51 protein-coding genes (2 of these 51 only partly in view) are annotated in these 55,794 nt (G+C 67.0%); 24 read left to right on the top strand and 27 right to left on the bottom strand.

Going from position 1 to position 55,794, the window contains the following annotated elements:
* Nucleotides 1-867: the end of a TonB-dependent receptor gene (locus tag BPET_RS08610; protein ID WP_012248615.1), read on the top strand. The gene continues 1,362 nt to the left of window position 1, outside the view; the window shows 867 of its 2,229 coding nt (coding positions 1,363-2,229); the start codon falls outside the window, past its left edge; the stop codon is at nucleotides 865-867.
* A gap of 15 nt (nucleotides 868-882) precedes the next feature.
* On the opposite strand, the gene serB is transcribed toward BPET_RS08610, so the two are convergent.
* Both serB and mfd read right to left on the bottom strand, forming a co-directional pair.
* Nucleotides 883-1,740 (bottom strand): phosphoserine phosphatase SerB, encoded by an 858-nt coding sequence (gene serB / locus BPET_RS08615; RefSeq protein WP_012248616.1) that lies wholly within the window; start codon nucleotides 1,738-1,740, stop codon nucleotides 883-885.
* Between the two features lie 35 nt (nucleotides 1,741-1,775).
* Nucleotides 1,776-5,237, bottom strand: a complete 3,462-nt coding sequence (mfd, locus tag BPET_RS08620; RefSeq protein ID WP_012248617.1) for a transcription-repair coupling factor — start codon at nucleotides 5,235-5,237, stop codon at nucleotides 1,776-1,778.
* A 29-nt stretch (nucleotides 5,238-5,266) separates the two neighbouring features.
* Here mfd and ispD point away from each other — a divergent pair, with 29 nt between their 5' ends.
* Together ispD and ispF are read left to right on the top strand one after the other, a co-directional pair.
* Nucleotides 5,267-5,941: a 2-C-methyl-D-erythritol 4-phosphate cytidylyltransferase gene (ispD, locus tag BPET_RS08625; RefSeq protein ID WP_012248618.1), complete on the top strand. Its 675-nt coding sequence runs from the start codon at nucleotides 5,267-5,269 to the stop codon at nucleotides 5,939-5,941.
* Complete coding sequence (gene ispF, locus BPET_RS08630; protein WP_012248619.1) at nucleotides 5,938-6,426, top strand: 2-C-methyl-D-erythritol 2,4-cyclodiphosphate synthase; 489 nt, start codon at nucleotides 5,938-5,940, stop codon at nucleotides 6,424-6,426. The genes ispD and ispF overlap by 4 nt, the downstream gene beginning before the upstream one ends.
* Before the next feature lie 420 nt (nucleotides 6,427-6,846).
* Here ispF and BPET_RS08635 read toward each other — a convergent pair whose 3' ends face one another.
* The 4 genes from BPET_RS08635 to risA are packed head-to-tail and all read right to left on the bottom strand — an operon-like array spanning nucleotide 6,847 to nucleotide 10,192.
* On the bottom strand, nucleotides 6,847-7,365 hold the full coding sequence (locus tag BPET_RS08635; RefSeq protein WP_012248620.1) for a carboxymuconolactone decarboxylase family protein: 519 nt from the start codon (nucleotides 7,363-7,365) through the stop codon (nucleotides 6,847-6,849).
* A 55-nt stretch (nucleotides 7,366-7,420) separates the two neighbouring features.
* On the bottom strand, nucleotides 7,421-7,969 hold the full coding sequence (locus BPET_RS08640; protein WP_012248621.1) for a peroxiredoxin: 549 nt from the start codon (nucleotides 7,967-7,969) through the stop codon (nucleotides 7,421-7,423).
* A gap of 59 nt (nucleotides 7,970-8,028) precedes the next feature.
* Complete coding sequence (gene risS / locus BPET_RS08645) at nucleotides 8,029-9,423, bottom strand: sensor histidine kinase RisS (protein WP_012248622.1); 1,395 nt, start codon at nucleotides 9,421-9,423, stop codon at nucleotides 8,029-8,031.
* Nucleotides 9,424-9,457: 34 nt separating this feature from the next.
* On the bottom strand, nucleotides 9,458-10,192 hold the full coding sequence (risA, locus tag BPET_RS08650; RefSeq protein WP_012248623.1) for a response regulator transcription factor RisA: 735 nt from the start codon (nucleotides 10,190-10,192) through the stop codon (nucleotides 9,458-9,460).
* A gap of 129 nt (nucleotides 10,193-10,321) precedes the next feature.
* Here risA and BPET_RS08655 point away from each other — a divergent pair, with 129 nt between their 5' ends.
* Both BPET_RS08655 and BPET_RS08660 read left to right on the top strand, forming a co-directional pair.
* A complete protein-coding gene (locus tag BPET_RS08655) occupies nucleotides 10,322-11,557 on the top strand; it encodes a bifunctional tRNA (adenosine(37)-N6)-threonylcarbamoyltransferase complex dimerization subunit type 1 TsaB/ribosomal protein alanine acetyltransferase RimI (protein WP_012248624.1) in 1,236 nt (411 codons plus the stop codon).
* Nucleotides 11,554-12,450, top strand: coding sequence for a uracil-DNA glycosylase (locus BPET_RS08660; RefSeq protein WP_012248625.1), 897 nt, complete (start codon nucleotides 11,554-11,556; stop codon nucleotides 12,448-12,450). The genes BPET_RS08655 and BPET_RS08660 overlap by 4 nt, the downstream gene beginning before the upstream one ends.
* A 48-nt stretch (nucleotides 12,451-12,498) precedes the next feature.
* On the opposite strand, the gene lplT is transcribed toward BPET_RS08660, so the two are convergent.
* Nucleotides 12,499-13,812: a lysophospholipid transporter LplT gene (lplT, locus tag BPET_RS08665; RefSeq protein WP_041862815.1), complete on the bottom strand. Its 1,314-nt coding sequence runs from the start codon at nucleotides 13,810-13,812 to the stop codon at nucleotides 12,499-12,501.
* Nucleotides 13,813-14,075: 263 nt separating this feature from the next.
* On the opposite strand from lplT, the gene smc reads away from it, so the two are divergent.
* From smc to ligA, 3 genes are all read left to right on the top strand, one after another.
* Nucleotides 14,076-17,606 (top strand): chromosome segregation protein SMC, encoded by a 3,531-nt coding sequence (gene smc / locus BPET_RS08670; RefSeq protein ID WP_041862816.1) that lies wholly within the window; start codon nucleotides 14,076-14,078, stop codon nucleotides 17,604-17,606.
* A 62-nt stretch (nucleotides 17,607-17,668) separates the two neighbouring features.
* The gene (locus tag BPET_RS08675) at nucleotides 17,669-18,715 is read left to right on the top strand and encodes a cell division protein ZipA C-terminal FtsZ-binding domain-containing protein (RefSeq protein ID WP_012248628.1); all 1,047 of its coding nucleotides are present in this window, start codon (nucleotides 17,669-17,671) and stop codon (nucleotides 18,713-18,715) included.
* On the top strand, nucleotides 18,715-20,808 hold the full coding sequence (gene ligA, locus BPET_RS08680; RefSeq protein WP_012248629.1) for an NAD-dependent DNA ligase LigA: 2,094 nt from the start codon (nucleotides 18,715-18,717) through the stop codon (nucleotides 20,806-20,808). Before BPET_RS08675 ends, ligA begins: the two co-directional genes overlap by 1 nt.
* A 144-nt stretch (nucleotides 20,809-20,952) precedes the next feature.
* Here ligA and BPET_RS08685 read toward each other — a convergent pair whose 3' ends face one another.
* The 4 genes from BPET_RS08685 to msrB are packed head-to-tail and all read right to left on the bottom strand — an operon-like array spanning nucleotide 20,953 to nucleotide 23,017.
* On the bottom strand, nucleotides 20,953-21,729 hold the full coding sequence (locus tag BPET_RS08685; RefSeq protein WP_012248630.1) for a peptidylprolyl isomerase: 777 nt from the start codon (nucleotides 21,727-21,729) through the stop codon (nucleotides 20,953-20,955).
* 9 nt (nucleotides 21,730-21,738) lie between these two features.
* The gene (locus BPET_RS08690; RefSeq protein ID WP_041862817.1) at nucleotides 21,739-22,017 is read right to left on the bottom strand and encodes a BolA family protein; all 279 of its coding nucleotides are present in this window, start codon (nucleotides 22,015-22,017) and stop codon (nucleotides 21,739-21,741) included.
* A 25-nt stretch (nucleotides 22,018-22,042) separates the two neighbouring features.
* Nucleotides 22,043-22,618 carry a septation protein A gene (locus BPET_RS08695; protein WP_012248632.1) on the bottom strand — a complete coding sequence of 192 codons (576 nt, stop codon included), beginning with the start codon at nucleotides 22,616-22,618 and terminating at the stop codon, nucleotides 22,043-22,045.
* Nucleotides 22,619-23,017, bottom strand: coding sequence for a peptide-methionine (R)-S-oxide reductase MsrB (gene msrB / locus BPET_RS08700; RefSeq protein ID WP_041862818.1), 399 nt, complete (start codon nucleotides 23,015-23,017; stop codon nucleotides 22,619-22,621).
* 52 nt (nucleotides 23,018-23,069) lie between these two features.
* Between msrB and BPET_RS08705 the strand changes: the two genes are divergently transcribed.
* From BPET_RS08705 to BPET_RS08735, 7 genes are all read left to right on the top strand, one after another.
* On the top strand, nucleotides 23,070-23,747 hold the full coding sequence (locus BPET_RS08705) for an energy-coupling factor ABC transporter ATP-binding protein (RefSeq protein ID WP_012248633.1): 678 nt from the start codon (nucleotides 23,070-23,072) through the stop codon (nucleotides 23,745-23,747).
* The gene (locus BPET_RS08710) at nucleotides 23,747-24,340 is read left to right on the top strand and encodes an energy-coupling factor transporter transmembrane component T (protein ID WP_041863712.1); all 594 of its coding nucleotides are present in this window, start codon (nucleotides 23,747-23,749) and stop codon (nucleotides 24,338-24,340) included. Before BPET_RS08705 ends, BPET_RS08710 begins: the two co-directional genes overlap by 1 nt.
* Nucleotides 24,341-24,375: 35 nt before the next feature.
* Nucleotides 24,376-24,939 carry a biotin transporter BioY gene (locus BPET_RS08715; protein ID WP_012248636.1) on the top strand — a complete coding sequence of 188 codons (564 nt, stop codon included), beginning with the start codon at nucleotides 24,376-24,378 and terminating at the stop codon, nucleotides 24,937-24,939.
* Between the two features lie 205 nt (nucleotides 24,940-25,144).
* On the top strand, nucleotides 25,145-26,311 hold the full coding sequence (locus BPET_RS08720; protein ID WP_012248637.1) for an ABC transporter substrate-binding protein: 1,167 nt from the start codon (nucleotides 25,145-25,147) through the stop codon (nucleotides 26,309-26,311).
* Nucleotides 26,312-26,446: 135 nt separating this feature from the next.
* Nucleotides 26,447-27,484 (top strand): branched-chain amino acid ABC transporter permease, encoded by a 1,038-nt coding sequence (locus tag BPET_RS08725; RefSeq protein WP_012248638.1) that lies wholly within the window; start codon nucleotides 26,447-26,449, stop codon nucleotides 27,482-27,484.
* Nucleotides 27,485-27,489: 5 nt separating this feature from the next.
* Nucleotides 27,490-29,319 (top strand): branched-chain amino acid ABC transporter ATP-binding protein/permease, encoded by a 1,830-nt coding sequence (locus BPET_RS08730; RefSeq protein ID WP_012248639.1) that lies wholly within the window; start codon nucleotides 27,490-27,492, stop codon nucleotides 29,317-29,319.
* On the top strand, nucleotides 29,316-30,062 hold the full coding sequence (locus BPET_RS08735) for an ABC transporter ATP-binding protein (protein WP_012248640.1): 747 nt from the start codon (nucleotides 29,316-29,318) through the stop codon (nucleotides 30,060-30,062). Before BPET_RS08730 ends, BPET_RS08735 begins: the two co-directional genes overlap by 4 nt.
* A 792-nt stretch (nucleotides 30,063-30,854) precedes the next feature.
* On the opposite strand, the gene BPET_RS08740 is transcribed toward BPET_RS08735, so the two are convergent.
* From BPET_RS08740 to fdxA, 12 genes are all read right to left on the bottom strand, one after another.
* Nucleotides 30,855-31,694: a branched-chain amino acid aminotransferase gene (locus BPET_RS08740; protein WP_012248641.1), complete on the bottom strand. Its 840-nt coding sequence runs from the start codon at nucleotides 31,692-31,694 to the stop codon at nucleotides 30,855-30,857.
* 66 nt (nucleotides 31,695-31,760) lie between these two features.
* Entirely contained in the window at nucleotides 31,761-32,759 is a 999-nt protein-coding gene (locus tag BPET_RS08745) for an ABC transporter substrate-binding protein (RefSeq protein WP_041863714.1), read from the bottom strand.
* 208 nt (nucleotides 32,760-32,967) lie between these two features.
* The gene (locus tag BPET_RS08750; RefSeq protein ID WP_012248643.1) at nucleotides 32,968-33,957 is read right to left on the bottom strand and encodes a branched-chain amino acid ABC transporter permease; all 990 of its coding nucleotides are present in this window, start codon (nucleotides 33,955-33,957) and stop codon (nucleotides 32,968-32,970) included.
* Nucleotides 33,954-34,841, bottom strand: a complete 888-nt coding sequence (locus BPET_RS08755) for a branched-chain amino acid ABC transporter permease (protein WP_012248644.1) — start codon at nucleotides 34,839-34,841, stop codon at nucleotides 33,954-33,956. Before BPET_RS08755 ends, BPET_RS08750 begins: the two co-directional genes overlap by 4 nt.
* Nucleotides 34,842-34,934: 93 nt before the next feature.
* Nucleotides 34,935-36,149 (bottom strand): ABC transporter substrate-binding protein, encoded by a 1,215-nt coding sequence (locus tag BPET_RS08760; RefSeq protein ID WP_012248645.1) that lies wholly within the window; start codon nucleotides 36,147-36,149, stop codon nucleotides 34,935-34,937.
* A gap of 58 nt (nucleotides 36,150-36,207) precedes the next feature.
* The gene (locus BPET_RS08765) at nucleotides 36,208-36,921 is read right to left on the bottom strand and encodes an ABC transporter ATP-binding protein (protein ID WP_012248646.1); all 714 of its coding nucleotides are present in this window, start codon (nucleotides 36,919-36,921) and stop codon (nucleotides 36,208-36,210) included.
* A complete protein-coding gene (locus BPET_RS08770) occupies nucleotides 36,918-37,691 on the bottom strand; it encodes an ABC transporter ATP-binding protein (RefSeq protein ID WP_012248647.1) in 774 nt (257 codons plus the stop codon). Before BPET_RS08770 ends, BPET_RS08765 begins: the two co-directional genes overlap by 4 nt.
* 145 nt (nucleotides 37,692-37,836) lie before the next feature.
* Entirely contained in the window at nucleotides 37,837-38,472 is a 636-nt protein-coding gene (gene nth, locus BPET_RS08775) for an endonuclease III (RefSeq protein WP_012248648.1), read from the bottom strand.
* Nucleotides 38,469-39,110 carry an electron transport complex subunit RsxB gene (rsxB, locus tag BPET_RS08780; RefSeq protein ID WP_012248649.1) on the bottom strand — a complete coding sequence of 214 codons (642 nt, stop codon included), beginning with the start codon at nucleotides 39,108-39,110 and terminating at the stop codon, nucleotides 38,469-38,471. Before rsxB ends, nth begins: the two co-directional genes overlap by 4 nt.
* Before the next feature lie 46 nt (nucleotides 39,111-39,156).
* Nucleotides 39,157-40,371, bottom strand: coding sequence for a polyhydroxyalkanoate depolymerase (locus BPET_RS08785; RefSeq protein WP_012248650.1), 1,215 nt, complete (start codon nucleotides 40,369-40,371; stop codon nucleotides 39,157-39,159).
* 139 nt (nucleotides 40,372-40,510) lie between these two features.
* Nucleotides 40,511-41,308 carry a ferredoxin--NADP reductase gene (locus tag BPET_RS08790; protein ID WP_012248651.1) on the bottom strand — a complete coding sequence of 266 codons (798 nt, stop codon included), beginning with the start codon at nucleotides 41,306-41,308 and terminating at the stop codon, nucleotides 40,511-40,513.
* A 45-nt stretch (nucleotides 41,309-41,353) separates the two neighbouring features.
* Complete coding sequence (gene fdxA / locus BPET_RS08795; protein WP_012248652.1) at nucleotides 41,354-41,677, bottom strand: ferredoxin FdxA; 324 nt, start codon at nucleotides 41,675-41,677, stop codon at nucleotides 41,354-41,356.
* A 171-nt stretch (nucleotides 41,678-41,848) separates the two neighbouring features.
* Between fdxA and pncB the strand changes: the two genes are divergently transcribed.
* From pncB to BPET_RS25930, 3 genes are all read left to right on the top strand, one after another.
* On the top strand, nucleotides 41,849-43,024 hold the full coding sequence (gene pncB / locus BPET_RS08800) for a nicotinate phosphoribosyltransferase (protein WP_012248653.1): 1,176 nt from the start codon (nucleotides 41,849-41,851) through the stop codon (nucleotides 43,022-43,024).
* 51 nt (nucleotides 43,025-43,075) lie between these two features.
* On the top strand, nucleotides 43,076-43,429 hold the full coding sequence (locus BPET_RS08805; RefSeq protein ID WP_012248654.1) for a RidA family protein: 354 nt from the start codon (nucleotides 43,076-43,078) through the stop codon (nucleotides 43,427-43,429).
* Between the two features lie 179 nt (nucleotides 43,430-43,608).
* Nucleotides 43,609-43,761: a DUF3309 domain-containing protein gene (locus tag BPET_RS25930; protein WP_012248655.1), complete on the top strand. Its 153-nt coding sequence runs from the start codon at nucleotides 43,609-43,611 to the stop codon at nucleotides 43,759-43,761.
* A 2-nt stretch (nucleotides 43,762-43,763) separates the two neighbouring features.
* On the opposite strand, the gene BPET_RS08815 is transcribed toward BPET_RS25930, so the two are convergent.
* Nucleotides 43,764-44,276 carry a flavodoxin family protein gene (locus tag BPET_RS08815; RefSeq protein WP_012248656.1) on the bottom strand — a complete coding sequence of 171 codons (513 nt, stop codon included), beginning with the start codon at nucleotides 44,274-44,276 and terminating at the stop codon, nucleotides 43,764-43,766.
* Nucleotides 44,273-45,130, bottom strand: coding sequence for a M90 family metallopeptidase (locus BPET_RS08820; protein WP_012248657.1), 858 nt, complete (start codon nucleotides 45,128-45,130; stop codon nucleotides 44,273-44,275). The genes BPET_RS08815 and BPET_RS08820 overlap by 4 nt, the downstream gene beginning before the upstream one ends.
* 105 nt (nucleotides 45,131-45,235) lie before the next feature.
* Here BPET_RS08820 and BPET_RS08825 point away from each other — a divergent pair, with 105 nt between their 5' ends.
* From BPET_RS08825 to BPET_RS08850, 6 genes are all read left to right on the top strand, one after another.
* Nucleotides 45,236-47,473, top strand: coding sequence for a RelA/SpoT family protein (locus tag BPET_RS08825; RefSeq protein WP_012248658.1), 2,238 nt, complete (start codon nucleotides 45,236-45,238; stop codon nucleotides 47,471-47,473).
* A 55-nt stretch (nucleotides 47,474-47,528) separates the two neighbouring features.
* The gene (argE, locus tag BPET_RS08830) at nucleotides 47,529-48,683 is read left to right on the top strand and encodes an acetylornithine deacetylase (RefSeq protein ID WP_012248659.1); all 1,155 of its coding nucleotides are present in this window, start codon (nucleotides 47,529-47,531) and stop codon (nucleotides 48,681-48,683) included.
* A 91-nt stretch (nucleotides 48,684-48,774) separates the two neighbouring features.
* Nucleotides 48,775-49,974: a tryptophan synthase subunit beta gene (trpB, locus tag BPET_RS08835; RefSeq protein WP_012248660.1), complete on the top strand. Its 1,200-nt coding sequence runs from the start codon at nucleotides 48,775-48,777 to the stop codon at nucleotides 49,972-49,974.
* Between the two features lie 4 nt (nucleotides 49,975-49,978).
* Nucleotides 49,979-50,839: a tryptophan synthase subunit alpha gene (gene trpA, locus BPET_RS08840; protein WP_012248661.1), complete on the top strand. Its 861-nt coding sequence runs from the start codon at nucleotides 49,979-49,981 to the stop codon at nucleotides 50,837-50,839.
* Between the two features lie 36 nt (nucleotides 50,840-50,875).
* The gene (gene accD, locus BPET_RS08845) at nucleotides 50,876-51,751 is read left to right on the top strand and encodes an acetyl-CoA carboxylase, carboxyltransferase subunit beta (protein ID WP_012248662.1); all 876 of its coding nucleotides are present in this window, start codon (nucleotides 50,876-50,878) and stop codon (nucleotides 51,749-51,751) included.
* Between the two features lie 168 nt (nucleotides 51,752-51,919).
* Nucleotides 51,920-52,465 carry an acyloxyacyl hydrolase gene (locus BPET_RS08850; RefSeq protein ID WP_012248663.1) on the top strand — a complete coding sequence of 182 codons (546 nt, stop codon included), beginning with the start codon at nucleotides 51,920-51,922 and terminating at the stop codon, nucleotides 52,463-52,465.
* A 73-nt stretch (nucleotides 52,466-52,538) separates the two neighbouring features.
* On the opposite strand, the gene BPET_RS08855 is transcribed toward BPET_RS08850, so the two are convergent.
* Together BPET_RS08855 and BPET_RS08860 are read right to left on the bottom strand one after the other, a co-directional pair.
* On the bottom strand, nucleotides 52,539-52,982 hold the full coding sequence (locus tag BPET_RS08855; protein WP_041862819.1) for an acyl-CoA thioesterase: 444 nt from the start codon (nucleotides 52,980-52,982) through the stop codon (nucleotides 52,539-52,541).
* Between the two features lie 202 nt (nucleotides 52,983-53,184).
* Nucleotides 53,185-55,794: the 3' portion of an Rne/Rng family ribonuclease gene (locus tag BPET_RS08860; protein ID WP_012248665.1), read on the bottom strand. Its footprint extends 378 nt past the window's final position; only the last 2,610 of its 2,988 coding nucleotides appear in the window; the start codon falls outside the window, past its right edge; its stop codon occupies nucleotides 53,185-53,187.

Raw genomic sequence — 55,794 nt, forward strand, 5'->3', positions numbered from 1 at the left:
CAGGCCAGCGTGGGATTGCGCTGGGACAACTACAAAATCAGCGGCAAGAACATCGCCCCGGGCCGCGGCGCGCCGGCCGGCTCGCCGCATTACAACGCCGAGCGCGAAGACAACCTGTTCAACTACCAGTTGGGGCTGGCCTACAAGCCGCTGCCCAACGGCACCATTTACGCCACTTACGGCACGTCATCCACGCCGTCGGCCGTGGCCGCCAACAATGTGAATGACGTGGTCACCAACGACAGCGCCGATCTCGAACCCGAAAAGAGCCGTACCGTCGAGGTGGGGACCAAGTGGCAGCTGTTCGACAACCGCCTGATGGTGTCGGCCGCGCTGTTCCAGGATATTCGCAAGAACACCAGCGTGGAGATCTCGAGCGGCGAAACGGCCCAGGTGGGCAAGGCCAAGGTGCGCGGCCTGGAGCTGGGCTTCTCGGGCAGCATCACGCCCAAATGGAACGTGTACGGCGGCTATACGTTCATGGACAGCGAGCTGGTCAAGGGCGCCTACGACAGCGGCGCGGTGGGGCAGGACCTGCCCAACACGCCCCGCAACGCTTTCAGCCTGTGGACCACCTACAAGATGCTGCCGCAGCTGACGGTGGGCGGCGGCGCGTACTACGTGGACAAGGTGTACGGCAATGCCGATGCCAGCCACAACAGCAACGGTACGCCCAAGGCGCGCTGGGTGCCTTCGTACTGGCGCTTTGATGCGATGGCGGCGTATGAATTCAACGACCACCTGACCGCGCAGCTGAACGTGCTTAACGTGTTCGACAAGACCTACTACACCAAGGCCTACGGCGCACACTACGCCGCCCTGGGCACGGGCCGCGCGGCGCTGCTGTCGTTCAACGTGAAATACTGACGCGCGGCTGGCGGATCAGCCCTCGAACCAGTTCAGCACGCCGTCCAGGCTGCTGACGTTCAGGGCGTAAGGGGTCTGCTGCCGCACGATGGGCTTGGCGCGGTAGGCAACGGCGTAGCGGGCCGCGCCCAGCATTTTCAGGTCGTTGGCGCCGTCGCCCAGCGCGATGATCTGCTCGGGCGTGGCGCCGTGAGCCTGCGCGAAGGCGCGCAGGTGGGCCAGCTTGGCATCGGCGTCGAGAATGTCGCCCAGCACTTTGCCGGTGAGTACGCCATCGCGGATTTCCAGCGTATTGGCGTGCGCGCTGTCGAGTTGCAGCCTTTCGCGCAGCCGCTCGGTGAAGAACGTGAACCCGCCGGACACTAGCAGCACCTTCAGCCCGGCGGCGCGGGCCGTGGATACCAGGCGCTCGGCGCCGGGATTCAGGCGCAGCTTGTCGGCGTAGACCTGTTCCAGCGCAGCCGCCGGCGCGCCCGCCAGCAGCGCCACGCGGCGCCGCAGGCTCTCGGCGAAATCCTTGATCTCGCCGCGCATGGCCGCCTCGGTAATTTCGGCCACTTTCGGCTTGACGCCGACCACGCCCGCGATCTCGTCGATGCACTCGATGTTGATCAGGGTGGAATCCATGTCCATCGCCAGCACCTTGCATTGCGACAGGCGCACGCCCGCCGGCACGAAGGCGGTGTCCACGCCATGCTGCTCGCCCCAGGCCGTGACCTGCGCGCGCAGGGCGTCGTCGTGTGCAACGTCGAGCAGCCGTGCGGCCGTGGCGCCGAGCTGCATGACTCCCTGGGCCTGGGCCAGCGCGGCAAGTTGTTCGGTCTGGGCGGCGCTCAGGGCGGGGGACTGGATGACGAGATGGTGCGCGGGCATGTGAGAGACGATGTGGGGCCGGGATCGGCGGAATATTACTTCAGGGAGCGCAGCACGGCACGCACCGCGTCGGCGCGGGCGGGCACCTGCGGCGCCTTGAATTCGATGCGCAGCTTGTCCTGGCCGGCCAGCCGGATGTGGCGCTGCTTCTGCACCAGCTCGATGATGCGTAGCGGGTCGACGGCGGCCTTGGGGCCGAACTGCAGCAGGGCCTGGGTTTCGCTGGCGTCGATCTTGACGATGCCCAGCGGTTGCGCGGCGAGCCTCAGCCGGTGCGTGGTGAGCAGGATCTGGGCCGCTTCGGGCAGCTTGCCGAAGCGGTCGATCAGTTCTTCCTGGATGCGGATCAGGTCGTCTTCGTTGGCGGCGTGCGCCAGGCGCTTGTAGATGCCCAGGCGGGCATGCACGTCGGCGCAGTAGTCGGCCGGCAGCAGCGCGGGCGCATGCAGGTTGACTTCGCAGGCCAGGTTGAACGGCGCGTCCATATCGGGCTCTTCGCCCGCCTTGAGCGCCCGCACGGCCTCGTTGAGCATCTCGTTGTACATCGAGAAGCCGATTTCCTGGATGTTGCCCGACTGCGATTCGCCCAGCACTTCGCCGGTGCCGCGGATTTCCAGGTCGTGCATGGCCAGGTAGAAGCCCGAGCCCAGTTCTTCCATGGCCTGGATGGCTTCCAGGCGCTTCTTGGCGTTGGACGTGATGGCGTCCTCGCCAGGCGTGAGCAGGTAGGCGTAGGCCTGATGGTGCGAACGGCCCACGCGCCCGCGCAATTGGTGCAGTTGGGCCAGGCCAAAGCGGTCGGCGCGGTGGATGACGATGGTGTTGGCGGTGGGCACGTCGATGCCCGTCTCGATGATGGTGGTGCACAGCAGCACGTTGTAGCGCTGCTGGTAGAAGCCTTTCATTACCTGCTCGAGCTCGCGCTCGGGCATCTGGCCGTGCGCCACGGCGATGCGGGCCTCGGGCACCAGTTCTTCGATGCGGGCCCGGCGGTTGTGGATGGTCTCGACTTCGTTGTGCAGGAAGTACGCCTGGCCGCCGCGCTTGAGCTCGCGCAGCAACGCTTCGCGGATGGTGCTGCCGTCTTCGCGGCGCACGAAGGTCTTGATGGCCAGCCGCTTCTGCGGCGCGGTGGCGATCACGGAAAAATCGCGTATGCCTTCCAGCGACATGCCCAGGGTGCGGGGGATGGGCGTGGCGGTGAGCGTCAGCACGTCGACCTCGGCGCGCAGCGCCTTCAGGGCTTCTTTCTGGCGTACGCCGAAACGGTGCTCTTCGTCGATGATGACCAGGCCCAGGCGCTTGAAGCGCACGTCTTTGGACAGAATTTTGTGCGTGCCGATGACGATGTCGACACGGCCGTCGTTGATGCCCTGCACGGCGTCAGCCACTTCCTTGGACGAGCGAAAGCGCGACAGCTCGACCACGCGCACCGGCCAGTCGGCGAAGCGGTCGGAGAAGGTCTGGGCATGCTGCTCGGCGAGCAGGGTGGTCGGACACAGCAGCGCCACCTGCTTGCCGTTGGCCACGGCCAGGAAGGCGGCGCGCAGCGCGACTTCGGTCTTGCCGAAGCCGACGTCGCCGCAGACCAGGCGGTCCATGGGGCGGCCCGACGTCATGTCGGCGATCACGGCCTGGATTGCGGCGCTCTGGTCGGCGGTTTCTTCGAAACCGAAGCCCTCGGCGAATGCTTCGTAGTCGTTGAGCGGCAGCTTGAAGACATAGCCCTCGCGCGCGGCCCGCTGCGCGTACAGCGCCAGCAGTTCGGCGGCCGTGTCGCGCACCTGGCGCGCGGCCTTGCGGCGCGCCTTGTCCCATTGGCCCGAGCCCAGCTGGTGCAGCGGCGCGGCTTCGGGATCGGCGCCGCTGTAGCGGGCGATGACATGTAGTTGCGAGACGGGCACGTACAGCGTGCTGCCGCTGGCGTATTCGAGATGCAGGAATTCCATCTCGCCTTCGCCCATGTCCATGTTGACCAGGCCGTGATAGCGCCCGATGCCGTGCTGCGCGTGCACGACCGGATCCCCGGCGCGCAGTTCGGACAGATCGCGCACCATGGCCTCGACGTTGCTGGCGCGCTCCTGGTCGCGCCGTCCGCGGCGGGCGGGCCCGGCATGGCCGGGGTACAGGTCATTCTCGGTCAGGAAGGTCAGGCGTGCCGAAGGGATGTTGAAGCCCGTCGACAACGGCGCGGCGGCCAGCGCGAAGGCGGCTTGCGAGCCCAGGAATGCCTGAATGGATTCGGGCTGTTCGTCGGGCGCCAGGCCGAATTCGGCCAGCATCTGCACCAGCGTTTCACGGCGGCCGGCCGAGTCGGCGCACAGCAGCACGCGCGACTCGCTGCGTGAAAGCAGCGCGCGCAGGCGGGCGACCGGGTCTTCGGCGCGCCGGCTGACGCTGACGTCGGGGGCGGCCGAGAAGTCGGGGTGCGCCGCGCCCTCGGTGAAAGCCAGGCGGGCAAACGCCTTGAAGTGCGCATGCAGGCCCTCGGCATCGAGGAACAGCGCGGCCGGCGGCAGCACGGGGCGTTCGCGGTCGCTTTTCAGGAAACCATAGCGGCTGGCGGTGTCCTGGGTGAAGCGCTGTACCGCGTCGTCGATATCGCCCAGGGTGACGGCGATGGCTTCGGCGGGCAGGTAATCGAACAGCGTGGCGGTCGCGTCGAAGAACAGCGGCAGATAGTATTCGACCCCCGCGAACGGGATGCCGTTGCCGATGTCTTTGTACGGCAGCGCGCGCGACGGATCGCCTTCGAATTCTTCGCGAAAGCGCGCGCGAAAGCGGTTGCGCGCCGCTTCGTCCATGGGAAACTCGCGCCCGGGCAGCAACTGCACTTCGCGCACCGGGTACAGGCTGCGCTGGGTGTCCACGTCGAAACTGCGGATGGACTCGATTTCGTCATCGAAGAGATCCAGCCGGTAGGGCACGGCCGAGCCCATGGGGAACAGGTCGATCAGGCCGCCGCGCAGGCAGAATTCGCCGGGCGCCGTCACCTGGGTGACGTGGGTGTAGTTGGCCAGCGTCAGTTGCGCGCGCAGCGCGGCTTCATCCAGCCGGTCTTTCTGCTTGAACGAAAACGTGTAGGCCGCCAGGAATGATGGCGGCGCCAGCCGGTATAGCGCGGTGGTTACCGGCACCAGCAGCACGTCCACGGTGCGCTGCATCAGCGCATGCAAGGTGTGCAGGCGTTGGGACACCAGGTCTTGGTGCGGCGAGAAGGCGTCGTAGGGCAGGGTTTCCCAGTCGGGCAGCTGGCGCACCCGCAGGTCGGGGGCGAACTGCGGAATTTCGTCGGCCAGGCGCTGGGCTTCGAGCGGCGCGGCAGTCAGCACGACCAGGGGGCGCGCCGCCTGGCGAGCCAGATCGGCCAGCAGCCAGGCGTCGGCCGAGCCGGGCGGGCGTGGCTGGGCGTAGCGGGCGCCGGGTTTCAGGGCGGACAGCGTGGCGGCGGTGGCGGGTACCCGCGGGGCCGCGTCGAGGAGGGAGGAATCGGACATCAGGCCGAAGATTATAAAATCTCCCGGCCATGACTGATTCCCTGATTGCCATCGTGCCCGCCGCCGGCGTGGGCCAGCGCGCCGGCCGGCCTGACCTGCCCAAGCAATATCGCCTGCTGGCTGGCCAGCCCATGCTGCGGTGGGCGGTGGCCGCGTTGCTGGCCGATGCGCGCATCGGCCAGGTGCGCGTGGCGGTTTCGCCTGGCGACGAGCGGGCCGGCGCCGCCCTGGCGGGGCTGCCGCGCACAGTGTGCCGGCCCTGCGGCGGCCCCACGCGCGCCGCCACGGTGGCCGCCGCGCTGGCCGACAGCAATGCCGCTGACAGCGACTGGATACTGGTGCACGACGCCGCGCGGCCGGGCCTGCCGCCTGACGCGCTGGCGCGCCTGATCGATGCCTGCCTGGCCGATGCGGTAGGGGGGCTGCTGGCCCTGCCGGTGGCCGATACCGTGAAGGCTGGCGGGCCGCGCGTGCGGGCCACGCTCGACCGCGACGGCCTGTGGCTGGCCCAGACTCCGCAGATGTTCCGCGCGGGCGTGCTGCGCGCCGCCCTGGCGGCGGCACAGGCGGGCGGCGGCACGGTTACCGACGAGGCCTCGGCCATCGAGGCGGCCGGCCATGCGCCGCTGCTGGTGCCGGGCGCCATGCGCAATTTCAAGGTCACCTGGCCGGATGATTTCGAACTGATGGAAAAATGGCTATGAACGTTCCTTTTCGCGTCGGGCAGGGCTACGACGTACACGCCCTGGTGGCGGGCCGGCCGCTGATCATCGGCGGCGTAACCATCCCGCACACGCATGGGCTGCAGGGGCATTCCGATGCCGACGTGCTGCTGCACGCTGTCACCGACGCCCTGCTGGGCGCGGCGGGCCTGGGCGACATTGGCCGCCATTTCCCCGATACCGATCCAGCCTATCGCGGCGCCGACAGCCGAGTGCTGCTGCGCGATGCCGTCGCCAAAGTGCGTGCGGCCGGCTGGGCGCCGGTCAATATCGACGCTACCGTGCACGCGCAGGCGCCCAAGATCGGTCCGCATGCCGGTGCCATGGTGGCCAATATCGCCGCCGACGCGGGCATCGACAGCGCGTCGGTCAACATCAAGGCCAAAACCAACGAAGGGCTGGGCTACCTGGGCCGCAAAGAAGGCATCGCGGCGACGGTGGTGGCTTTGCTGGCGCGGGCTTCGTAACGCCGGCGCGGCGAAGCAAAAGCCCGGCGCGGGGCCGGGCTTTCGAGGCGGGTCGACCGTGGTCTGGCTCGGTGCGGGGGGTGACAGCGCGTGGTGGGGCGGTCGCTGCACACTTCGGTGTCTGACACCCCTGTGGGGAGTCAGACACCTGGCAGCTGGGTCACCCCCTGTGGGGAGTCAGACACCTGGCAGCTGGGTCACCCCCTGTGGGGAGTCAGACATCTGCAACTGGGTCACACCCTGTGGGGAGTCAGACACCTGGCAGCTGGGTCACCTCCTGTGGGGAGTCAGACACCTGGCAGCTGGGTCACCCCTGTGGGGAGTCAGACACCTGGCAGCTGGGTCACCTCCTGTGGGGGGTCAGACACCTGGCAGCTGGGTCACACCCTGTGGGGTGTCAGGCACCAGGCTTGCCGGCGCTTACTTGCCTTGCGCCGCCAGCGAGAGGGCCGCGGCGTTGACTACGGCGGCGATGCGGCCGACGTCGCGCAATTGCTCGACGCTGAGCCCGTCGTTCTTCAGGTTCTCGTAGTGCGATTGCACGCAGAAATGGCACTTGCCGATGATGGACGCGGCCAGCGCGAACAACTCGAAGCGCTTCTTGTCCACGCCGCCATGGGTGGCGTACGCGTTCATGCGCAGCTGGGCCGGCAGGCTTTTCAGTTGAGCGTCGCCGCTCATTTCCACGTACGGATACCAGACGTTGTTCATGCCCATCAGGGCCGACGCGGTCAGGGCGGCGTTGGCGTCGGTTTCCGACAGACCGCTCTTGAAGGCTTCAATCAGCACCGGGCTGCGGGCGGCGAAGGCTGCAGACAGCGCGGCGCCGACGGCGTCTTCGGCGGACAGCGTGGAGCGGGCGATCACGGCATCCAGATTCAGGCGGATATCTTTGGCCCAATCCGGCAGTTGATCTTTGATTGCTGAAAGGAATTCCATAGTTTTTACCTATAATCTGGAGCAGGAAAGGCCCGGACGAGCCGGGCCAGGGGTATTACAGCGTCGCGCCGCCCACGGTGCGGTTGCACGGGCAGAGTTCGTCGGTTTGCAGACCGTCGAGCAGGCGCAGCACTTCTTCAGGGTTGCGGCCGACGTTCAGGTTGTTCACCGACACGTGCTGGATGGTGTTGTCCGGGTCGACGATGAACGTGGCGCGCAGGGCGACGCCTTCGTTCTTGTCGCGCACGCCGAGCTGGTCGACCAGCGAGCCGGTGGTGTCGCCGAACTGGTAGTGACCCAGCTTGTTCAGGTCGGGGTGCTCACGGCGCCATGCCAGCTTGACGAATTCGTTGTCGACCGAACCGCCCAGCAGGACGGCGTCGCGGTCTTCGAAATCTTTGGCCAGCTTGTTGAAGCCGACGATTTCGGTGGGGCAGACGAACGTGAAGTCTTTCGGGTAGAAGTAGATCACCTTCCACTTGCCGGGAAACGAGCTTTCGGTGATGTCTTCGAACGCCGAAACACCGTTTTCTTCGTGCTGGTTGAAGCCGGGCTTGACGCCGGTGACCTTGAAGGGCTCGAGTTTATCGCCAACAGTTTTCATGAGTACTCCCGTAAGTTGTTGGGTGGATGAAGGCACTGCCTCAAGCCCTAAATTCTACGCTATTGGTTATCGCTGTCTAATTGATAATTTCTAAATTTGGCTTTGGGGATCTCTATGCGCGCGGTCAGTCCGCCGCCTGGCCGAGCGAGCATTTTCAGCGAGCCGCCAACATGCTTGAGCAGGCGCTCGACGATAGCCAGCCCCAGGCCGGCGCCGCTGACACCGGTGCGGGCAGCCTCGCCGCGTGAGAAGGGGCGCAGCAGCCGGTCGACCTCTTCAGGCGCGATGCCGGGGCCGCGATCGGAGACCTCGATGACCAGGATGCTGCCTTCAGCCTGCAGGGTCATCTTGAGGTGGGCCAGGCCGTCGGTAGAGCGGCCGTAGCGGCGCGCGTTTTCGATCAGGTTGCTGACTACCCGCTTCAGGTCGAGCGCCGTGATGCGGGCGCGCAGGCCCGCCTCGATGTTGGCATCGAGCTCGCCCCCCATCGAGGCGGTATGGCTGCGTTCGCGCTCGTACAGGTCGGTCAGCACGGCCGAGATGTCGGTGGCCATCTGGGGCAGGGTGCCGGCCGGGCGGGCGTATTCCATCAGCTGCCCGATACTGTGGTCGATCTGGGCCAGGTCTTCGTCAATGGCCTGGCGGGCATCTTCCGAAACCCCGCTCATCTCGATTTCCAGCCGCATGCGGGCCAGCGGCGTGCGCAGGTCGTGCGAGATGCCGGCCAGCATGAGCTCGCGGTCGGCCTCGGTTTGCCGCAGGTCTTTGGCCATGCGGTTGAACGAGGCGTTCAGGTCGCGGATTTCGAGCGGCCCCTGCTCAGGCAGGGGGGCCGGTGTTTCGCCACGCGACAGCACCTGGGCTGCGCGCGCCAGGCGCGATAGCGGCCGGTTGACGAAGCCCACGCTGACCGCCGCGCCCACCAGCGATAGCAGCAGGGCGGTGGCGCCCCATCCCAACCATTCGATGCCACCTGTCAGGCCGATCTGCTCGCGTTCGAATACCAACCAGTACAGGTCCTGGTTGATCTGGAAGCTGACCCAGAAGCCGGGCACCTGGTTGACGCCCCAGGATATCTGCGTTTCGGGGCCGAACCGGGTGCGGATGTGCTGGGCGACTCGCTGCCAGTAGTTGTCGTCGGGCAGGGCCTCGGTAAAGTCGGTGACTTCGCGCGGATAGACCTGGATGCCTTCGTTGGTGGCCAGGTCGAGCAACAGCTTGCTGCGTTCGGCGTCGTTGGAATAGATGAGGGCCGTGCGCGTGATGTTGACGGCCGTAATGACCCGCTGCGCCATCTGGTTGGCCCGCGGTCCGAGTTCCATGCTGAAGAACACCTGCAGCCACGCACCCAGGCTGACCAGCATCAGGGCGGCCAGCAGCAGGAAAGTACGGCCGAACAGTCCCAGCCTGAGCCGCGAGGTCAGGTTTCGAAAGATCTTGCGCAAGCTGGGCACGAGGCGACGCTCTTGCCCCAGTCGGGCCGGATGGTCAGCTGCCGCCATCCGGGACGAATACGTAGCCCAGTCCCCAGACCGTCTGGATAAATACCGGCTTGGACGGATTGGGTTCGATCAGCTTGCGCAGACGCGAAATTTGCACGTCCAGGCTGCGATCGAAGGCTTCGTATTCGCGGCCGCGGGCCAGTTCCATCAGTTTGTCGCGGGACAGGGGAATCTTGGGGTGGCGCGCAAACACCTTCAGGACCGAGAATTCGCCTGTGGTGATGGGCACCTGTTCGCCGTTGCGCGTAAGCGTGCGGGTGGACAGGTTGAGCACATAGGGCCCGAAAGCGATGGACTCGTTTTCCTGGCTGGGCGCGCCCGGGTGTTCTTCGGTGCCGCGGCGGCGCAGGATGGCATTGATGCGAGCCAGCAGTTCGCGCGGATTGAAGGGCTTGGACAGGTAGTCGTCGGCGCCCATTTCGAGGCCGACGATGCGGTCGATTTCTTCGGCCTTGGCCGTGAGCATGATGATGGGGGTGTTGTCGTGGCCCCCGCGCAGGCGGCGGCAGATCGACAGTCCGTCTTCGCCCGGCAGCATCAGGTCGAGCACCAGCAGGTCGAAGTGCTCGCGCTGCCAGAGCTTGCCCATTTCCTTGGCGTCTTCGGCGACGAAGACGTTGAATCCTTGTTCCGACAAGTAGCGGCGCAGCAGGTCGCGCAGGCGCGGGTCGTCGTCGACGACGAGGATCTTGCGGATGGGATTGGTGTTTTGCGTGTTCATGGCCGGAAATGTAACAGTGACAAGAACCAGCGGCTAGTGCCTATTCACAAGATATTACACATTGCGAAGTAAGGTTGAAATCCCTGCCTTTCCCCAGGGAAAGTCGCTGATTTCGTACAATCTGCCGCTATGGATTTAAACCTGCTGGCCCTCGAGACATCTTCCTCGCGTTGCGGGGTGGCCCTTTTGCGCGAAACCGCCGCCGGCGCCGAAATCGGCGTGCTGGAGCACGACGGCGCGCAAGAGCATGCCGAGCGGCTGTTGCCCATGGCCGGTCAACTGCTCGACCGGGCCGGCCTGGCGCCCGGGGATCTGCATGCGGTGGCGTTCGGCCAGGGGCCAGGCGGTTTCACCGGACTGCGGGTGGCCTGTGGGGTGGCGCAGGGCATGGGACTGGCTTTACAGGTGCCGGTAGTGCCGGTGGTGTCGCACCTGGCAGTGGCCGAGCAAACGCAGGCCGGGCCGGGCGACCTGGTGGTGGTGGCCCTGGACGCGCGCATGAACGAAGTCTATCTGGCGGTCTATGAGCGCGGCGCCGACGCCGCCTCGCCCTGGCTGGCGCGCCAGGCGCCGATGCTGATTTCGGCCGCCGAGGCGGTTGCCTGGGCAACGCATCACCTGCCGGCGTGGTCGCCCCGCGCGCCCTGGGCGGCGGGCGATGCCTGGGAGGTCTATGCAGCGGAAATGACGGTGCCGGCTGGCTGGCGCCGCAGCGCGGCCAGCCGGCCGCAGGCCGGGGCGGTGGCGCGGCTGGCGCGCCTGGCATGGCTGCGCGGCGAGGCGGTGGCGCCCGAACTGGCGGCGCCGCTATATGTGCGCGACAAGGTCGCGTTCACCACTGCCGAGCGTGAACTTGGCCAGGGAGGCAACCCCAGGGCGGCGTCCGCGCTGCCGCCAGCCGGGACGGTGCTGGCCCCCATGGTTGAGGCCGACCTGGACGAAGTGGCGGCCCTAGAGGCGCAGGTGCAGGCGTTTCCCTGGACCCGCGGCAATTTTGCGGACGCCCTGGCGGCGGGCTACGAGGCCCGGGTGCTGCGCCACGAGGGGCGGTTGGCGGGGTTCTGCGTGGCCATGCTGGCCCCCGACGTGGCCCATTTGCTCGTGATCGCCGTGGCCCGCCAGCGCCACAGGCAGGGGCTGGGCAGTCAGTTGATCGACTGGTGCGAGCAATGCGCGCGCCAGCGCGGCCTGCCCGCGCTGCTGCTCGAGGTGCGGCCGTCCAACCGGGGCGCCCTGGCCTTTTATGAGCGCCGGGGCTTCCAGCGCATCGGGGTGCGGCGCGGCTACTATCCGGCGGGCCAGGGCCAGCGCGAAGACGCCCTGGTCATGCAAAAGACCCTTGCCCGCGATGGGGGCGGCACATGAACCCGACGCACGCCGCGCCGCCGGCGCCTCGCATCAACGCGCTGCAGAAGCTCTGGCTGCGCGAAATCGGTATTGAAAAGACCTGGCTGCCGGCGGCCGAGCCCGCGACGCAGCCCACCCGGGCGGCCACCGCGCCGGCCGCGGCCACAGCCACGACGCCCGCCGCCGCGGCGCCAATGCAGGAGGCCGCGAGGGACGGCGTGGCGCCGGTCCGGGAGCAGAAACCGGCCCCCGCCGGCGCACCCACGCCGCCTCGCCCGGCGGCGCGTCCCAACGTGCCCGTGCCTGCCGCGCGCGAGCAGGCGCAGCCCGCCGCGCAGCCTGTGGAGCCGGCCCGCGATTTTGACGCGCTGCGCGAGCAAGTCATCCAGTGCGCGGCCTGCGGCCTGTGCAACGGCCGCCGCCACGCGGTGTTTGGCATGGGGGGGCGTCCGGCCCGTTGGATGGTGGTGGGAGAGGCTCCCGGCGAACAGGAAGACCGCCAGGGCCTGCCTTTCGTGGGGCGGTCGGGCCAGTTGCTGGACGCCATGCTGGCCTCGGTGGGCTTGAGCCGCGAGAAAGACGTTTTCATCGCCAACGTCATCAAGTGCCGCCCACCAGGTAACCGCAACCCCAAGCCGGAAGAAATCGCGGCCTGCAGTCCTTACCTGATGCGGCAGATCGAGTTGCTGAAGCCTGAGCGAATTCTGGTGCTGGGCCGCTTTGCCGCCCAGACCCTGCTGGGCACCGACGCTACCATCGGCAGCCTGCGGGGCCGCCGGCACGAGCTGGCGGCCGAAGACGGGCGCAAGATTCCGGTGGTGGTCAGCTACCATCCGGCCTATCTGCTGCGCAGCCCGGCCGAGAAGGCGCGCGCCTGGCAAGACCTGCGCCTGGCGATCGCCCTGAGCTGAATGCCTGCCCGCGCCCTCGGCGCGGGGCCTGCGCGCGCGGGCGAGGCCTTAGTGGGGCGTCTTGAGCGCCTGGCCGTGGCCCGTCTGGCCGATCTGTTCGTGCAGCGCGGGGTCGGCCGACAGATTGCGGCGGCTCCAGCGCATGAAGATGATCATCAGCACTGCCACCAGCAGGCCGAACAGCACGATGATGGTGTTGATGGGCATATCGAGCCACAGCAGCACGGTGTAGATGGCCACCATCAGCAGGATATTCAACTGCTCGTTGAAGTTCTGCACCGCGATGGAGTGGCCCGCCGAGAGCAGCACATGGCCGCGGTGCTGCAGCAGGGCGTTCATGGGTACCACGAAAAAGCCGGCCAGGCCGCCGGTGGTCAGCAGCAGGATGTAGACGCTCCAGGTGGAGTGCACCAGCGGCATCAGCAGCACCACCAGGCCCATGGCCACCCCCACCGGCAGCACGCAAAGCGCCTTGCGCAGCGGGATGCGGCCGGCCAGTATGGAGCCGGCAACGGTGCCCAGGGCGGCCACGCCCATCAGTATTGACGCTTCGTCGAGCCGGTAGCCCAGGTGGCGGCGGCCCCATTCAATGACGATCAGCTGCAGCACCGCGCCGGCGCCCCAGAACAGCGTGGTGACGGCCAGCGAGATCTGGCCCAGCTTGTCGCGCCACAGCACGCGCACGTAGCTGGCGAAGGTCAGGGTCAGGCGCACGGGGTTTTTCTGCTGGGGCGGGTACCGCACGTGTGTATGGGGAATCAGCAGGTTGCACAGCGCGGCCAGCAGATAGACAAAGGCGATCACCAGAATGGCGGCTTCGGCCGGGGTGCGCACCATCACGCCGATGCGGGCGTGCTCAAGCAGCCACGCCGAGGCCGCCGGCGAGATCAGCACCCCGCCCAGCACCGTGCCCAGGATGATGGAAAACACGGTAAGGCCCTCGATCCAGCTGTTGCCCTTGACCAGCATTTCGGGCGGCAGCATCTCGGTGACGATGCCGTACTTGGCCGGCGAATACGCGGCGGCGCCCACGCCCACCAGCCCGTAGGCCACGCACACCAGATAGGTCTGGTGCGCGGGCGGGATGCCCAGGTTGGCGTACAGGAACATCAGCAGGCAGCCGGTCACCTTCAGCGCGTTGGTGGCGAACATGACGCGCCCCTTGGGGAAGGAGTCGGCCAGCGCGCCCACGAAGGCCGCCAGCACGACATAGGCCAGCGCGAACGACCATTTCATGACGGGCGCCATCCAGTCGGGGCCGCGCAGTTCCAGTATCAGGGCGATCGCCGCGATGAATAGCGCGTTGTCCGCCAGGGACGAGAAGGCCTGCGCGGCCATGACCAGATAGAACCCGCGTTTCAAAAGAGAATCCCCGGTGGCTGCCGCCAATGTGTCGACAGCATTGAAAAACGTGTTTCGTATAGAAAAAAGTGTCAGCGAGTATAGCGTCCGACGTCCCGGGCAAGGGTTTTTCCGCGCCTGGAGGGGGGCGGGCCGCCAATGGAGCGGCCGGCTGCCTGGGGTATCATACGATCCGCATCTACCGGCCCCTGGGGCCGTCTGCAACCCGTGCGGCAGGTCCGTTCAACGCCTTTCGTTCAACCTCACCCGTCCGTCATCGTACTGTGCGCCTGACTCAACTAAAACTCGCCGGCTTCAAATCGTTCGTCGATCCCACCGTCATTCCCGTGCCCAGCCAGCTGGTGGGCGTGGTGGGGCCGAACGGTTGCGGCAAGTCCAATATTATCGACGCCGTGCGGTGGGTGCTGGGCGAGGCCAAGGCGTCGGAGCTGCGCGGCGAGTCCATGCAGGACGTCATCTTCAACGGCTCGGGCAACCGCAAGCCGGCCGCGCGTGCATCGGTAGAAATGGTGTTCGACAACTCCGAGGGGCGCGCCGCGGGCCAGTGGAGCACGTATTCCGAGATCGCGGTGCGGCGTGTGCTGACACGCGACGGCACCAGCAGCTACTACGTCAACAACCAGCAGGTGCGGCGCCGCGACATCCACGACATCTTCCTGGGCACCGGCCTGGGCGCGCGTGGCTACGCCATCATCGGGCAGGGCATGATCAACCGCCTGATCGAGGCCCGCCCCGAAGAACTGCGGGTCTTTCTTGAAGAAGCGGCAGGCGTGTCGCGCTATAAAGAACGGCGCCGCGAAACCGAAAACCGCCTGTCCGACACGCGCGAGAATCTCACGCGGGTCGAAGACATTCTGCGCGAACTGGGTTCGCAACTCGAAAAACTGGAAGCGCAGGCCGAAGTGGCCCGCCAATACCGCGAACTGCAGGCCGATGGCGAAAAGAAGCAGTTCGCGCTCTGGCTGCTGAAAGAAACCGGCGCACGCGACGAGCGCCAGCGCAAGAGCCAGGAAATGGCCCAGGCCCAGACCAACCTCGAGGCCGCCATCGCCAACCTGCGTTCGGGCGAGGCCGAGCTCGAATCGCGCCGGCAGGCCCATTACGCGGCCGGCGACGCGGTGCATGCCGCGCAAGGGCAGTTGTACGAGGCCAATGCACAGGTCAGCCGCCTGGAGGCCGAAATCCGCCACGTGGTCGATTCGCGCAACCGCCTGCAGGCCCGCCGCGAGCAACTGCAGCAGCAGATCGCCGAATGGGACGCGCAGCAGACCCACTGCGTCGAGCAGATCGCTCAGGCCGAAGACGATCTGGCCACGGGCGCCGCGCGCACCGAAGAGGCGCGCGCCCTGGCCGAAGAGGCCCATGCCAGCTTGCCGGCCGTCGAGGCTCGCGTGCGCGACGCGGCCGCCTCGCGCGACGAGATGCGCAGTTCGCTGGCGCGGGTCGAACAGAACCTGGCGCTGGCCGCGCAAACTCAGCGCGACGCCGATCGCCAGCTGCAGAACCTGGAGCAGCGCCGCGAACGCCTGCAGCAAGAACTGCGCGAACTGCATGCGCCCGATCCGGTGCGCCTGGAGCAGCTGGCGGGCGACCGCGCCGCGGGCGAAGACCAGCTCGAAGAAGCCCAGCAGGAACTCGCCGCCCTGGAAGCCCGGGTGCCCGAGGCCGATGCCGAGCGCAGCCGCGCCCAGGCGGCGGCCCAGCAAGACGCCCAGAACCTGGCCCGCCTGGAGGCCCGCCTGGCCGCCCTGGTCAAGCTGCAGGAAGACGTGCAGAAGCAGGGCGCGCTCGAACCCTGGCTGGCCAAACACGAACTGGCCGGCCTGGGCCGTCTGTGGCAGAAGCTGCACATCGAGCCCGGCTGGGAAAATGCCCTTGAAGCGGTGCTGCGCGAGCGCATGGCCGCGCTCGAAGTGCGCAACCTCGATTGGTCACGCGCTTTCGCCGAAGACGCGCCGCCGGCCCGCCTGGCGTTCTATCAAATGCCGGCCGCCGCGCCCACCCCGGCCGCGCCGCAGGGGCTGACGCCGCTGGCCAGCCTGCTGCGCATTACCGACCCCGACCTGCGCACGCTGCTCAACGACTGGCTGGGCAACATCTATACCGCGCCCGACCTGGGGCAAGCCCTGGCCGCGCGCGCCACCCTGCCGGCAGGCGCCGCCTGCGTGGTTCCGGCCGGCCATCTGGTGGATGCCCACAGCGTGCGCTTCTACGCGCCCGACTCCGAACAGGCCGGCCTGCTGGCCCGCCAGCAGGAAATCGAGAACCTGCAGCGCGAGATCAAGGCGCAGCAGCTCATTGCCGACCAGGCCCGCGCCGCCGTGGCGCGCGCGGAATCGGCCTGGCAGCAGGTTTCGCAGGCAGTGGCGCCGGCCCGCCAGCGGGTGGCCGAAATCACCCGCCGGGTGCACGACATCCAGCTCGAACACTCGCGCTTGCAGCAGCAAGCCGAGCAGTCGGGCGAGCGCGCCGCGCGGTTGCGGCAAGACCTGGAAGAAATCTCGGCCCACGAAGAAGACCTGCGCGCCACGCGTGAAGAGGCCGAGGCCCGCTTCGAGGCGCTCGATGCCGAACTGGCCGAACACCAGTCGCGCTTCGCCGATGCCGAGATCGCCGGCGAAGACCTCGCCGCCCAGGCCGAGGCCGCGCGCGCGCGCCTGCGCGAACTCGAACGCGCGGCCCAGGAGGCCGAATTCGCCGAGCGCGGCGTGCAGTCGCGCATCGCCGACCTGCAACGCAACCGCCAGTTGGCCGCCGATCAAAGCCAGCGTGCCGCGGTCGAGCTCGAACAGCTGCAGGCCGACCTGGCCGATCTCGACGCCTCGGCCTCGCAGGCGGGCCTGCAAGATGCCCTGGAAGTGCGCGCCGAGCGCGAAGAAGCGCTGTCGCGCGCGCGCCAGGAACTTGACAACCTGTCGGCCCTGCTGCGCGGCGCCGACGAAGAACGCATGCAGCAAGAGCGCGCGCTCGAACCCCTGCGCGCCCGCATCACCGAACTGCAGCTCCAGGAGCAGGCGGCCCGCCTTGCCGAAGAACAGTTCACCGAACAGCTCAACGCCCGCGAGGTCGACCGGGAGGCGCTGGCCCAGGAACTGGCCGCCATGCCCGACGAATGGCGGCGCGCCAATTGGCTGCAGTCTGAAGTCGGCCGTATCTCGCGCCAGATCGATTCGCTGGGTTCGGTGAACCTGGCCGCGCTCGACGAGCTCAACGCCTCGCGCGAACGCAAGGAATTCCTCGATTCGCAGCAGCAAGACCTGCTTACCGCCATCGATACCCTGGAAGACGCCATTCGCAAGATCGACCGCGAAACCCGCGAACTGCTGCAGGCCACTTTCGATACCGTCAACGGTCATTTCGGCGAACTGTTCCCCAAGCTGTTCGGCGGCGGCGAAGCCAAGCTGACCATGACCGGCGACGAAATCCTCGACGCCGGCGTGCAGGTCATGGCTCAGCCGCCGGGCAAGCGCAACAGCACCATTCATTTGCTGTCGGGCGGTGAAAAAGCCCTGACCGCCACCGCGCTGGTGTTCGCGCTGTTCAAGCTGAATCCCGCGCCGTTCTGCCTGCTCGACGAAGTCGACGCGCCGCTTGACGACGCCAATACCGAGCGTTACGCGAACCTGGTCAGCAGCATGAGCGAGCAGACCCAGTTCCTGTTCATCTCGCATAACAAGATCGCCATGCAGATGGCCAAGCAACTGGTCGGCGTTACCATGCAAGAGCAGGGGGTTTCGCGTATCGTTGCCGTAGACATTGATTCGGCCGTGCAAATGGCCGCCGAAGCCGCATAAACCGACCGGGCCCTTTTCTCAGACCCTAGAATGGCGCTGTCTTGCCGGCGCAGGATTGACACATGAGCGACTTGCAGATCGGGCTGATTGCCCTGGGTGTGCTGCTGATTTTGTTGGTACTGGGTTTCAACTGGTGGCAGGATCGCCGGGCCCGCAACCGCATGCAGGCGCATTTCCCGGCCTCTGACCAAGACCCCTTGCTGGGGGCCGAAGGCCGGCAGGCGGGCGCTGAATCGTCGCGCCGCGAGCCGGGCATGAACGTGCCCGCCGCCGCCCAGGCGGCCGCGCCCGACGCCGATACCGACGACGCCGAAGAACCCGATCCCGTGTGCGAGATCGTCATCGAGGTCAATTTCGGCGAGCCGGTGCGTGGCGCCGACCTGCTGCCTTACATGCAGGGCCTGCGCCAGGTGGGCCGCAAGCCCATGCGGGTGTTCGCCGCCACCGAGGGCGGCCGACACCGGGCCCGCGTCCACGCGGGCGAATCGTATGCCGCGCTGCAACTGGCGGTGCTGCTGGCCAACCGCAGCGGCCCGCTGACCGCCATCGAATGGTCGCAGGCCTGGGCGCGCGCGCAGGACCTGGCCGAGCGGTTCGAAGCCACGATTGAAGGGCCCGACCAGCAGGTCGTGCTCGAGCGCGCGGCCAAGCTCGACGATATGTGCGCCGCGCTGGATACCCAGGTTGGCCTGACCCTGTTGCTGGGGGCGCCGCGTTCCGCCGCCGAGATCACGGGCGTGGCCCGCGAGCTGGGCTTCGCGCCCGATGGCCCGCGCCTGGCCTGGCTGGCCGATAGCGGCGTCACGCGCTTTACCCTGGCGCGCGGCGATGGGGTTGCGTTCGACGCCGGCGTGTCGCCGGTTGAACACCTGCTGCTCCTGCTCGACGTTCCATGTTCGCCGGCCGATCCGCGCGCCTTCGGCCGCATGGTCGACGTAGGCCGCGACCTGGCCGCCCGACTGCAGGCCGAGCTGGTCGATGACCAGGGCAAGCCGTTGGCCGATGGCGCGGAAACCGTCATCGATGAGCGCCTGCAGGTGCTGTTCGGCCAGCTCGACCAGGCCGGGCTGCCCGCCGGCAGCCCGCGCGCGCAACGGGTGTTTGCCTGATGGCGGGACAGGCCGGGCAGGCGGCGCAGCGGGTTGCCGCGCTGCGCAACGAAATCGAGCAGCACAATGTGCGCTACTACGTGCACGACGACCCCAGCGTTTCCGATGCCGAGTACGACGCGCTGATGCGCGAGCTGATCCAGCTCGAAACCGATCACCCCGAATTGGTTACCCCCGAGTCGCCCACCCAGCGCGTGGGCGCTGCGCCGCTGGCGGCCTTTGGCAGCGTGCGTCACGCGGTTCCCATGCTGTCGCTGGGCAACGCCTTCGATCCCGACGAGGTGCAGGCATTCGACCGACGCGTTGGCGACACGCTGCGCGGCGCGGGCCTGCTGCGGGTCGACCAGCAGCCCGAATACTTCTGTGAACTGAAACTCGACGGCCTGGCCATCAGCCTGCGCTACGAAGACGGCGTGCTGGTGCAGGCGGCCACGCGCGGCGACGGCCAGACCGGCGAAGACGTCACTGCCAACGTGCGCACCATTCGTGCCGTGCCCCTGCGCCTGAAGGGCGCGGCGCCACGGGTGCTGGAAGTGCGCGGCGAAGTGCTGATGAACCGCGCCGAATTCGACCGCCTGAACCGTAGCCAGGCCGCGCGCGACGAGAAAGTATTCGTCAACCCGCGCAACGCGGCCGCCGGCAGCCTGCGCCAGCTCGACCCCCGCATTACCGCCCAGCGCCCGCTGCGCTTTTTTGCATACAGCTGGGGCGAAGTGCATGGCCTGCCCGGCCGCCAAACCGCGCTGTTCGACGAGCCCGCTCCAGGCGCACGTGAAGAGTCGACCCTGCCGCGCGATACCCATGGCGCCATGCTCGACTGGCTGGCCGAACTGGGCCTGCCGGTCAATACCCGGCACAACCGCCGCGCGGTCGGCGCCGAAGGCCTGCTGGCCTTTTACGAGCAGGTCGGCCGCGAGCGCCCGGGGCTGCCGTACGACATCGACGGCGTGGTCTACAAGGTAAATTCCCTGCCGGCCCAGAAAGTGCTGGGCTTCGTGGCGCGCGCGCCGCGCTTCGCGCTGGCGCACAAGTTTCCGGCCGAAGAGGCCACCACCCGGCTGCTCGACATCGAAGTGCAGGTGGGCCGCACCGGGGCTATTACGCCGGTGGCGCGTCTGCAGCCGGTATTCGTGGGCGGGGTGACGGTTACCAATGCAACCCTGCACAACGAAGACGAAGTGCGCCGCAAAGACGTGCGCATCGGCGACACTGTCACCGTGCGCCGCGCCGGCGACGTGATCCCGGAAGTCGTCGGGCCGGTGCCCGGCAAGCGGCCGGCCGACGCGCGCGAATTCGTGATGCCGGTGTCTTGCCCGGTGTGCGGGTCAGCCATCGAGCGCCCCGAAGACGAGGCCATCGCCCGCTGCACCGGCGGGCTGTTTTGCGCGGCCCAGCGCAAGCAGACGCTATTGCACGCGGCCGGGCGCAAGGCCCTGGACATCGACGGACTGGGCGAGAAACTGATCGACCAACTGGTCGACAGCGGCCGGGTGAAGTCGCTGGCCGACCTGTACAGCCTGAACGCCTTTGAGCTGGCCGCGCTGGAGCGCATGGGCAAGAAATCGGCTGACAACCTGGTGGCCGCCATCGACCGGGCTCGCACGCCTTCGCTGGGAAGGCTGCTGTTCGCCCTGGGCATCCGCCATGTCGGCGAAACCACCGCGCGCGATGTGGCGCGCCACTTCGGCAGCATCGAAACCATCATGGATGCCGACGAAGAGGCCCTGGCTGGCGCACCCGATGTAGGACCCGTGGTGGCCGGCTCGATCCGACGCTTTTTCGCCGAGCCGCACAACCGCGAGATCATCGACCTGCTCAAGGCGCAAGGCGTGCATCCCGTGCCCGAGGCCGGCCCGCAGGGCAATACCCTGGCCGGCAAGACCTTCGTGCTGACCGGCACCATGCCCAACTGGACCCGCGACGAAGCCACCCGCCATATCCTGGCCGCGGGCGGCAAGGTCAGCGGTTCGGTCTCGAAAAAAACCGCCTATGTGGTGGCGGGCGAAGAAGCCGGCAGCAAGCTGGCCAAGGCTCAGGAACTGGGCGTTACCGTGCTCGACGAAGACGGCCTGAAGGCGCTGCTGGGCGTGTAGCGGGCCGTACAGGCCGCTCCGGGTGGCCCGGGCCGGGAGGGTCGGGCGCCTGGCATATCCCGTATATAAAAAACGCCCCTGGCATCGGACCGTCGTCCGGTGCCAGGGGCGTTGCCAGCCGAATCTGCGGCGGGAATCAGGCCATTACTTGATGGTGGCCTTTTCGCGCAGTTCTTTCTGGTAGGCGGTCAGGGTTTGCTGGCGCAGCATTTCTTCGAGCTGCGGGCGCACCTGGTCGAGCGGCGGGAACTCCACCGGACGGGTGTCTTCGACTTCGATGATGTGCCAGCCGAACTGGGTCTGCACCGGCTTGTCGGCCAGTTGGCCTTTCTTCAGGCTGCTGACGGTGTCGGCGAACGGCTTGACGTAGTTGGTGGGCGAGGCCCAGCCCAGATCGCCACCTTTGGCGGCGCTGCCCGGATCTTTGGAGTTTTGCTTGGCCAGGTCGGCGAACTTGCTCTTGTTGCCCTTGATCTGGGCCAGCAGGTCGTTGGCGGTTTTTTCGTCTTCGACCAGGATGTGCCGGACCTTGTATTCCATTTGGCCAGCTTGTTGCTGCTTGGCCTTGTCGTATTCGGCCTGGATCTGCTGGTCGGTGACCGGGTGCTTCGCCAGGTAGTCGGCCATCAGGGCGCGGACCAGGATGCCTTGGCGGGCCAGCTCGATTTCGGTCTGGACATCGGCCTGCTTGGCGACGCCGTCTTTCTCGGCCGCTTGAACGAAGATCTGGCGGTTGATCATTTCCTGCTTGACCTGTTCGCGCAGTTGCGGCGTGTCGGTAGCGCCCTGGCTGACCAGCAGCTTCACGAATTGATCGAGGCTTTGTTGCGAAATGGCCTTGCCATTGACGGTGGCGACGTTTTGCGCAAAGGCCGGCAGCGCGACCGCGCAAGCCGCGGCCAGCATCACGATGCGTTTCATGGGTTTCCTTTAGGGAGTTGACTTGGGAGCTTGGGCGTCGAGCGCAAGCGCATGAACGGGATGGGGGATCAAATCGTGCAAAAGATCATACACCAGGCGATGACGCGCAACCGGCGACAGGCCGGCGAAACGCGCCGCCACGATATGCACGTGGTAGTGGCCCGCGCCGCCCTGCGCGCCGGCATGGCCGGCATGCAGGTGGGAGTCGTCGCGGATATCGAGGACGACGGGGTCGAGCACGGCCAGGCGCGTGCGGATCAGGGCAATGCGGTCGGTAGAGTCGGGCATGGGCGAAGTGACGGAAACAGGCGGGTCAGTCTTTGCCGGCATCGTTGCCGGCCTCGGGTTGGCGCGGTTGCTGCATGTGGCGGCCCAGCCACAGCGATTGGCCGATGACGAAGGCCAGCAGCAGCCCCATCAGGCCGAACACCTTGAAGTTGACCCATTGCGATTCGGTGAAATGGCCCGAGAAGGCGACATACAGATTGACGGCGCCGGCGGCCAGGAAGAACAGCGCCCAGCTGAGGTTGAGCTTGTCCCAGGCGGCGTCGGGCAGTTCGATTTGCGTGCCCAGCAGGCGGCGCATGAGGTTGCGCTTGAACAGCACGCGCGCACCCAGCAGGGCGCCGCCGAACAGCCAGTACAGCACCGTGGGCTTCCATTTGATGAAGACGTCGCTGTGCAGCCATAGCGTGGCGCCGCCGAAAATGACGATGACCGAAAGGTTGATCCAGTGCGTGGCCTCGATGCGCTTGCCGGTGGCGCGCAGCCAGATGAACTGCGCCACCGAGGCGGCAATGGCCACGGCGGTGGCGGTGTAGATGTCGGCGAACCGGTACGCGATGAAGAACAGGATCAGCGGGAACAGGTCGAATAGGAATTTCTTCATTCAGTCTTCAAGCGGTTCGAATTTGAGCGACAGCGAATTGATGCAGTAGCGCAGGCCGGTGGGCTCGGGGCCGTCGGGGAAGACGTGGCCCAGGTGGGCGTCGCAGATATTGCACAGGACTTCGGTGCGGACCATGCCGTGCGAGGTGTCGGTTTCTTCGCGCACCCGCGCGGGATCGAGCGGCTCGAAGTAGCTGGGCCAGCCGCAGCCGGCGTCGAACTTGGTATCGGAGGCAAACAGGGGAGTGCCACAGCCCACGCAGCGGTAGATGCCGTGGGTGGTGGTGTTCCAGTAGCGGCCCGTGAAGGGGCGTTCGGTGCCTTTCTGGCGCGCGACGGCGTATTCTTCGGGGGTCAGCTGGGCGCGCCATTCGGCGTCGGTTTTGCGTACTTTTTCCATATGCACTGTTGGAGTCCCGCTCCGTGAAATGGTTCGGGCATAATCCCGCCCCATGTTAATCGAGTTTGACCAGGCGGTCGTGGCCACGCCGCATTCCCAGGCGCTGAAGGGGGTCAGCCTGACCCTCTCGGAGCGCCGCGTCGGCGTGGTCGGCCCCAACGGGGCCGGCAAGAGCACCCTGGTCAAGCTGCTGAACGGCCTGGTGCTGCCCACCTCGGGGCGGGTGCTGGTCGATGGCCTGGATACCCGCCGCGACCTGAAGGCGGTGCGCCGGCGGGTGGGGTTTGTGTTCCAGAACCCCGAAAACCAGATTGTCTACCCCATCGTACGCGAAGACCTGGCCTTCGGCCTGAAACCGCTCGGCCTGGACGCCGTCGAGTGCGCGCGCCGCGTCGGCGTCCGCCTGGATGAATTGGGGGTGGCGCATCTGGCCGACCGGGCCAGCCACACGCTGTCGGGCGGCGAGTGCCAACTGGTGGCGCTGGCGTCGGTGCTGGTCATGGAGCCCGCGTTGGTGGTGTTCGACGAGCCCACCACCCAGCTCGACCTGCGCAACCGCAACCGGGTCGCCCGCGCCATCGCCGCGCTGGATCGTCCGGCGGTGGTGGTCAGCCATGACCTGGATTTGCTGAATGATTTCGAGCGGGTGCTGGTCGTGGCCGACGGGCGCATTGCCGCCGATGACGCGCCCGGTCCCGCGCTGCGCTGGTACCGTGAGCACTGCGCATGATGATCGAACCCCTATATATCAATGGCGCCAGCCCGCTGCACCGGCTGCCGGCCGCCTTGAAGCTGGCGCTGCTGGTGGCGGCCGGGGCCGGGCTGGTCGCGGTGCGCGACATGGCCTGGCTGGGTCTGGCGGCGGCGCTGGCAGCGCTGCTGGTCTGGTCCACCGGCGTGGGTGCCGCGGCCCTCTGGCGTCAGTTGCGCGGCCTGCTGTGGGTGCTGACGGCCGTTGCCGCCTTCGCTGCCGTTTTCCAGGGATGGCAGGCGGCTGCCGCGGTGCTGTTGCGCGTTGCCGCCCTGGTGGGCCTGGCCGTGGCCGTGACGCTCTCGACCCGCAGCTCCGATTTGATCGCGGTTTGCGAGCAAGCCTTGCGGCCCCTGCAGCGCCTTGGCCTGCTGGACGCCGGCAGGGTGGCGCTGGCGCTTGCGCTGACGCTGCGCTTTGTGCCCGAGATCTGGCGTCATTATCAGGAAATCCGCGAAGCCCAGGCCGCGCGCGGCCTGGCTCGGCACCCGCTGGCATTGATCGTGCCGCTGGTGGTGCGCACGCTGAAGCGGGCCGACCAGGTCGCCCAGGCGATTGACGCGCGCAGCTAGTGCCGTATTCGACCCCATTCCCCCAGGAGCCTGCGATGAAGACCCGAGACACCGTGCTGATTGCCTTGTTCGCCGCACTGATCGTCGTGCTGAGCCTGATCCCCCCGATTCCGCTGCCCGCCATCCCCGTGCCCATCACCTTGCAGACGCTGGGAACCATGCTGGCCGGCGTCATGCTGGGGCCACTGCGCGGCGGGCTGGCCTGCCTGCTGTACCTGGTGCTGGCAGCCATCGGCCTGCCCGTGCTACCGGGCGGGCGGGGCGGGCTGGGCGTGTTTTTCGGGCCGACCGGCGGCTTCCTGGTGGGCATGGCGCTGGGCGCCTGCGTCACCGGCTGGCTAGCGCGCCGGGTGGCCGCCTGGGCCCGCAACGGCGGCCTGTCGGTGGCCGGCAACACTGTGGCCTGCATCGTAGGCGGCATCGTCGTGGTGTATGCGGTGGGCGTTCCGTGGCTGGCGGCCGTCACCCACATGGAATGGGGCAAGGCGGCGCTGGCCGTGGCGGCGTTCGTGCCGGGCGACCTGGTCAAGGCCATTGTGGCCGCCTGCGTGGCGTGGCGCGTCGAGCGGGTGTGGCCCGTGCTTCGGGAATCCCCTTAATGACGGGTTTCGCCAAGTTCGGCAAGATTTGTTAATGTCGAATGCATTCGATTTTTGCGTACGTGAACTAGGGAAGTCACGGGGGTTTATTTGAAGGGTATTTGATACACTTCAAACGCTAATATTGATTTTTCTGTATGACGTTCAACCGGGCCCGCCATCCCCATGCGGGGAGAGAACAAGGGCCCACACAGGAGACAACAACATGACGCGCAAGCATTTCGGCTTGTCTGCGGCCGCCGTGGCCGTCGCCCTGGGCCTTCCGCTGCTCGCCAGCGCGCAGGTCAAGGTGGGTGTCACGCTTGCCAGCACCGGTCCGGCCGCTTCGCTGGGCATTCCCGAGCGCAACACCGTGGCCCTGCTGCCCACCGAGGTAGCCGGCCAGAAGATCGAATGGATCGTGCTCGACGACGCCACCGACACCACTCAGGCCGTGAAGAACTCGCGCAAGCTGGTTTCGGACGACAAGGTTGATGTGCTGGTCGGCACTTCCATCACCCCGGGCTCGCTGGCCATGGTGGACGTGGCCGCCGAGGCCAAGGTGCCGATGATCAGCGTGGCCGCCAGTGCCAAGATCGTCGAACCGGTCGACGACAAGCGCCGCTGGGTATTCAAGACGCCGCAGAACGATGCGCTGATGGCCAGCGCGCTGGCCGACGCCATGGCCAAGGCCAAGGTCAAGACGCTGGGCTTCATCGGGTTTGCCGACGCCTATGGCGACAGCTGGCTGGCCGTGATGCGCGATGCCGTCAAGGGCAAGGGCATTGAAATCACCGCGGTCGAGAAATACGGCCGCACCGACACCAGCGTGACCGGCCAGGTACTCAAGCTGATCAGCGCCAAGCCGGATGCGATCTTGATCGCCGGCGCGGGCACGCCGTCGGCGCTGCCGCAGAAAGAGCTGCGCGCGCGCAACTACCAGGGCACTATCTACCAGACCCACGGCGCGGCCAACAACGATGTGCTGCGCGTCTGCGGCAAAGACTGCGAAGGCATGCTGCTGCCCGCCGGCCCGCTGCTGGTGGCGGACCAACTGCCCGACAGCAACCCGGTCAAGCAGTCGGCGCTGGCCTATACCAAGGCCTACGAGGCCAAGCACGGCGACGGTTCCACCAACACCTTCGGCGGCCATATGTGGGATGCCGGCCAGCTGATCGTGCATGCCGTGCCGACGGCGCTCAAGAGCGGCGCCAAGCCGGGCACGCCGGAATTCCGCGCCGCCATGCGCGACGCGCTGGAAGGCATCAAGGACCTGCCCGCTTCGCAAGGCGTGTTCAACATGAGCCCCACCGACCATGCCGGCTTCGATGAGCGCGCGCGCGTCATCGTGAAGGTCGAGAAGGGCAAGTGGGTCTATCAGCCCGATCTGTAAGCGTCATGCCGCCGGCGAGCCTACCCGGCTGCGCCGGCATCACCACGCACCGGCCGCCAGGCCGGTGTGTCGCATCCGCGGTATTGCCCGCCGGCGGGGCCGGCAATGCCCAGGCATTCCTAAGGTAGTAGTTCGATGGATTTCACGATAGCGCTCATCCTGTTGCAGGACGGCATCGTCAACGGTGCCATCTATGCGCTGCTGGGCATGGCGCTGGTGCTGGTCTTCACCGTCACCCGCGTCATCTTCATTCCGCAGGGCGAGTTCGTGGCGTTCGGCGCACTGACATTGGCGATGCTCGTCAATGGCCGGGTGCCAGGCACCGCCTATCTGCTGCCCTTGCTTGGCGCCGTCGTGCTGGTGCTGGAAATCGTGCGGGCCGCTCGCAGCGGCAGCTGGTCGCCGCTGCCCAAGGTTGTGTTGACCTGCGTGGCCGTGCCGCTGGCCCTGCTGTGGCTGACCGTCGGCTACGCCGGCGAGGGCAATTCGCTGTGGCTGAACATGCTGCTGACGCTGGCGCTGATTGTGCCCATGGGACCCATGGTGTACCGCATTGTGTACCAGCCGCTGGCCGAGGCCTCGGTGCTGGTGCTGCTGATTGTGTCGGTAGCTGTGCACTTTGCGTTGACCGGTCTGGCGCTGGTGTTTTTCGGGGCCGAAGGCTGGCGCACGCCGGCGTTCGTCAGCGGGCAGATCAATATCGGGCCCGCCACCTGGTCGGCGCAGAGCCTGTTCGTGGTGGGCACCTGCGTCTTGCTGATCGTGGCGCTGTGGCTGTTCTTCGACAAGACGCTGTATGGGCGCGCGTTGCGCGCCACCGCCGTGAACCGGCGCGGAGCGCGGTTGGTGGGCATCAGCACCAGCATGTCGGGTAGCCTGACCTTCACGCTGGCGGTGGCGATCGGCGCCATGTCGGGCATGCTGATCGCGCCCATTACCACGGTCTATTACGACACCGGCTTCCTGATCGGCCTGAAGGGTTTCGTGGGCGCCATTATCGGCGGCCTGGGCAGCTATCCGGTGGCGGCCGCCGGCGCGGTGCTGGTGGGCGTGCTGGAATCGTTCTCGTCATTCTGGGCGAGCGCCTACAAGGAAGTGATCGTGTTCACGCTGATCATCCCGGTGTTGGTGTGGCGGTCGTTCGGCAGCCATCATGCGGACGACGAGGAATGAGAGCCATGAACCGCATCCTGCTAATTGCATTTATCGTCCTGCTGGCGGTGCTGCCGATGGTGTCGGCCACGCCGGAATTCTGGATTACGCAGCTCAACTATATTGGCCTGGCGGCGTTGGTGGCGCTGGGCCTGGTGCTGCTGACCGGGGTGGGGGGCCTGACTTCGTTCGGCCAGGCCGCTTTCGTGGGCCTGGGGGCCTACACCACCGCCGTCATGACCAGCCACTATGGCGCGTCGCCCTGGCTGGCGTTGCCTGTGGGCTTGTTGCTGACGGCGGCGGTGGCGTACCTGCTGGGCATCATCACGCTGCGGCTGTCCGGACACTATCTGCCGCTGGGCACTATCGCCTGGGGCCTGTCTTTGTATTTTCTGTTCGGCAACCTGGACTGGCTGGGCAAGCACGACGGCATCGCCGGGCTCGAGCCGATCAGCGTGTTCGGCTTTTCGCTGGCGAGCGGCCGGCACATTTACTACCTGATCTGGATCTGCCTGCTGCTGTCGCTGTGGGCGACCAGCAACCTGCTGAGTTCGCGCCCGGGCCGCGCCATCCGCGCGCTCAAGAGCGGCGCGGGCATGGCCGAATCGATGGGTGTGAACACGGGTTCCTACAAGGTCGTAATCTTCGTCTGGGCGGCGCTGCTGGCCTGCCTGTCGGGCTGGATCTACGCCCACATGCAGCGCGCGGTAAGCCCCAGTCCGTTCGGCCTGAACTACGGTATTGAATACCTGTTCATGGCGGTGGTGGGCGGCGCCGGGCACGTCTGGGGCGCGGTGGTGGGCTCGGCGGTGATCCTGGGCCTGAAAGACCAGCTGCAGAACCTGCTGCCGGCGCTGTTGGACACCGATGCCAACTTCGAGCTGATCGTGTTCGGCGTGCTGCTGATCCTGGTGCTGCAATACGCGGCGAACGGTCTGTGGCCCATTCTGTCGTCCGGTTGGGCGCGCCTGACCGGCAGCGCCGGCTCGCGCCGCAACATGGCGCCGCCGCCCGCCGCGCCGGCCTTGCCGCACCGCGAGCGTCCGCAAGGCGGCGCGCTGGTGCTGGAAGTGGATGCCATCCGCAAAGAGTTCGGCGGCCTGGTGGCGGTGAACGACATTTCATTCAAGGTGCGGGCCGGCGAGATAGTCGGCCTGATCGGCCCCAACGGCGCTGGCAAGAGCACCACCTTCAACCTGATCAGCGGCGTGCTGCCCGCCACGCGCGGCCAGGTGCGTTTCCTGGGCGAGCGCATCGACGGCCAGCAAGCGCGCGAGATCGCGCGGCGCGGGGTGGGGCGCACGTTCCAGCACGTGCAGCTGTTGCCGGGCATGTCGGTGTTGGAAAACGTGGCGCTGGGCGCGCACATGCGCGCCGACGTGGGTGTGCTGGCCGGCGCCTTGCACAGCGACCGCGCGCAAGAGGCGCGGCTGCTGCACGAGGCCGCGACCCAGCTCAAGCGGGTCGGCCTGGGCGATTACCTATACGAGCAGGCCGGCAATCTGGCGCTGGGCCAGCAGCGCATTCTGGAGATTGCCCGGGCGCTGGCCAGCGACCCGGTGCTGCTGTTGCTGGACGAGCCGGCCGCCGGCTTGCGCTACAAAGAAAAGCAGGAGCTGGGCCAGGTGCTGGAGCAGCTGCGCGACGAAGGCATGAGCATCCTGCTGGTGGAACACGATATGGATTTTGTCATGCGCCTGACCAACCATTTGGTGGTGATGGATTTCGGCACCAAGCTGGCCGAAGGCGTGCCCGCCGAGGTGCAGCAGAACCCGGCCGTGCTCGAGGCGTATCTCGGCGGCATCGATGACGACCTGTCGGACGCCGCCGTCGCATCTACGGAGAGCGCGCAATGAGCCAGGACCCGATTCTCGACGTGCACGGGCTCAGCGCCCGCTATGGCAAGGTGGGCGCGCTCAGCGAAGCGACCCTGGCCGTCGCGCCCGGCAGCATTGTGACGGTGATCGGCGCCAATGGCGCGGGCAAGTCGACCATGCTTAACGCCATGATGGGCGCGCTGCCAAGTAGCGGCCACGCATCGGGCGCGGTGCGCTACGCGGGCACCGATGTGTCGGGCTGGTCGGTCGAGCGGCGCGTGGCGGCTGGCATGTCGCTGGTGCCCGAGCGGCGCGAGCTGTTCGGCAGCATGTCGGTGGAAGACAATCTGCTGCTGGGCGGTTTCCGCCGCTACCGGGCGCGCGAGAGCGGCTGGCGCGGCACGTTGGATGAAGTGTTCGATCTGTTTCCGCGCCTGCGCGAAAGGCGCCGGCAGCAGGCCGGCACGCTGTCGGGCGGCGAGCGGCAGATGCTGGCGGTGGGGCGGGCCCTGATGGCCAAGCCGCGCCTGCTGATGCTGGACGAGCCCAGCCTGGGGCTGGCGCCGCGCATTGTGCGGGAAATTTTCCACATCATCGCGCGGTTGCGTGAAACCGGCGTGGCGATTTTGCTGGTGGAGCAGAATGCGCGCGCTGCGCTGCAGGTAGCCGACTACGGCTATGTGCTGGAAACCGGCGAAGTTGTATTGCATGGCCCGGCCCGCGATCTGGCGGGTAATCCCAGGGTGATTGAAAGCTACCTGGGGTTGGGGAAGGGGGGCTGATCTGCGCGTGGTGTGGGTATCGTCGGCGGGTTCTTGCACCGTCCCGCGTGGTGCGGTCGGGTGGGGGCGGCGCACGTGCGTCGGGCTCGGGCGCATGCAGGCGCCTCGGCCTGCTGCGCAGCTGCCCCGCCGCCCAACGCGCCACTCCCACCCGACCGCACCACGCGGGACTGCGATCAAGACGTGCGGACCGTTGCTGGATTTTGCGCGGCGGGACAGGTGGCTGGCCTGGCCAGGTGTCTGACTCCACAGGTGCCAGACACCGTAGTGAGCCTCGGTCGTCGCCAGGTGTCTGACTCCACAGGTGCCAGACACCGTAGTGAGCCTCGGTCGTCGCCAGGTGTCTGACTCCACAGGTGCCAGACACCGTAGTGAGCCTCGGTCGTCGCCAGGTGTCTGACTCCACAGGTGTCAGGCACCGTAGTGAGCCTCGGTCGTCACCAGGTGTCTGACTCCACAGGTGTCAGACACCGTAGTGAGCCTCGGTCGTCACCAGGTGTCTGACTCCACAGGTGTCAGACACCGTAGTGAGCCTCGGTCGTCGCCAGGTGTCTGACTCCACAGGTGCCAGACACCGTAATGAGCCTCGGTCGTCACCAGGTGTCTGACTCCACAGGTGTCAGACACCGTAGTGAGCCTCGGTCGTCACCAGGTGTCTGACTCCACAGGTGTCAGACACCGTGGCCTGGGTCGCCTGTTCATGCGATGTCGCCGCCGGTGTCGGATACCGTGGCGGGTGTTTCAGTTGCTTCAGCGGGCGCTGCCCAGTCTTGAGCCCGGCGTCCGGAGCGGTCACCTGCCTCCGCGCGCGTATTCCATATACAGCCCATGCGCGCGGCGCGCCATTGGGCCGTAGGGCAGGCTGCGGTCTTCGACCCGGTTGACGTGCACCACCTTGCCATAGTTGCCGGTGGAAAACACTTCGTCGGCCTGTTCGACGTCAGCCCGCGTCAGCGCGCGTTCCTGCACATCGACGCCGTCGGCGCGCAGCAGGGCAAGCACGCGCTGGCGCGTGATGCCGTTCAGGAAGGTGCCATTGTCGGCCGGCGTGGACACCACGCCGTCTTTGGCGATCCACAAGTTGGCGGTGGCGAACTCGGCCACGTGGCCGTCGCCGTCGAGCATGATGGCATTATCGAAGCCCTTGTCCATGGCTTCGCGGATGGCGCGCTGGCCATTGGGGTACAGGCACGATGCCTTGGCGTCGGTGGGAGCCATGTTCGACCAGGCCCGCGCAAAGCTGGAAAAGCAGGCCGAAAAACCCTGGTCGCCCGGCATGGGCACTTTGAAGACGTGCAGCACGAATTGCGTCTGCTCGGCCTCGGGCAGCAGGAAGCCGGCGGCGCAGAAGAACATGGGCTTGATGTACAGCGCCTCGCCTGCTGGAAAGCGCGCCACGGCCTGCAGGCACAGATCGCGGATCTGCTGCCAGCCCAGCCGGGGCTTCATCAGCATCTTCTCGGCCGAGCGCACCACGCGCTGGCAGTGCAGATCGAGGTCGGGGGTCAGGCCGTCGAAGGCGCGCGCGCCGTCGAATACCATGCTGGCCATCCAGAAGGCGTGGTCGGCGGGGCCCAGCAGCTTGGGGTTGTCGGTGGTCCATTGGCCATCGTGCCAGTAGATCGCATCCATGTCGTCATTCCTTGAGTCGGTCGCGCCGAAGGGCGCAGTGCCTGCGCAGCATACACCCGCGACGGGCTACAGGCTGGACTGGACCCGCTCGGCAACCTCGGCCGGCACCCATTTGCGCCAGACGTCGGGATACTTGCGCAGGAAATACTGCGCCGCGTCCTCGGGTTCCGCGCCCTGGTTTTCGAGCCACCCCAGCGTATCGTCGATGGCAGGGGCGGGCACGCTGAGCTTGTCGAAGAAAGTCTTGAGCTGCGGCGCCTGACGCGCGAACTCGGCGTTCAGGCCGGTGACCACTTTGTTGGCCTTGAACTCGGTGGGCACCGGATGTTCGCATTTGGGGTCGGTCATGCAGGTGTAGGCGGCCTGGTCGAAGGCCGGCAATTGCAGCTTGACCAGGTCCAGCGCGCCGACCAGCGCGGTGGGCGTCCAGTAATAGAACACGATGTCGCGCTTGCGCTTGTACGCCGATACGATGGCAGCCTTTTGCGCGGCGCCCGAGCCGGGGGCGAACATCGCGTATTGGCTGTCGAGCTTCAGCGCTTTGAGCAGGTTGGTGTTCAGGGTGCCGCAGGCCCAGCCGGCGGGGCAGCCGTAGATGCGGCCGCGCGACGGGTCTTCGGGGTCGGCGAACACCTTGGTGTAGCGGGCCAGGTCGGCCGCGCTTTTCAGGTCGGGATGGCGCTCGGCGGTGTAGCGGGGGATATACCAGCCTTCACCCGCGTCGTACACATGGCCGGCCGCCAGCACCTTGCCGGATTTCAGCGCCTTGTCCCAGGCCACTTCGATCTGGCCAGGCCAGACCTCGGGCGTGACGTCGACGTCGCGGCGCTGCAGGGCTGCCAGCATCGCCAGGGTCTCGCCGATTTCGACCGAGGTGGCGCAACCGTAGCCATGCTCGACAATAAAACGCTCGATGCCCGCCAGCACGAGGTTGGATTCCCAGTTCAGGCCGCTGAAGCGCACCGGCTGGTCGATTTCGCATTGGGGGGCGGCCGCCGCGGGCGTCGTCCAGAGCAGGGCCGTGGCGGCAGCCAGGGCGGCCACCGACAGGCGGGGGGCTCGCATGATGCGCATGAGAAGATCTCCTTGCTCGCGTGGATGGCGCCCTGGGGCGATTGGTCCATTGTACGAGGCGCGCGGCCCGGCAGCGGCGGGGTGTCGGGCTTCGCGGATGCTGACACCGCTATATGCCACGGGTGTCTCAGCAATGGTGTCTGCGGGTCCGGCGCAGGCCAGGCGCCCGGCAAGGGCGCCCGCCAGCCCGCGATGTGGATTAAGCGCGCGTTAAGCGCGCGCGGCGGCGCTCCATGAAGGCCAGCCATTCGCCCACGATGCCGCGCCGGAAGGCCAGCACGCAGATGATGAAGATCAGGCCGATGACAATCGTGACCGATTCGCCCAGCCGCAGGAACCAGCTGCTGCCGGTAAGGTCGGCCATGAAGCGGCCGAAGTCGCCCACTTTGTTTTCCAGCAGCACCACGATGAAAGCGCCCAGGATAGGCCCTACCAACGTGCCCAGACCGCCGATCAGGGTCATCAGGATCACCAGGCCCGACATTTGCCAAGTGGCGTCGGACAAGGTGGCCGACACGAACACCAGGGTCTTGGTGGCGCCGGCCAGGCCGGCAATGGCGGCCGACAGCACGAAGGCCAGCAGCTTGAAGCGGTCGACGTCGTAGCCCAGCGACAAGGTGCGCGGCTCGTTTTCGCGCAGCGCCTTGAGCACCTGGCCGAACGGCGAGTGCACCGTGCGCCACACCACGAAGTAGCCGATGGCGAAGATTGCCATCACCAGGTAATACAGGTTCAGGTCGTTGCGAAGGTCGATGAAGCCCAGCAGCGTGCCGCGCGGCACGCGCTGCAGGCCGTCTTCGCCGCCGGTGAAGTGCGCCTGCAGGAAGAAGAAGAACACCATCTGCGCCAAGGCGAGCGTGATCATGGCGAAATAGATGCCGCTGCGGCGGATGGCCAGCAGGCCGATCACCAGGCCCAACAGCGCCGCCACGGCGGTGCCGAAAATCAGGCCCAGTTCGGTGGGAAACCCCCATACTTTCAGCGCGTGGCCGGCCGCGTACGCGGCGCTGCCCAGGAAGGCCGCGTGGCCGAACGACAGCAGGCCGGTGTAGCCCAGCAGCAGATTAAAGGCGCAGGCGAACAGCGCATAGCACATCACCTTCATGGCGAAGATGGGATACACGCCCAGGAACGGCAGGATGGCCACGACGATGGCCGCCGCCGCGTAGCTCAGCAATTGGCGATTCATTTCTCTTTTCCGAACAGCCCGGCGGGGCGGAGCAACAGGACGATGGCCATGATGATGAACACGACCGTGCTGGAGGCCTCGGGCCAAAAGACCTTGGTCAGGCCCTCGACTACGCCCAGCCCCAGGCCGGTGAGAATGGCGCCCAGGATGGAACCCATGCCGCCGATCACCACCACGGCAAAGACCACGATGATCAGGTTCGAACCCATCAGGGGCGAAATCTGCAGCACCGGCGCGGCCAGCACGCCGGCAAAGCCGGCCAGCGCCACCCCGAAGCCGTAGGTCAGGGTCACCATGCGGGGGACATTCACGCCGAATGCCTCGACCAGCTTGGGGTTCTCGGTGCCGGCGCGCAACAGCGCGCCCAGGCGGGTGCGTTCGATGATGAACCAGGTGGCCATGCAGACGGTGATCGAGGCCACCACGACCCAACCCCGGTAGTTGGGCAGGATCATGAAGCCCAGGTTGGTGGCGCCGCGCAGCAGGTCAGGCGTGGGGTAGGGTTGGCCGGATACGCCGTAGATGCTGCGGAACAGGCCCTCGATTAGCAGCGTCAGGCCGAAAGTGAGCAGCAGGCCGTACAGGTGGTCGAGCTTGTACAGGTGCTTGAGCAGCAGTTTTTCGATCACGATGCCGAACAGGCCCACCACCAGGGGGGCGAGAATCAGCATGACCCAGTAGTTCAGGCCCAGGTACGACAGCCCCATCCAGGCGACGAAGGCGCCCAGCATGTAGAGCGAACCGTGGGCGAAGTTGATGACGTTCAGCAGTCCGAAGATGACCGCCAAACCCAGCGACAGCATGGCGTAGAAGGACCCGTTGACCAGGCCCAGCAGCAGCTGTCCGAGCAAGGCCTGTATGGGTATGCCGAAGAGGTCAATCATGTCGGGAGAATCCTGCGCGTTCGGATAGAGGCGTGTTCGTTCGCGGCGCGGCCCGGCCGGATGGGCACGGGCGCGCCGGACAGCTTCAGCGGATTACTGCTTGAAGATCTTGCAGGTCGATTCCGAGGGCTTGGTATAGACCTCGTCGCCAGGCAGGGTGGCCACGACTTTGTAGTAGTCCCACGGCGCCTTCGATTCTTCGGGGGTCTTCACCTGCATCAGGTACATGTCGTGGATCATGCGGCCGTCTTCGCGCACGTAGCCGTTCGTGGCGAAGAAGTCGTTGATCTTGTTCGACTTCATCCACTTCATGATCGCGTCGCCATCATCGGTGCCGGTGGCCTTCACGCCGTTCAGGTAGAACGACACGGACGAGTAGTCGCCCGCCTGCAGCATGGAGGGCTTGCGCTTGACCTTGTCTTCGAACTTCTTGGCCCAGGCGCGCGCGGCGTCGGATTGATCCCAGTACCAGCCGGTGGTCAGGTACATGCCCTGCGTGGTTTTCAGGCCCAGCGAGTGCACGTCGTTGATGAAGACCAGCAGGCCGGCCATTTTCATGGTCTGCGTGACGCCGAACTCGTTGGCGGCCTTGATCGAATTGATGGTGTCGCCGCCCGCGTTGGCCAGGCCCAGGATCTGCGCGCCGGAGGCCTGCGCCTGCAGCAGGAAGGACGAGAAGTCGGCGGTCGACAGCGGCGCGCGCACGGCGCCCTTGATTTCACCGCCGTTGGCCTTCACCACTGCGGTGGTGTCGCGTTCGAGAGCGTGGCCGAAGGCGTAGTCGGCGGTCAGGAAGAACCAGCTCTTGCCGCCGTTCTTCACCACTGCCGACCCGGTGCCGCGCGCCAGCGCGACGGTGTCGTAGGCATAGTGCACGGTATAAGGCGTGCACTGCGCGTTGGTCAGGTCAGAGGCGCCCGGCCCGATGGCGATGAAGGGCTTTTTCTTTTCGGCCGCGACGGCCGCCATCGCCAGGTTGGTGGCCGAGTTGGTGCCGCCCACCAGCATGTCGAGGCCTTCCTGGTCGAACCACTCGCGCGCGCGGCTGGAAGCAATGTCGGCCTTGTTCTGGTGGTCGGCCGTGACCAGTTCGATCTTCTTGCCGTTGATCTCGCCGCCCGCGTCGGCGATAGCCATGCGGATCGCCTCCACGCCAGCCGGACCGTCGATGTCGGAATACACGCCGGACATGTCTGTGATGAAACCGATGCGGATGACGTCGCCGGAGATGCCTTGCGCCTGGGCGGGTAGCCCGGCAAATCCCAGGCCGGCCAGGGCCAGCGCGGCAGTGATGTGATGCAGCTTCATGGGATGACTCCTTTGCTTCTCTGTGGGGATGCCGCCGGGGCGGCGAATGACAGGATTCCTATACGCCCAGCAATTCGTTGAGCGTATCCTGTTTCTCTTGAAGTTCACTGGCTTCGAAGTGCTCGACGATCTGCCCATGCTCCATGACGTAGAAGCGGTCGGACAGCGGGGCGGCGAAGCGGAAATTCTGCTCGACCATCACAATGGTGTAGCCGCGCTGTTTCAGCGCCGTGATCATGCGCGCGAGCGCCTGCACGATGACAGGCGCCAGGCCTTCCGATATTTCGTCGAGCAGCAGCAGGTTGGCGCCGGTACGCAGGATGCGCGCCACCGCCAGCATTTGTTGCTCGCCGCCCGACAGGCGCGTGCCCGGCGAGTTGCGGCGTTCGTGCAGGTTGGGGAACATGTCGTAGATTTCGGCCAGCGACATGCCGCCGCCCAGCGCGCCGCCCACCGCGGGCGGCAGCAACAGGTTTTCTTCGCACGACAGGCTGGCGAAGATGCCGCGCTCTTCGGGACAGTAGCCCACGCCCAGATGGGCGATCTTGTAGGTGGGCAGTTCGATGGCCTCGGTGCCGTGGATGCGCACCGAACCCTTGCGCGTGCCGGTCAGGCCCAGGATGGCGCGCAGCGTGGTGGTGCGGCCGGCGCCGTTGCGCCCCAGCAGCGTCACCACTTCGCCCTGCGCGACCCGCAGGTCGACACCGTGCAGGATGTGCGATTCGCCGTACCAGGCCTGTAGGCCGGAGATTTCCAGAGCCGGGGTGCTCATGCGTGTGCTCCTTGCAATTCCCCCTCGGTGGTGCCCATGTACGCCTGCATCACCGCGGGATGGCGCGACACTTCGGCGTAGGGCCCTTCGGCCAGCACGGAGCCCCGCGCCAGTACGGTGATGGTATCGGCGATGGAGGACACGACGTTCATGTTGTGCTCGACCATCAGAATGGTGCGGCCCTGGCTGACCCGCTTGATCAGCTGGGTGACGCGGTCGACGTCTTCGTGGCCCATGCCCTGGGTGGGCTCGTCGAGCAGCATCAGCTCGGGCTCCATGGCCAGCGTGGTGGCAATTTCCAGCGCGCGCTTGCGCCCGTAGGGCAGGTTGATGGTGGTTTCGTCGGCGAAGGCGCCCAGGTCGACCTGTTCGAGCAGCTCGCGGGCCGCGGAGTCGAGCCTGGACAGTTGCTTTTCACTGCGCCAGAAATGGAACGACAGGCCGGTCTTGCGCTGCAGGCCGATGCGCACGTTTTCCAGTACGGTCAGGTGCGGAAACACGGCCGAGATCTGGAACGAGCGAATGATGCCGCGTCGCGCAATCTGGGCCGGACGTTCGCCGGTGATGTCGTGCCCATTGAAGAAGATATGGCCCGACGTGGGGGCCAGGAACTTGGTCAGCAGGTTGAAACAGGTGGTCTTGCCGGCGCCGTTGGGGCCGATGAGTGCGTGGATCTGCCCGCGCTTGATGCGCAGATCGACTCCGTTGACGGCAACGAAGCCCAGGAATTCTTTGGTAAGGCCTTTTGTCTCCAGGATAATGTCATCCATATCCGCGCCACCAGCGTTATATTTTTTAAGAGTTGCCGGCGAGTATGCGGACCTATCCCTCAAAATGCCATGAGGGTTTTTCATAGGTATTGCGCTGCGGTATGGCCGATTGTCGGGCAGCCGACAATGCGCGCATGAACCCCTATTACAGCAGGGTCTTTTGCTTGAACTCGCAGAGGTCCGCAATGCCGCATTGCGGGCATTTCGGCTTGCGCGCCACGCAGACGTAGCGGCCATGCAGAATCAGCCAATGATGGGCATCTTGCATGTATTCAGCCGGTACAAATTTTTCCAGTTTGTGCTCGACTTCCAGCACGTTCTTGCCCGGCGCGATGCCGGTGCGGTTCGCGACGCGGAATATGTGGGTGTCCACCGCCATGGTGGGCTGGCCGAAGGCGGTGTTCAGCACCACGTTGGCCGTCTTGCGCCCCACCCCGGGCAAGGCCTCCAGCGCTTCGCGCGTCTGCGGCACCTCGCCGCCATGCCGTTCGAGCAACAGGCGGCAGGTGGCGACGGCGTTCTTGGCTTTGGTGCGGTACAGGCCGATGGTCTTGATGTACTCGGCCAGGCCGTCTTCGCCCAGCGCCAGCATGGCTTCGGGCGTGCCGTGGCGCGGGAACAGCTTGCGCGTGGCCAGGTTCACCGATTTGTCGGTGGCCTGGGCCGACAGCAGCACCGCGATCAACAGCTGGAACGGCGTGTCGTATTCGAGTTCGGTGGTCGGGTGGGGGTTGGCGGCTTGCAGGCGGGCGAAAATGGCCTGGCGCTTGGCGGCGTTCATGTGGGCGTGGCAGAGCGTCGGGCCCGGGCGCGGGCCAGGGCGGATTCGATGGCGGCGCGCTTGCGCGCATCGTCGCCCGAATGGGCAGGGGCCGGGCGGGGCGCGGCGGCGGGTTCGGCGGACGCGGCCATCAGGCGCGCGTTGTCGGCCGAGTCGCGCGCCAGCCGCGCCTGGCGGGCCTGGTGGCGCTGGCGGGCCGCCTGCGCGTCGGCGGCCGACCAGGCCCGGCTGGCCGGCGCCATATCAATGCAATCGACGGGGCAGGGGGCCACGCACAGGTCGCAGCCGGTACACCAGTCGGCCAGCACGGTGTGCATGCGCTTGTTGGCGCCCACGATGGCATCCACCGGGCAGGCCCGAATGCACAGCGTACAGCCGATGCAGTGGGCTTCGTCGATGCGCGCCACCGTAAGCGGGCCGGGCGCGCCACGCGTCAGGTCCAGTGGCAGCGCGGCCGTGTCCAGCAGCGCCGCCAGCGCGGCGATGCCGTCGTCGCCGCCCGGGGGGCAGCGGTTGATGGGGGCGTCGCCCGTGGCGATGGCCTCGGCGTAGGGCCGGCAGCCGTCGTAGCCGCACTTGGTGCACTGCGTCTGCGGCAGCAGGGCGTCGATACGGTCGGCAAGGGAAAGACAGGGCATGGAACGTGAAGCAGGTACGGGCCGGGGCGGCCCGTGTACGCCGGTACTATGCCTGGCGGATGAATTCCGCGATTTTAGGACAGATCATCTCGCGCCAGCGCCGGCCCGAGAAAATGCCGTAGTGGCCGCAGCCCGGTGCGGTGTAGTGACGCTTGCGGGCGGCCGGAATGCCGCGGCACAGGCCGATGGCCGCGCGCGTCTGCCCCTGGCCGGAAATATCGTCCAGTTCGCCCTCGATGCTGAGCAGGGCGACTTTCTTGATATCGGCCGGCCGTACGGCCTGGCCGCCGATTTCCCAGGTGCCGTTGGGCAGGCGGAATTCCTGGAACACCGTGCGGATGGTGTCCAGGTAGAACTCGGCGGGCATGTCCAGCACCGCGTTGTATTCGTCGTAGAAGCGCCGGTGCGCGGCCGCGTCGCTGTCGTCGCCGCGCAGCAGGTCCAGGTAGAAGTCGTAATGCGACTTCAGGTGCCGGTCGGGATTCATGGCGACGAAACCGGCGTGCTGCAGGAAGCCGGGGTATACGCGGCGCCCCGCGCCGGGGTAGCGGGCGGGCACGGTGTCGATCAGCTGGGTTTCGAACCAGGAGTAGGGCTTGGTGGTGGCCAGCCGGTTGACCTGGGTGGGCGACTGGCGCGGATCGATGGGGCCACCCATCATCACCATGCTGCGGGGCTGCAGCGGGTCGTCGTTGGACGCCATGAGGGCAATGGCGGCCAGCACCGGCACGGTGGGCTGGCATACCGATATGACGTGCACGTCGGGCCCCAGGTGGCGGATGAATTCCTGTATGTAATGTACGTAGTCGTCGAGGTGGAACGGGCCGTGCGACAGCGGCACCATGCGCGCGTCGAGCCAGTCGGTCACGTATACGTCGTGGGCGGGCAGCAGGGCGCGCACGGTGTCGCGCAGCAGCGTGGCATGGTGGCCGGACAGCGGCGCCACCAGCAGCACGCGCGGATCGGCGCGGCGCGCGGCGCGCTGGAAATGCAGCAGGCGGCAGAAGGGCTTTGCCAGCGCCACCGATTCGGTCACGCGCACCTCGCGGCCGTCGATGCGGGTAGACGGCAGGTTCCACGCGGGTTTTTGGTATTCCTTGCCCAGCCGGTGCATGAGTTCACAGCTGGCCGCCAGTTGCCGCGACAGGGGCGTGTAGGCCAGCGGACTGAACGGGTTGGAAAACAACTGCGAGCTGGCATCGGTGAATGCGGCAAAGGGCGTCAGGAAAGCCCGCTGCAGTTCGTGCAGGTGATACAGCATGTCGACGAAGATCCTAGGCTGGACGGTGACGGATTATTACCAACGCGTGTAAGGATATATCCAATCTGTCTGGCAATACGGTACCAATCGGGCCGATTCTGTTGTGAAAAAGCGACCGCCAGGGCGGCCGAGGGCCGGCCTACCAGTAGTTTTCGACGGCCAGGTTGCCGGGAATGCCGCGCCGGCCCGGGGCGAAGCCGCGTTCGGCCAGCAGCTTGCGGGCGTCGGACAACATGGCCGGATTGCCGCACAGCATGATCTTGGACTGCTGCGGGTCGAGGCTTGCGCCGGCCAGCTGTTCGAGACGGCCGTCGGCAATGAGCGTGGTCAACCGTTCCTGGGGCGCGCCGGGCAGGGCCTCGCGGGTGGCGATGGGCAGGTAGAGCAGCTTGAGGGGGTCTTGCTGGAAGTACGAGGCATAGGCGGGCTGCTTATGCCATTGCTGGATTTCGTCGCGGTAGGCAAGTTCGCTGGCCGTACGCACTCCGTGCACCAGGATGATGCGCCGGAAGGCCTGCCAGGTGGCCGGGTCGCGCAGCATGGACAGGTAGGCCGACAGTCCCGTGCCGGTGGCCAGCAGCCACAGGTCGCCGCCGGGGGCGAAGCGGTCGATGGTCAGGAAGCCGAACGGGTTTTTCTCGATGTACAGGGCGTCGCCGGGCTGCAGCCGGGCCAGCCGCGGGCTGAACAGGCCCTCGGGCACCACGATGGAATAGAACTCCAGCCAGTCTTCGTGCGGCGCCGACACCATGGAGTAGGCCCGCCATATGGTGGGCGGCGCGTCGGGCTCGTCGGCGGCCGGCAGGCCCACCCGGGCGAATTGCCCGGCCTGGAACCGGAATGCCGGGTCGCGCGTGACGCGTAGCGAGAACAGCTTGCCCGGCACCCAGGTATGAATCCCGGTGACGGTCTGGCGCGTGTACTTGGAATCGGTCATCAGCTAAGCAGGGCGGGCGCGGCGGCGGGCGGCGCCAGGGCCGGCCTATTTTTCCAGGTGTTGCAGCTTGTCCGGCACGCCGTTCCATTCGTCGGCGTCGGGCAGCGGCTTCTTGGCGCGGCTGATGGGAGCGAATTCGGGAGTGAGTTCGGCGTTCAGGGCAATGAACTGAACCTGATCCTGGGGGACGTCTTCTTCGGCATAAATGGCGTTGGCCGGGCATTCGGGGATGCAGACCGCGCAATCGATGCATTCGTCGGGGTCGATGACGAGGAAGTTCGGCCCCTCACGGAAACAGTCCACCGGGCACACGTCGACACAATCGGTGTACTTGCATTTGATACAGTTTTCGGTAACGACGTGGGTCATTCGGGAACTCCGCAGACAAGCAACAGCTTTTTAACCTTTGAAGGATTTTACCCATATGCGGCGGTGCGGGGCGACCATAACCCTTGCCGGGGTAGTGCCGTGGCCGGGCAGAGGCGGCGGGCTGCTTATGCTATGGTGTGACGAAACGAACCGCGCCCGAACCGCGCCATCATGATAATTACTTCGCTGCTCGACACCGACCTGTACAAGTTCAGCATGATGCAGGTGGTGCTGCATCACTTTCCGGCTGCGCAAGTCGAATACCGTTACAAGTGCCGCACACCGGGAGTGAACCTGCGGCCCTACCTGGACGAGATCCGTGCCGAAGTGCACGCATTGTGCCAGTTGCGTTTTACTGAAGAAGAACTGCAGTACCTGGGCAGTTTGCGTTTTATCAAAAGTGACTTCGTCGATTTTCTCGGCCTGTTCCATCTGCCCGAGCGCTGCATTTCCATTGGCGAAGGCGAGCAGCCGGGCGAAATCGCCATTACGGTAGCCGGCCCCTGGCTGCACACGATCCTGTTCGAGATCCCGGTGCTGGCCATCGTCAACGAGGTCTATTTCCGCAATACGCGTCGCCACCCCGACTGGGACGAAGGCCGCCAGCGCCTGCAGTCGAAAATGCACCTGGTGCTCGACGACCCCGCCCTGGCCGATTTCCGCGTGGCCGAATATGGCACGCGGCGGCGCTTCTCGAAACTGTGGCACGAGGAAATCGTGTCGACCATGAAAGCCCAGATGGGCGCGCATTTCGCCGGCACCAGCAATGTGCTGCTGGCCATGCGGCACAATGTGCTGCCACTGGGCACGATGGGCCACGAATACCTGCAGGCCTGCCAGGCGCTGGGACCGAGGCTGCGCGACTCGCAGGTGTTCGCGCTGGAAGTCTGGGCCAAGGAATACCGCGGCGACCTGGGTATCGCGCTGTCCGACGTGTACGGCATGGATGCCTTCCTGCGCGATTTCGACATGTACTTCTGCAAGCTGTTCGACGGCGCGCGCCACGATTCGGGCGACCCTTTCGTATGGGGCGAGCGCTTGTTGGAACACTACCGCAACAACCGCGTCGACCCGCGCGCCAAGACCCTGGTGTTTTCCGATTCGCTGACCTTCCCGCGCGCCATCGAGCTGGCCAGGCAGTTCGCCGGCCGCTGCAAGGTGTCGTTCGGCATAGGCACCAACCTGACCAACGACCTGGGCCACGAGCCGCTGCAGATCGTGATGAAAATGGTCCGTTGCAATGGCCAGCCGGTGGCCAAGGTGTCCGATGCGCCCGAGAAGACCATGTGCGACGATCCCGCCTATCTGGCCTACCTGCGCCAGGTCTTCCAGTTGCCGCCGGCCTGACGCGGCCGGCCGCTTTCTTTCTTTTCCAACCATTCTCTCAGGGGATTTCCGATGAGCAGCATCAAGCGCGTCAATGTGGAAAAACGGCTGTCCGACATGGCCGTGTACAACGGCGTGGCCTATCTGGCCGGCCAGGTGCCCGACGACGCCTCGCTGGACATGGCGGGCCAGACCGCCCAGGTCCTGGCCACTATTGATCGCCTGCTGGCCGAGGCCGGCACCGACAAAAGCAAGATCCTGATGGCGCAGATCTTCGTGGCCAACATGAAAGAGTTCGACGCCATGAACCAGGCGTGGGACGCCTGGGTGGCCCCCGGCAACGCGCCGCCGCGCGCCACCGTCGAAGCCCGCCTGGCCAATCCCGACTTCAAGGTCGAGATCGTCGTCACCGCCGCGGTGGGCTGACCGACCGCAGGCAGGCAGACGCCAGGGCCCCCGGTTTCTCCGGGGGCCTTTTGTTTTGGGGCGGTGAAGTTCGGGGCGGCGAAAAAGGGGGGCGCGGGAAGGCACCAGGGCGGGCACGGCGCTTGCTTAGGGGGGCCAGGCGGCCGGACGGCCGCCGCGACAATCACAAGGAGCACGCCATGGGTACTATCCTGCTGATCATCCTGATTCTGCTGCTGATCGGGGCCTTTCCGAGCTGGCCATATAGCCGCGGCTGGGGGTACTACCCAAGCGGCCTGCTGGGCATTGTGGTCATCGTCCTGATCGTGATGCTGCTGACAGGCAGGCTATAGCGTCATTCTTCGCCGGCCAGCAGGGTGGCCGCCAGCAGGCCGCCCAGCTCTTCGCAGCGCGCCAGCGCGGCGGCCGGCACGGCCTTGGGCGCCAGGATGGCTTCCGGCGTCTGGGCGCCATTGCGCTCGACCAGCGCGGGCGCGGCCGCGCGCAGGCGCCAGCCGGTGCAGATGCGCTCGGCCTGGCGGGCCGCGCCGGCGCCGTCGGTGCCGGCGCTGATCGCCAACGCATAGGGCCGGCCCTGGAGTTGGTCCAGCACCGGGTAATAGCACCGGTCAAAGCATTCTTTCATTTCGCCGCTCAGGCTGGCCAGATTCTCGGGCGCGCAGAACAGGTAGCCGTCGGCGGCCAGCAGGTCGGCCGGCTCGACCAATCGGGCGCGGCGCAGCGTGACGTGCAGGCGGTCGGCCAGCTCCAGGGCAACGGCCGCGCTGCGCGCCCCGCGCACCAGGGCGCGGGCCATCTGCCGGGCGGCGCCGGTGCGCGAATGCCACACCACCAACAGGCGCTTCATGTCAGCGCCTGCCCGGCGGTCCGCGCCAGGCGCGCCAGCGGGTCCTGCCGGTAATAGGCCTGCAGCAGCCCATACCACTCGGGCAGCGCCTGGGCCAGCGGCGCCGGGTCGACAAAAAAATGCTCTGAGCTGACGGCGAAGAACTCCGCCTCGTCGGTCGCTGCGTAGGGGTCCAACGGCAACTGGCCATACCAGGCGTCGGCGGCTTCGCTTTCCGGGTCGATGTCGGCCGGGATCGCGGCCTCGATGGCGTCGAGCGCGGCGATGTAGCGGTCCAGGCTGTCGTCCAGCACGCGCCGCCAGGTGCGCGGCGACAGGCCGGGGTGCGCGCCCAGATCGGGCATGCCGTCCGCGAGGCCGGAGGACAGATCCAGTTTGTGGGCGAATTCGTGGATGACCACGTTGAAGGCAGAGCCATTGGGCAGCGCGTCGGCCCACGACAGGATCACCGGGCCGCCTTCCCAGGCTTCGCCGGCGGCGGCCTCGTCGTACTCGTGCACCACGCCGGCCTCGTCCTGCCGCACGCGCGGAATCGAAAAGCCTTCGGGATAGACGATGATCTCGTCCCAGCCTTCGTACAGAGCCGGCGGCAGGTTCAGGATAGGCAGCGCCGCCTGCGCGGCGATCGACAGGCGGATGAAATCGTCGGGCTCCAGGCCGCGTGCGCCATTGAGGTTCTTGCTGGCCAGCAGCCAGGCCGCGCGCGCCAGAAGCTGGCCGTCTTCGGCCGCGTCGAGCACCGCCAGGAAGGGGTGCGTGCGCAGCACCCGGGCCCACAGCGCGGGCTCGATGCGGGCCTGCACCCGGGCCACGGCCCCGGCGGCGGCCCCCCGGCCTCTCAGCCATCGCAACATAACTCTGGGTTCCTTGGACATGCCCGCCGCGCGGGCGTCGGCGAGCTTGCGCTTAGTGTAGAGTGTAGGAAATTTACGCTTACTTGCCGGCCCGTTTCGTTCGCGATGCCCGTAATTCCCGATACCGATGCGTCTACGCCGTTCGACGACGCCTGGCGCCAGGCCGCCGGGGCCGGCCTCGAACCCGATGCCCTGGCGCGCATCGAGCGGGCAGTAGCCTGGGCCACCCCCCAGTTTGCCGGCCAGCATACCGTCACGGGCGAGCCCCTGGCGCGCCACGCCGCCGGCGCCGTGCGCATCCTGGCAGGCCTGCAGACCGACGTGGCCGTGCGCATCGCCGCCTTGCTGGCAGCCTTGCCGGCCGACCTGACCCAACCCGCCCCGCCGCTGCGCAACGACCCCATAGCCGCCGAGTTCGGCGCCGAGGTCGCCCGCCTGGTGCAGGGCGCGCGGGCGCTGCTGCGGCTGGGTCTGGTGGCGCGCCACGCCAGCGACAGCGAGGCCGACAGCGGCGACCAGAAAGAAATGCAGCGCAAGATGCTGCTGGCCATGGCGGCCGACCTGCGCATCGTGCTGATGCGCCTGGCTTCGCGCCTGCAGACCCTGCGCTGGCATGCCGAATCGAAGGCGCCGTGCACCCCGGCCTTTGCCCGCGAAACGCTCGATCTGTACGCGCCGCTGGCCAACCGGCTGGGCATCTGGCAGGTCAAATGGGAAATGGAAGACCTGGCTTTCCGCTTCCTGGAACCCGACCGCTACAAGCAGATCGCGCGCCTGCTCGAAGAAAAGCGCGTGGAGCGAGAGGCCTTCATCGCCGGCGCCATCGAGCGCGTGCAGGCGGCGCTGGCCAAGGCCGGGATTCATGCCGAGGTCAGCGGCCGGCCCAAGCACATCTACAGCATCTGGAACAAGATGCGCCTGAAGGGGCTGGAGTTCTCGCAGATGTACGACCTGCGCGCCCTGCGGGTCATCGTCGACGACGTGCGCGACTGCTACACCGCGCTGGGCATGGTGCACGACATGTGGACGCCGCTGCCCGACGAGTTCGACGACTACATCTCGCGCCCCAAGCCCAATGGCTATCGGTCGCTGCATACCGTGGTGGCCGATGACGACGGCCGGCCTTTCGAGGTGCAGATCCGCACCCGCGGCATGCACCAGTTCGCCGAATACGGCATGGCCGCGCACTGGCGCTATAAAGAGGCCGGCGCCAAGGGCGGGCAGGTGGCCGCTTCCAGCGAATACGACCGCCAGCTGTCCTGGATGCGCCAGCTGCTGGCCTGGAACACCGACATGGAAGCGGGCGGCGCCGGCGGTGGCAAGACCGCCGCGCCCGCCCGCGCGCCGCGCGAAGAACGCATCTATGTGCTGACGCCGCAGGCCCGCGTCATTGAACTGCCGGCCGGCGCCACGCCGGTCGATTTCGCCTACCACCTGCATACCGACCTGGGCCACCGCTGCCGCGGCGCCCGCGTCGATGGCCAGATGGTGCCGCTGCAGACGCATCTGGCCACCGGCCAGACGGTCGAGATCATCGCCGCCAAGTCGGGCGGCCCCTCGCGCGACTGGCTTAATCCGCAGCTGGGCTTCCTGGCCAGCCCCCGGGCGCGCGCCAAGGTGCGCATGTGGTTCAACGCCATCGAACTGCAGCAGCGCATTACCGCGGGCCAGGCGCTGGTCGAAAAAGAACTGCAGCGGCTGGGCAAGACCGCCGTCAACCTCGAACAACTGGCCCAGAGCCTGGGCTTCGCGCGCGCCGATGACCTGTACGTGGCGGCCGCCAAAGACGAATTCAGCCTGCGCCAGATCGACAGCGTTTTCCAGCAACCGGCGGCCGAGCCCGAACCCGAGGCGGCCGACCTGGCCAATGCGCACAGCGTCGACAGCGCCGCGCGCAGCGGCAAGAGCGGGGTGCTGGTGGTGGGCGTGGGTTCGTTGCTGACCCAACTGGCGCGCTGCTGCCGGCCCGCGCCGCCCGACGAGATCGCCGGCTTTGTCACGCGCGGCCGCGGCGTGTCCATCCACCGCATCGGCTGCCGCAGCTACCAGGCGCTGGCCGCGCGCGAGCCCGAGCGGGTCATCGACGTGGCCTGGGGCAAGACGTCTGAAACCTTCTACCCTGTCGATATCAGCGTGCACGCGCACGATCGTTCCGGCCTGCTGCGCGACCTGTCCGAAGTCTTCGCCCGGCAGCGGCTGAACGTGGTGGGCGTCAATACCCAAAGCCGCCAGTCGCTGGCCCACATGATCTTCACGGTTGAAGTGCGCGGCGGCGAGTCGCTGGGCAAGGCGCTCGCGGCGCTGTCCGAAGTGCCGGGCGTTACCTCGGTGGTCCGCCACTGAGCCCGCCGGCCGTTCTGTCCTACACTCGGTGTTTTATCCGTCGAGAGTTCTCATCATGGATACGCGTACCTGGCTGCAAACCCTGGTTGGCATCGATACCACCAGCCGCAACTCGAACCTGGGCCTGATCGAGACCGTGCGGGACAATCTCAAGGCACAGGGCGTGCACGCCTGGCTGGCGCACAACGCCGACGGCAGCAAGGCCAACCTGTTTGCCACGCTGCCGGCCAGCGATGGCGGCGAGCAGGGCGGCATCGTGCTGTCGGGCCACACTGACGTGGTGCCGGTCGACGGCCAGGCCTGGTCCACCGACCCGTTCGTGCTGTCCGAGGCCGACGGCCGGCTGTATGGACGCGGCTCGTGCGACATGAAGGGCTTTATCGCGGCCGCGCTGGCGCTGGTGCCCGAGTACCTCGCCATGCCGCGCAAGAAACCCATCCACCTGGCGTTTTCGTACGACGAAGAAGTCGGCTGCGTGGGCGCGCCGGTGATGCTGGCGGAGCTGCGCGAGCGCGGCATCCGGCCAGACGGCTGCGTGGTGGGCGAACCCACCGGCATGCAAGTGGTGGTGGCGCACAAGGGCATCAACCTGTTCCGCTGCTGCGTGCAGGGCAAGGCGGCGCACTCGTCGCTGACCCCGCGCGGCTGCAACGCCATCGAGTACGCGGCCCGCCTGATCTGCCGCATCCGCGAACTGGCGGATACTTTCAAGGCGAGGGGACCGTACGACGAGTTCTACGACGTGCCGTATTCCACCATGACCACCAACCTGATCCAGGGCGGCATCGCGGTCAACACCATCCCCGAGCGCTGCGAGTTCTCGTACGAGTTCCGCAACCTGCCGGGCATGCCGGCCGACGAGATCCAGGCTCAGGTGGAACGCTATGTGCAGGAAACCCTGTTGCCGGCCATGCGCGCCGAGTTCGACGGCGCCCGCATCGATATCCAGAGCGGCGCCAGCGCGCCGGGCCTGGACGCCTCGGAAGAGGCCGCCATTACTCAGCTGGCGCGGGCCCTGACCGACGACCGGGCCACCCGCAAAGTGGCCTACGGCACCGAGGCGGGGCTGTTCCAGGGCCTGGGCGTGCCTACCGTCGTATGCGGCCCCGGGCATATCGAGCAGGCGCACAAGCCCGACGAATACGTCGCGCTGGATCAGCTGGCGGCCTGCGAAAAGTTCCTGCGCCGCCTCGGGCAGTCGCTGGCATAGGGCTGGCAACCCGTTCGCTCGGGTAAAATGACGGGTTGCGAAGCGGGCTTTGCGGCGAACGGTGCGTTTGCCGCCAGCCCAGGAGAAACTGGTGAAACCTTACGACCTCCCGGATGCCCAGGGCCATTTTGGCCAATATGGCGGCGTGTTCGTGGCCGAAACGCTGATACACGCGCTCGATGAGCTGCGCGCGGCCTACGATCATTGCCGGCTCGATCCCAAGTTCATCGAAACTTTCAACTACGAGCTCAAGCACTTCGTGGGGCGGCCCAGCCCTGTCTATCACGCGGCCCGCTGGTCGCGCGAACTGGGCGGCGCGCAGATCTGGTTCAAGCGCGAAGACCTCAACCACACCGGCGCGCACAAGGTCAACAACTGCATCGGCCAGGCCCTGCTGGCCCGCCACATGGGCAAGCCGCGCGTCATCGCCGAAACCGGCGCCGGCCAGCACGGCGTGGCCACCGCCACTGTGGCGGCCCGCTATGGCATGGAATGCGTGGTCTACATGGGCAGCGAAGACGTCCGGCGCCAGGCCTCCAACGTGTACCGCATGAAGTTGCTGGGCGCCACGGTGGTGCCCGTCGAGTCCGGTTCGCGCACCCTGAAAGACGCCCTGAACGAGGCCATGCGCGACTGGGTCACCAACATCGAGAACACCTTCTACATCATCGGCACGGTGGCAGGCCCCGATCCCTACCCGCGCATGGTGCGCGACTTCCAGACCGTCATCGGCAACGAATGCCTGGAACAAATGCCCCAAGACGCCGGCCGCCAGCCCGACTACGTGGTGGCTTCGGTGGGCGGCGGCTCGAACGCCATGGGTATCTTCTACCCCTACATTCCCCATGAAAATGTCCGGCTCATCGGCGTCGAAGCCGCCGGCGAGGGGCTGGACAGCGGACGTCACGCCGCGTCGCTGGCCGCTGGCCAGGTGGGCGTGCTGCACGGCAACCGTACCTACGTCATGCAGAACGCCGATGGCCAGGTGCAGGAAACCCATTCCGTGTCGGCCGGGCTCGACTACCCCGGCGTGGGCCCCGAGCACGCCTGGCTGAAAGACAGCGGGCGCGCCCAGTACGTGGGCATTACCGACGACGAAGCGCTGGCCGCGTTCCACGACTGCTGCCGCATCGAGGGCATCATGCCGGCGCTCGAGTCTTCGCATGCCATCGCGCAGGCCGTCAAAATGGCGCCCACGCTGCCGAAAGACACCATCATCCTGGTCAATTTGTCGGGCCGTGGCGACAAAGACATGCACACCGTCGCCGAACGCGCGGGCATCCAGTTCTGACACCATGACGACCCGAACCGATCGCATCGCCGCGGCGTTCTCCCGTGTGGCCGAAACCGGCCGCGCGTCCGCGCTCATTCCCTACATCGCCGCGGGCGACCCGTCGCCGGACGCCACCGTGCCGCTCATGCACGCGCTGGTGAACGCCGGCGCCGACGTCATCGAACTGGGCGTGCCGTTCTCCGACCCCATGGCCGACGGCCCGGTCATCCAGCGCGCCGCCGAGCGCGCCATCGCGCAGGGCACGGGCTTGCGCCGCGTGCTCGAGTTGGTCGCCCAGTTCCGCCGCGACGACTCCACCACGCCGGTGGTGCTGATGGGCTACGCCAACCCCATCGAATGCATGGGCCAGCAGGCCTTTGCCCAGGCGGCCCAGCAGGCCGGCGTCGACGGGGTGCTGGTGGTCGACTACCCGCCCGAAGAAATCGACGCCTTTGCCGGGCAGCTCGACGCCTGCGGCATCGCACCCATCTTCCTGCTGGCGCCCACGTCTACCGAGGCGCGCATCCAGGCCGTGGCCCGCATCGCGCGCGGCTACGTCTACTATGTGTCGCTCAAGGGTGTCACGGGCGCGGGCAGCCTGAACACCGACGACGTGGCAGCCCGCCTGGCGCTGATCCGGCGCCACGTCAGCGTTCCGGTGGGGGTGGGCTTCGGCATCCGCGACGCGGCCAGCGCCCAGCATATCGCGCGCGTCGCCGACGCCGTGGTCATTGGCAGCAAACTCATCGAAACCATCGAGCAGGCGGTTGCCACCGCGCCTGCCGGCAAGCAGACCGAGGCCGCCGTGGCCGCCGCCACGCAGTGGCTGGGCGGCATCCGGCAGGCGCTCGACCAAATCAAACGAGGCAATCCGCCGGCCTGAAGCCGCCGTGCGCTGCCTTCCAACGGAAAAAAGACAATGAGCTGGATCGAAAAACTCCTGCCTCCTCGCATTAACAAAACCAGCGACAGCGGCGCGCGGCGCGTGCCCGAGGGCCTGTGGGTCAAGTGCCCGTCCTGCGAGTCGGTGCTGTACAGCGAAGACCTGGCGGCCAATCTGCACGTTTGCCCCAAGTGCGACCACCACATGCGCATCGGCTCGCGGGCCCGCATCGATTCGTTGCTCGACGTCGAGGGCCGGGTCGAAATCGGCCAGAACACCCGCTCGGTCGATTCGCTCAAGTTCAAGGACACGCGCAAATACCCCGAGCGCGTCCAAGAGGCCATGAAGCAAACCGGCGAGACCGATGCCCTGGTGGTCATGAGCGGCTCGATCCGCGGCGTGCCCGCGGTGGTGGCCTGCTTCGAATTCGAATTCATGGGCGGCTCGATGGGCTCGGTGGTGGGCGAACGCTTCGCCCGCGGCGCCCAGGTGGCCCTGGACAACAAAACCCCGTTCATCTGCGTGGCGGCCTCCGGGGGCGCCCGCATGCAGGAAAGCCTGCTGTCGCTGATGCAAATGGCCAAGACCAACGCCATGCTGACCCGCCTGTCGGCCGAGGGGCTGCCGTTCATCAGCGTGCTTACCGACCCGACCATGGGCGGGGTGTCGGCCAGCTTCGCCTTCATGGGCGACGTCGTCATCGCCGAACCCAAGGCCCTGATCGGCTTTGCCGGCCCGCGCGTCATCGAGCAGACCGTACGCGAAAAGCTCCCCGAAGGGTTCCAGCGCGCCGAGTTCCTGCTGCAAAAAGGGGCCATCGACATGGTGGTCGACCGGCGCCAGCTGCGCGAAGAAATCGCCCGCCTGCTGGCCCTGCTGACCGACCAGCCGGCCGACATCGTCGCTGCCTGACCCCGGGTGTTCCGGTGCGATATTTCCATATTGCACTGGAATCCTCCTGCTTTCCGCCATTGCATGTCGGATTTTTCCGCCGGACTGTTGTCCGGCTTATACAGCCGACGGTAATGACGGCGGAATTTCTGATATGTTTACTGGCGCGTAAAAGACACAGGAGCATTCATGCTGAACCCCAATAATAAAATCCTTCGCTCGGTGCTGGCCGCCTTGTCGCTGGCGGGCCTGGCGTGCTCGGCGCAGGCCCAGGAAAGCACCCAGGGCGGCATCGGCCTGCACTATGGCGTGGGCGACCACTACCAGCGCACCGAGCTGGTTTATGAAACCCCCGGTCTGCAGCTGTATAAATCCGATGGCAATTGGGGCCGCGTGGACCTCACGGGCGAATTCGGCGTGGCCTACTGGTCGGCCAACGGCTCGCGCTCGCCCAGCCATGTCTGGCAATTCAACGCCATCCCGATGTTCCGCTGGTGGATGAGCGAACGCTTCTATGTCGAAGCCGGTATCGGCGCCACCGCGTTCACCCATACCAAGTTCGCCGACGAACGGATCAGCACGGCGTTCCAGTTCGGCGACCACATCGGCATGGGCTTCCTGGTCACGCCCCACAACCGCCTGGGCCTGCGCTATTCGCATTTTTCCAACGCCAGCATCAAGCGGCCCAATCCGGGGCTCGACGTCCTGCAACTGACGTACACGTACCAGTTCTAGGCAACGAGCCGGCCGGCAGGCCAGGTATCTGGAAAAAGGCCGCGAGCATGCTCGCGGCCTTTTGTTTTGCGGCTCAGGCCGGCACGGCGTAGCGCGCCAGCCGCTCGCGGTGGCGCGCTGGCACGGCCACTGGCCGCCGCGTATGCGGGTCGACGTAAACGTGCGTGAATACGCCGCTGGCATGGCTGTCGGAGCGTTGGGGGGTAAAGACCCCCAACCGGTAGGTGACGCTGCTGGCGCCCAGCCTGACCACCCGCAGGCCGATTTCCACGGGCGTGGGGAACGATACCGGCTCGTGGTATTGGCATTGTGTGCCGACCACCAGGCCGATGGCTTCGGGCGAATCGGCGCTCGCGATGCCTTCGGCGATCAGCAGGCCGTTTACGGCCGTATCGAACCACGAGTAATAGACCACATTATTGACGTGGCCATAGACGTCGTTGTCCATCCAGCGCGTACTGATGGGGGTGAAGTGCCGGTAGGCGTCGCGGCCTTCGGCGGGCAGCCGGTCTGTCATGCGGGGCTCCATTCGGGGCGGGTCGGACGGCCGGGCGCGCCGTTTCGCTGCATGGCCCGCGCCGCAGGGCCAGTCTACCTTAGCGCGCCTGCCAGCCTTACCTTCACGCCCGCGCCTGCCCCCGTGTCCGGCACCGGCAGCGCGGCCCGAAAAAAAAACGCCGGCATCGCTGCCGGCGTTTCTCGTGGCGGGACGCCAGCGCTTATTGGCGCTGGGTCTCCACCTGCACCAGCGGGGCATTGGACACCGGCGCCACAGGCTTGCGCTCGCGGCCCAGGCGCACCGCCACATGGCTGGCGGCAATACGCTGCTGCGTTTGCGCGAGGCGCTCGGGGTCGGTTTCCACCCACTTCAGTCCAGCCGCGCTGACCACGTCTTGCAGCGAGCGTGCGGGTGCGGCCGGGGCGGCCTGCGGCACCACGATGGGCTGCGCGGCAACCGGCGCGGGCTCGGCGGCGGGCGCGGGCTGGGCTTCAGTCGCGGCTTCCTGAGCCACGGGCGCGGGTTCGGCCACGGCCGGCTGCTCGATCGCGGGCGCCGGCTCGGCGCCAGGCTCGGTGACGGGCGCGTCAGCGGCCGGCGCCGGGGCCACGGCAGCCGGTTCGGCGGCGGGCGCCGACTCGACGGCCGGCGCCGGTTCGGTTGCCTCGGCAGCTACGGGCTCGCTTTGGGGGGCGGTCAGGGCGGAAGCGGGTTGCTCGGCCTCTGGCACGGCGGGCGTCTGCGGGGCCGGCACGGCAACTTCCGGCATACCCTGCGCCACGGCCGCGGCGTTGGACACGTCGGACAGGCTAGGCGCAGGCTCGGTCACGGCCGGCGCGGTGTCGGCGGCAAGCTGGCTCTCGGCGGGCTGCTCCTGGTTGTCGGTTTGCCCTTCGGCGCCTTGCACGGCCTGGTCGTCCGGGCTGCGGCGGCCACGACGGCTGCGGCGACGGCGGCGCTTGCGTTCCGGATCGCCGGTGCCTTCGGCGTTGTCGCTATCGGCGGCCTCGGCGGCAGGCGCGGTGTCGGCTTCAGCCTGTTCGGCCAGAGAGGCCGCAATTGCCGGACCTTGGGTGGCGGGCAGGGCGGAAGCCACGGTTTCCGCCAGCGCGGCGACCATGCTTTCCTGTTCGCTCATCGGCGCGTCTTGCTGGGCGTTGTCGTCGCGGCGGTTGCGGCCACGGCCACGGCGGCCGCGATTGCCGCGCGGGGCGGCGTCATCGTCGGCAGCGGCGGTTTCGCCGGCCAGCGCGCGCTCGGGGCGGGCGGTGTCGCGCTCGGCGCGCGGCGGACGTTCGGCGCGTTCTTCATGGCGGCGATTGCCGCGCACATGATGGCGGGCCGCGCCGTCGGCCTCGGCCGTCTCGGAGCGGGGTTCGCCGCGGCGGTTGCGGCCGCGATCGGAGCCGTGGCGTTCGCCGCGGCGTTCCTGGCCGTCGTGGCCGCGCTTGGCGCGCGAGCCGCCGCGCTTGGGTTCTTCTTTGGCGGCGGCGGGGGCGGCCGGTTCGGCGCTGCCGCTCAGCCAGCCCACCAGGCGCTTGAACAGGCCGCCGAAGCCGCCGGAAGCGGCCGGGGCGGCTGCGGGCGCGGTGGAGACCGGAGCGGGTTGCGAAGGCGTGATGCCCTTGACCAGGGCTTCGGGACGGGCCTTCACTTCCTGGTCGCGCGGGGCCCAGGCCATGTCGGTGGACGGCGCCTCGGCGAGTTCGAAGCTGGTCTTCACTTCTTCCAGGCGCGGATCGTCGTGGCGCAGGCGTTCGATGTGGTGGTGCGGGGTTTCCAGGTGCTTGTTGGGAATCAGCACCAGGTTGACCTTCAGGCGGGCTTCCATCTTGGCGATGTCGGCGCGCTTTTCATTGAGCAGGAAGGTGGCCACGTCGACCGGCACCTGGGCGTGCACCGCCGCGGTGTTTTCCTTCATGGCTTCTTCTTGCAGCAGACGCAGCACGTGCAGGGCGCTGGACTCGGCGTCGCGGATCACGCCGGTGCCGTTGCAGCGCGGGCAGGTGATGTGCGAGCCTTCGTTCAGGGCCGGACGCAGGCGCTGGCGCGACAGCTCCATCAGGCCGAAGCGCGAGATCTTGCCCATTTGCACGCGGGCGCGGTCGAAATGCAGGGCGTCGCGCAGGCGCTGTTCGACGGCGCGCTGGTTCTTGCCGTCTTCCATGTCGATGAAGTCGATCACGATCAGGCCGCCCAGGTCGCGCAGGCGCAACTGGCGGGCGACTTCGTCGGCGGCTTCGAGGTTGGTGCGCAGCGCGGTTTCTTCGATGTCGGAGCCGCGCGTGGAGCGTGCCGAGTTCACGTCCACCGCCACCAGGGCCTCGGTGTGGTCAATGACCACCGCGCCGCCCGAGGGCAGCTGCACCGTGCGCGAATAGGCGGTTTCGATCTGGTGTTCGATCTGGAAGCGCGAGAACAGCGGGATGTCGTCGCGGTAGCGTTTGACGCGCTGCACGTTGTCCGGCATCACCACGCTCATGAACGCGGTGGCCTGATCGGCGATTTCGTCGGTATCGATGAGGATCTCGCCGATTTCAGGCGAGAAGTAGTCGCGGATGGCCCGGATGACCAGGCTGGACTCAAGGTAGATGAGGATGGGCGCGGCGTTGTCGCGGGCGGCCGAGTCGATGGCCGTCCAGAGCTGCATCAGGTAGGACAAGTCCCACTGGAGCTCTTCGACGTTGCGGCCGATGCCGGCGGTGCGGGCGATGATGCTCATGCCCTGGGGCACTTCCAGCTGCTCCATCGTGTCGCGCAGTTCCTGGCGGTCTTCGCCTTCGACCCGGCGCGAGACGCCGCCGCCGCGCGGGTTGTTGGGCATCAGCAC

This window comes from Bordetella petrii (genome assembly GCF_000067205.1).
Classification (GTDB): domain Bacteria; phylum Pseudomonadota; class Gammaproteobacteria; order Burkholderiales; family Burkholderiaceae_B; genus Bordetella_A; species Bordetella_A petrii.

Excerpts from the sequence above, each read along its gene's own strand:
- pncB (WP_012248653.1), top strand. The coding sequence starts at position 41,849 with ATGATAATTACTTCGCTGCTCGACACCGACCTGTACAAGTTCAGCATG.
- BPET_RS08675 (WP_012248628.1), top strand. The coding sequence starts at position 17,669 with ATGAGCGACTTGCAGATCGGGCTGATTGCCCTGGGTGTGCTGCTGATT.
- nth (WP_012248648.1), bottom strand. The coding sequence starts at position 38,472 with ATGAACGCCGCCAAGCGCCAGGCCATTTTCGCCCGCCTGCAAGCCGCC.
- BPET_RS08715 (WP_012248636.1), top strand. The coding sequence starts at position 24,376 with ATGAAGACCCGAGACACCGTGCTGATTGCCTTGTTCGCCGCACTGATC.
- BPET_RS08655 (WP_012248624.1), top strand. The coding sequence starts at position 10,322 with ATGGATTTAAACCTGCTGGCCCTCGAGACATCTTCCTCGCGTTGCGGG.
- BPET_RS08750 (WP_012248643.1), bottom strand. The coding sequence starts at position 33,957 with ATGAATCGCCAATTGCTGAGCTACGCGGCGGCGGCCATCGTCGTGGCC.
- BPET_RS08855 (WP_041862819.1), bottom strand. The coding sequence starts at position 52,982 with ATGACAGACCGGCTGCCCGCCGAAGGCCGCGACGCCTACCGGCACTTC.
- BPET_RS08785 (WP_012248650.1), bottom strand. The coding sequence starts at position 40,371 with ATGCTGTATCACCTGCACGAACTGCAGCGGGCTTTCCTGACGCCCTTT.
- risA (WP_012248623.1), bottom strand. The coding sequence starts at position 10,192 with ATGAACACGCAAAACACCAATCCCATCCGCAAGATCCTCGTCGTCGAC.
- rsxB (WP_012248649.1), bottom strand. The coding sequence starts at position 39,110 with ATGCCCTGTCTTTCCCTTGCCGACCGTATCGACGCCCTGCTGCCGCAG.
- BPET_RS08760 (WP_012248645.1), bottom strand. The coding sequence starts at position 36,149 with ATGAAGCTGCATCACATCACTGCCGCGCTGGCCCTGGCCGGCCTGGGA.
- ispF (WP_012248619.1), top strand. The coding sequence starts at position 5,938 with ATGAACGTTCCTTTTCGCGTCGGGCAGGGCTACGACGTACACGCCCTG.
- BPET_RS08825 (WP_012248658.1), top strand. The coding sequence starts at position 45,236 with ATGCCCGTAATTCCCGATACCGATGCGTCTACGCCGTTCGACGACGCC.
- BPET_RS08660 (WP_012248625.1), top strand. The coding sequence starts at position 11,554 with ATGAACCCGACGCACGCCGCGCCGCCGGCGCCTCGCATCAACGCGCTG.
- BPET_RS08710 (WP_041863712.1), top strand. The coding sequence starts at position 23,747 with ATGATCGAACCCCTATATATCAATGGCGCCAGCCCGCTGCACCGGCTG.
- BPET_RS08820 (WP_012248657.1), bottom strand. The coding sequence starts at position 45,130 with ATGTTGCGATGGCTGAGAGGCCGGGGGGCCGCCGCCGGGGCCGTGGCC.
- BPET_RS08640 (WP_012248621.1), bottom strand. The coding sequence starts at position 7,969 with ATGAAAACTGTTGGCGATAAACTCGAGCCCTTCAAGGTCACCGGCGTC.
- msrB (WP_041862818.1), bottom strand. The coding sequence starts at position 23,017 with ATGGAAAAAGTACGCAAAACCGACGCCGAATGGCGCGCCCAGCTGACC.
- BPET_RS08790 (WP_012248651.1), bottom strand. The coding sequence starts at position 41,308 with ATGACCGATTCCAAGTACACGCGCCAGACCGTCACCGGGATTCATACC.
- BPET_RS08770 (WP_012248647.1), bottom strand. The coding sequence starts at position 37,691 with ATGGATGACATTATCCTGGAGACAAAAGGCCTTACCAAAGAATTCCTG.
- BPET_RS08745 (WP_041863714.1), bottom strand. The coding sequence starts at position 32,759 with ATGCGAGCCCCCCGCCTGTCGGTGGCCGCCCTGGCTGCCGCCACGGCC.
- serB (WP_012248616.1), bottom strand. The coding sequence starts at position 1,740 with ATGCCCGCGCACCATCTCGTCATCCAGTCCCCCGCCCTGAGCGCCGCC.
- ligA (WP_012248629.1), top strand. The coding sequence starts at position 18,715 with ATGGCGGGACAGGCCGGGCAGGCGGCGCAGCGGGTTGCCGCGCTGCGC.
- accD (WP_012248662.1), top strand. The coding sequence starts at position 50,876 with ATGAGCTGGATCGAAAAACTCCTGCCTCCTCGCATTAACAAAACCAGC.
- BPET_RS08705 (WP_012248633.1), top strand. The coding sequence starts at position 23,070 with ATGTTAATCGAGTTTGACCAGGCGGTCGTGGCCACGCCGCATTCCCAG.
- BPET_RS08740 (WP_012248641.1), bottom strand. The coding sequence starts at position 31,694 with ATGGATGCGATCTACTGGCACGATGGCCAATGGACCACCGACAACCCC.
- BPET_RS08635 (WP_012248620.1), bottom strand. The coding sequence starts at position 7,365 with ATGGAATTCCTTTCAGCAATCAAAGATCAACTGCCGGATTGGGCCAAA.
- BPET_RS08755 (WP_012248644.1), bottom strand. The coding sequence starts at position 34,841 with ATGATTGACCTCTTCGGCATACCCATACAGGCCTTGCTCGGACAGCTG.
- BPET_RS08720 (WP_012248637.1), top strand. The coding sequence starts at position 25,145 with ATGACGCGCAAGCATTTCGGCTTGTCTGCGGCCGCCGTGGCCGTCGCC.
- ispD (WP_012248618.1), top strand. The coding sequence starts at position 5,267 with ATGACTGATTCCCTGATTGCCATCGTGCCCGCCGCCGGCGTGGGCCAG.
- BPET_RS08685 (WP_012248630.1), bottom strand. The coding sequence starts at position 21,729 with ATGAAACGCATCGTGATGCTGGCCGCGGCTTGCGCGGTCGCGCTGCCG.
- fdxA (WP_012248652.1), bottom strand. The coding sequence starts at position 41,677 with ATGACCCACGTCGTTACCGAAAACTGTATCAAATGCAAGTACACCGAT.
- BPET_RS08805 (WP_012248654.1), top strand. The coding sequence starts at position 43,076 with ATGAGCAGCATCAAGCGCGTCAATGTGGAAAAACGGCTGTCCGACATG.
- BPET_RS08765 (WP_012248646.1), bottom strand. The coding sequence starts at position 36,921 with ATGAGCACCCCGGCTCTGGAAATCTCCGGCCTACAGGCCTGGTACGGC.
- BPET_RS25930 (WP_012248655.1), top strand. The coding sequence starts at position 43,609 with ATGGGTACTATCCTGCTGATCATCCTGATTCTGCTGCTGATCGGGGCC.
- BPET_RS08850 (WP_012248663.1), top strand. The coding sequence starts at position 51,920 with ATGCTGAACCCCAATAATAAAATCCTTCGCTCGGTGCTGGCCGCCTTG.
- BPET_RS08690 (WP_041862817.1), bottom strand. The coding sequence starts at position 22,017 with ATGCCCGACTCTACCGACCGCATTGCCCTGATCCGCACGCGCCTGGCC.
- BPET_RS08735 (WP_012248640.1), top strand. The coding sequence starts at position 29,316 with ATGAGCCAGGACCCGATTCTCGACGTGCACGGGCTCAGCGCCCGCTAT.
- BPET_RS08730 (WP_012248639.1), top strand. The coding sequence starts at position 27,490 with ATGAACCGCATCCTGCTAATTGCATTTATCGTCCTGCTGGCGGTGCTG.
- BPET_RS08725 (WP_012248638.1), top strand. The coding sequence starts at position 26,447 with ATGGATTTCACGATAGCGCTCATCCTGTTGCAGGACGGCATCGTCAAC.
- BPET_RS08815 (WP_012248656.1), bottom strand. The coding sequence starts at position 44,276 with ATGAAGCGCCTGTTGGTGGTGTGGCATTCGCGCACCGGCGCCGCCCGG.
- mfd (WP_012248617.1), bottom strand. The coding sequence starts at position 5,237 with ATGTCCGATTCCTCCCTCCTCGACGCGGCCCCGCGGGTACCCGCCACC.
- trpA (WP_012248661.1), top strand. The coding sequence starts at position 49,979 with ATGACGACCCGAACCGATCGCATCGCCGCGGCGTTCTCCCGTGTGGCC.
- BPET_RS08695 (WP_012248632.1), bottom strand. The coding sequence starts at position 22,618 with ATGAAGAAATTCCTATTCGACCTGTTCCCGCTGATCCTGTTCTTCATC.
- argE (WP_012248659.1), top strand. The coding sequence starts at position 47,529 with ATGGATACGCGTACCTGGCTGCAAACCCTGGTTGGCATCGATACCACC.